This is a genomic window from Priestia sp. JSM ZJ58, from assembly GCF_044383985.1.
GTDB lineage: Bacteria > Bacillota > Bacilli > Bacillales > Bacillaceae_H > Priestia > Priestia zanthoxyli.
The window spans coordinates 1-56,342 of record NZ_JBISEM010000006.1; the positions used below are offsets into that span (position 1 = coordinate 1).

Below are 56,342 nucleotides of genomic sequence, written 5' to 3' on the forward strand. Positions count from 1 at the left end.
AAACCATCTTTCAATCATCTCCCATGAAGGAGAAGATCCTATCCGGTATTAGCTTCGGTTTCCCGAAGTTATCCCAGTCTTACAGGCAGGTTGCCCACGTGTTACTCACCCGTCCGCCGCTAACGTCATAGAAGCAAGCTTCTAATCAGTTCGCTCGACTTGCATGTATTAGGCACGCCGCCAGCGTTCATCCTGAGCCAGGATCAAACTCTCCGAAGAAATGTTTGACTTGCTCATTTAAAAAATAAAAATTAACGTTGACGTTTGTCGCTTTGTTCAGTTTTCAAAGTTCAACCGCCGCTCTTGAGCGACTTTCTTATATTAACAAGTTGTCTTTCATTTGTCAACAACTTTTTAATATTTTATTTCTGATGAATTGCGATTGTTTTCCAATCACTCATCAGCGACATTTAATAATTTAACATCTGTGCTATATAAAAGTCAACACTTTTTGAAAAGTTTTTTTTGTTTTATCAAAAAATCTTATTTACTTCCCTGCTTTCGCCGAATCTTAGCAAGATCTTTGAAAGGATTTGATACTTTTCTTGAATGTTTCGTTCAAGAACTACATGATTCAAACTTTGTTGAAAAGCAACGTTTGATCTCTTTATTTCTTCTCTAAGTAGTGCTTCTAACTCTAAACACTCCACCTGATTAAATAAACAAATTTTCATTGATTCACCTGCTTTTTGCGACATTGATTCTCACACATCAAAATAAAATCAGTTGTTCTTTTCCTTACCTGTTATTAATTGTAGACAAAACGCATACAAATTAGACAAGTACTACTTATTAAATGAGGTGACAAAATGAATATGTTTTATACTATTCGAGCCAAAAGAATCAAACAGACCATGCTTATCGTAGTTGCTGCGTTTTTTACAAGTTTTTTTCTCTATGCTCAGCAGACGTTTCACTTTCCCGTGTTTTCAACGGATAACGGTCCAAGAGCTGTTTATAAGGCGGATGATAAAAATCCGGAAGTTGCTCTGACCTTTAACATCAGCTGGGGAGATGAAAGAGCTATTCCCATTCTGAATGAACTAAAAAGACAGCATATTGAACATGCTACTTTCTTTTTATCTGCTTCATGGGCTGAACGTCACCCAGATATTGTAGAGCGCATTAAGAAAGAAGGTCACGAAATTGGCACAATGGGCTATGACTATACTTCTTATACAAGCCTAAAACCTAATGAGATTAGACAGGATCTTGCAAAATCAAAGAAAGTCTTTGATTCTCTAGGCCTTAAAGATGTTCACCTTCTTCGTCCTCCTAACGGGCAATTTAATAAAGACATCTTAAAATTAACAGCAGATATAGGATATACTACTGTTCACTGGAGCATTGATTCTAAAGACTGGACAAATCCAGGGGTTGAAAAAATTGTCTCGAATGTTACAAAGCCTTTAGACGGGGGAGATATTATATTGCTGCACGCGTCTGACTCCGCTCAACAAACAGCAAAGGCTATTCCATATATCAAGAATTCATTACAAAATAAAAAAGTCTCAAACGTAAGTATTTCAACATTAATTTCAAATTCAAAAACCCAAGTAAAAGATATCCGCTAAGATTTATTCCCACTGTATATGGAAAGCAAAAGCAGACAAATATACTATTTGTCTGCTTTTGCTATTCTTGCGTGCGTAAGAAGTTTCGGCAAAATAAGAAGTTGATACATATTACAAATTAGAAGTGGAAACAACATAAGGTAAAGCCAGCTTTCTTCATTCGTTCGCAGCGCTGGGAACCATTCAATTGTCGTTACAACAATCATAAAAAACAGCGCTGGTACAAAAGCCTCTTTATTCGTCTGCTTTTTCTTTGCATACGCCACTAACAACCCCACCGCTAACAAGAAAACGCTTAACAAAATATACTTACCTATGCCTTCTCCCGCTTGTTGAAAGAACTTATATCGAAAATAAGCAACGTCAAATAATACAAATAAAACAAATACAATTTGAACCGATTTCCAAAGAGATGCAGATTTAAAAATTCCCAACCCAAATCGGTGAATAGTTAAATATGCAAAGAACCCCATTTGGCTAATTAAACTAAAAATAAACCCTACGCCTACGAGCCATGTTAAAACAGCAACAATTTCTCCTATCTTTCCTTGTTGAAATAAGTGACCGTATTCCCCCCAGCGCACCGCAAACCCAACAACAGCTGTACTTATACCCCCAACAGCTAACGTGGTTAGAAATAGACGAACCCAATTTCGACTATTCACTTCCATCTCCCCCATAAGTTACAAAATTGTACCTTTTCATAAATTGTACCAATCACGTTTTGAAAAATCTAGAGCTCTTTTATGAATAAAAAACCTTGATTATCTCATATTAAGCGTAAGCATATTAGGAAAGGAGCTCATTACTATGAAAAAGCGACTCATGCTCCTCATTTATATAGGAATGTGTATGCTTTTAGCTACAGCCTGTGCACCGCAAGATGAAGAGAACAATGGTATGGATTATGATCAAACAAAGAAAATGGTTGTTGATATTTTAAAAACAGATGAAGGAAAAAAAGCAGTCGAGGCAATTATGAAAGACCCTTCTGTTAGACAAGATATTTTAATGGATCAAAACGCGATAAAAGATACAATTTCTCAAACCTTAGTATCAGATAAGGGCGTGGAATTTTGGAAAAAAGCCATGGATGATCCGAAGTTTGCTGAAAGCTTTGCTAAAAGTTTGGAAAAAGAAAATAAGACGGTCATCAAACAACTAATGAAAGATCCTGAATATCAAGGAATGCTTCAAGATGTTTTAAAGGATCCGGCTATGGAAAAAGAAGTACTGACTGTTTTAAAGAGTAAAGAATATCGCACTTATTTACAAAAGATTATGACCGAAACGTTTGATAGCCCTCTTTATCAATCTAAAATTCAAGACATTCTTTTGAAAGCCGCTGAAGAAACACAAGGTGGACAAAAACAAAGCAGCGACGATAGTGGTTCTTCTTCCGCTGGATCTGACTCAGGGGGAGAACAGCAACAGCAGTGATTAAATACGCATCTCACATGAGATGCGTATTTAATTATGTCATTTATTTTTATTAAAAAACCTAAATGACTTCTTTATATTTTTTAATACTTAGTATTTTTATTGGAATTGTAAACTTTAATTCTTAGCTTTATGGTAAAATATTAGAAATTAACACAATCGTTTTATAGCAAAAGGAGGGAATTCGATGGAATTTCGCGTTATTAAAACGTTTCAAACCATTGTTCGTTTAGGAAGCTTTCAATTAGCCGCTGAATATTTAAAGTACTCTCAGCCTACCATTACACTGCACATTCAAAAGTTAGAATCCGAACTAGGATTTAAGCTTTTAGAACGAGGAAAAAGCATTAAACTTACTGAAGCAGGTAAAATCTTTTACGAACGGGCAAATATTTTACTAAAGGAATATGAATATCTAAATAATACCTTAAAGGATTATTCAACAGGCGAAGCTGGCACGATCCGTATAGGTGCTGCAGAGCCTACAGCAAGCAGTCGACTGCCTTCCATTCTCTCATTATTTAAAAAAAGATATCCCAACACAGAAATTAGCTTACTCGTTGCAGACGAAAAGCACCTTCATCAACATATACGCAATCAAGAAATTGATTTCGCGATTGGCACTGTATCAGAATCGTTCAGAGATATAGAGTTTGAGGCATTGCTAACGGAAAAACTTGTGCTGCTACTACCATTCAATCATGCGCTAACAAAAAGAAAAACAATCTTTGCAAAAGATTTAATACACGAAACGCTGATTACAGCTGGGCAATCTTCCGTTCAAAAGAAAATTGAGCAGCTAATCTTTGAACGAACAGGACAGCTGCCTGCTAAAGTCCAGTTAGGCACTATTAGCACACTTCAGCATTTTGTAAAAGAAAACTTAGGAATAGCCGTTGTTCCACAAATAAGCGCAACTCTTCCGCCGGATCAAGTGGTGGTTAAAACGATTCATGACTTACATGAGGGGCCTGCAATCGGCATTTTAAAGCACCAGTCTCACACCGTAAGTACAGCTGGAAAAACATTTTTAGCTCTCTTAAAACAAAACCTCGCATTTGATTTAAAAAAGACGCAGATTGAACTCTCTGTATAATAATAAAAAGCACGCGCTCGAACAGCGCGTGCTTTTTATTATTTTCCTGTTGCTGCTTTTTCATTTTCGCAAATAAATGCAATCTTGCTTGCAATCTCTCCATATATTTGACCTAAACGATGCGATTCGTCGTAAATGGAAGGTGCAAAATCTTCTTCATTCCAATCAGGCTGACTTAACGGAAGCTGTCCTAACAGCTCTGTCTGAAGTTCCTCAGCCAGTTTTGGACCCCCGCCTTTACCAAATACATACTCTTTTTCCCCTGTTAGCTGGCTTTCAAAGTAAGCCATATTTTCTACAACTCCAATGACCTCATGATCGGTTTTCAAAGCCATAGCACCCGCTCTAGCTGCAACAAATGCCGCTGTAGGATGTGGTGTTGTAATAATCACTTCTTTACAAGCAGGAAGCATGGAGTGAACGTCTAATGCGACATCACCTGTTCCTGGGGGTAAGTCTAGTAAAAGATAATCTAATTCTCCCCATTCAACTTCTGTAAAGAAGCTCGTCAACATTTTTCCGAGCATAGGTCCTCGCCAGATAACAGGTGAATTATCTTCTACAAAGAAGCCCATGGAAATAACTTTTACTCCGAAACGATCAACTGGAATAATCTTTTCACCTTCTACTACAGGACGTTGTGTGATTCCCATCATGTCTGGGACGCTGAATCCATAAATGTCAGCATCAATTAAACCAACTTTTTTTCCTAAACGAGCTAGAGAAACGGCTAAGTTAACAGAGACTGTTGATTTACCAACGCCTCCTTTACCGCTGGCAATAGCAATAAATTCAGGTGCATTCGGACTAGTTAGTAAGTTGCCAGTATTCGGCTGCTCAGCTCGGTACTGCTGAAGTTCCTCAGGCGTAAACTCAACAAATCGCAGTCCAACCGACTGTACACCTGCTTTTTTTAATTCTTCTACAATTGTGCCTTGCAGGCTCAACTGTTCACTCGTACCTGTTTTTGCAACAGCAATCTTCAGGCTTATATGCTGTTTTTCAGCTTTGATTGTTATTTCTTTAATCGCATCTGTTTCTGATAGTTTTTTATTTAAAAATGGATCTGTAATTTCCCCTACTACTTCTTTTACTTGCTTTTCCGTTAGCATACTCCCACCACCATGTTAAAATCTATTTATTTATACTATCAAGTATATCATACATATTAGATTTTTCTGAATAGAAGGGTGCTATGCTTTTTATTTAGGCTTTTCTCCAGTAAAATACCGGCTGACTCCTTCATAAATGGATTCAGCTAACTTTTTTTGATAGCGTTTCGATTGAAGCATTTTACGTTCTGTAGGATTTGACAAGAATCCTACTTCAACCAAAGCACCGGGTGGCTTAGAATGCTTAAGAAGGTAAAGAGTTTGAATAGCTTTTGCTTCACGGGTCGTATTGTCCAGATTATTTCTTAGCTCTTGTTGAATGAGTTTGGCCACTTGCTCGTTTTCTTTTAGGGATCCGTAATAGAAAGTTTGAGCCCCTCTCCACGCAGAGGATGAAATAGCATTCAAGTGAATACTTAAGTACAAATCAGCGTTGGATTTATTAATCATCGTTAAGCGATTTTTTAAGTCTTCTACTTTTCTGCGACTGTATCCTCTTGTATCTTTGGCCGCTAGGTCTTCGTCTTTTTCTCTCGTCATAATAACAAGTGCCCCTTGCTCTTGCAGATAGTCTCGAAGCATTAACGAAATTTTAAGAGTTATTTCTTTTTCAAGCACCTCATCCTCTCCTACCGCTCCTCCATCAACACCGCCATGTCCAGGATCTAGTACAATAACTTTCCCGCTAAGAGGAAGTGAAAGCGAACCGGATGATGTTCTATGATCTATTTGATATTGTACAATGACAAAAAGAACAAGAAGCGCTATAATTGTGCTCATTATTTTTACTTTAGACATTTTATCCCTTCCCTTCTTGCCTCACCTATTTATTTCTATATGGGACAAGAACGGGAATTATGAGTACTTTTTAATGCAAACGTAAACGGCGTCTTTTTTCTGCGGTTCGATAACCTTCTTTCCACCAGTCTTGCACATATCCTTGACACAAATAATACAGACCATCTTGATAAAGATCTGTTACAGACATGCTGACGGCTCCGTACAATGTATCAATTAAAAGAGACTCTTCTTGCTTACTGTGCTTCTGAACATCTTCGTAGCCTTTACCACGTTTACTCACCCGGGCACCTAATAAAAATGATTCGATAGCAATGTCAAGACAGTACTCCTCCACATGTTCGTCTCCTAGCATATTCCACTGAAACATTGGATGAAAATAACGGCGCAGCCTCTCTTGAAGCAAATCAAACGATAGTTCCCTTAGGACTTTGCGTTCATATTTCATTTCTTTTTCATAACGTTTTTCTTTTAAATATGTAACCTCGTTCACGATAACGCCTCCCTTTTTTACATATTGTCTGCACAAGCCTTCGTCTCATACGCAAACAACAAATAAAAAAAGCCTTGGTCCAAAGACCAAGGCTTGAAACGTAATATAAAATTAACGTTTTGAGAATTGTGGTGCACGACGAGCGCCTTTAAGACCGTATTTTTTACGTTCTTTCGCACGAGCGTCACGAGTTAATAGACCAGCACGTTTTAATGTTCCACGGTATTCAGGGTCTGCTTCTAATAAAGCACGAGAGATTCCGTGACGAATAGCGCCAGCTTGACCTGCATAACCTCCACCATTAACGTTTACAAATACGTCATAGTTACCTACAGTTTCAGTTAAAGCAAGTGGTTGTTTTACTACTTCACGTAGTGCAGCAAATGGAATGTATTCTTCGATTTCACGACCGTTGATTGTTACGCGACCGTTACCTGGTACTAAACGTACACGAGCAACAGAGCTTTTACGACGACCAGTTCCGTAATATTGTACCTGTGCCAAGATAATAACCTCCTCTTATTAATTATCCGCGAAGTTCGTAAACTTCTGGTTTTTGTGCTTCATGTGGATGTGTTTCACCAGCATACACATGTAATTTTTTGAACATTTGACGGCCTAGGCTACCTTTTGGAAGCATGCCTTTGATTCCTAATTCAAGCATTTTCTCAGAGTAGTTAGTACGCATTTCTAATGCTGTACGTTGTTTCAAACCACCTGGGTGCATGCTGTGACGGTAATAAATTTTATCAGTTAATTTTTTACCTGTTAATTCGATTTTTGACGCATTGATAAGGATCACGTGATCACCAGTATCAACATGTGGTGTAAAAGTTGGTTTATGTTTACCGCGTAAGATTGATGCTACTTCACTTGCTAAACGACCTAAAGTTTTACCTTCAGCATCGACAACATACCATTTACGCTCTACTTCGTTTGCTTTCGCCATGAAAGTTGTACGCATGAGTTTCCCTCCTAATTTTCATCATCAATTATAAAATTATTTCAACCTTCTATTTCAACACGATTAATTTCCGGGGCTAACCGTGGGGTTAAAATACATACCATATGATATATTATATCTTTAAGCTACTAATGTCAAGAAAATGTTACACCAGGTTTAGTTGTCATAGAAAACGCGCCATAAATATAGTCCTTGCGAAGGCGCAGTTTTCCCTGCACGAGGACGTGATTTGCTTTCTAGAATATCTTTTATAGCATCTGGTTCAATACGGCCTTGTCCTACTTCTAAAAGCGTTCCAACAAGAATACGAACCATATTATACAGAAAGCCACTTCCAACGAATCTAAACACAAGCTGACTATTCTCTTCATACATATCAATCTTGTAAATCGTACGAATCTTATCTTCCACTTCTGTCCTCGCTGAACAAAAGCTTGTAAAGTCGTGTGTACCGAGTAAATATGTGATGGCTTTTTTCATTTTTGAGTAGTCTAATGGATAAGGGTAATGGTATGCATAAGAACGAGTGAAAGGATTTCGATCTTCGCCGCGCAAAATATGATAGCGATACTCTTTTGAAGTAACGTCATACCGGGCGTGAAAATGTGCATCAACTTCACATACATTCTTCATTACAATATCATCTGGTAGCATTGAATTCAATGCTTTTTTCCACTTATCACATGGAATATTTAGGTTTGTGTCAAAATGAATGACTTGCCCCTGTGCATGAACATTTGTGTCCGTTCGTCCAGAGGCGTAAATCGGAACTTTTTTGTTATGCATTTTCTCTAAAACGGCTTCAATCTCCAGTTGAACTGTTCGCTTATTGGGCTGAACTTGATAACCTGAAAAGTGTGTGCCGTCGTATGCAACTATACATTTTAAACGTTTCATCTTTTCACCAAACAATCTTTACGTTCTAATCAGCACTAAAACAACTGCTACTGCCAGCAGAAGTAAAAGCATAATTGTATCTATGCTTCCCCATTTTAATTGACGATACTTTGTACGCCCTTCTCCGCCTTTATATCCTCTTGCCTCCATGGCAATAGCTAGCTCTTCAGCACGCTTAAATGAACCTATAAATAAAGGAACAAGCAAAGGAACGACAGCTTTCAACCGATCCGTAACGGGACCGCTGCTAAAGTCCACTCCTCGTGCTGTCTGCGCTTTAATAATTTTATCTGTCTCTTCCATCAATGTAGGAATAAAGCGAAGAGAAATGGACATCATTAAAGCTAATTCATGAACAGGAAGCTTGAGCTTTTTAAATGGATTCAACAAGCTTTCCATTCCATCTGTTACTTCAATGGGCGTAGTCGTTAACGTTAGCATCGTCGTAATTAAAATTAAGAACAAGAAGCGCAAGGAAATTAAAACACCTTGAATAAGGCCGCCTTTATAGACAGAAAACCATCCCCATTCAAACAAAAGAGGACCTTCCTTCGTCATAAAAATGTGCAAAAGAAACGTGATGATAATAATAAATAGAACGGGCTTTAACCCTCTTAAAATAAAGGAAACGGGCACTTTACTCATGGCCACTATCACAAGGGTATACACACCTAAAAAAGCATAGCCGATAGGGTTATTTGCTAAAAACACAATTAATACATACGCAAATACGAGAAGCAGCTTGGCCCGAGGATCCATTCGATGGACAACAGAATGACCCGGGACATACTTACCAATAATGATTGAGTTCATCATATTCGTTCACCTTGCTGCATAAGGTGCTGCACTTTCTCTACCACTTCAGAAAAGGTAATAACCGTATCCGATGCTTCAAGCTGAAATTTCTCTTGCAGCTTCAGCATAAAGCGAAGCGATTCTGGAACATCCAATCCATATTCTTTTAGCTGCGTATGCTGACCGAAAACTTCTCTAGGTGACCCTTTCATCGCAATCGTTCCTTTATTCATTACAATTAGCTCATCAGCGTACATAGCTGCATCTTCCATGCTGTGAGTCACGAGAATCGTCGTCAAGCCTTTTTCTTTATGAAGACGATAAATCATATTCATAATTTCTTGACGGCCTCTAGGGTCCAATCCAGCAGTTGGCTCATCTAAAATTAGCACATTAGGATTCATCGCTAGAATACCTGCTATCGCTACACGACGCATTTGTCCACCACTCAAATCAAAAGGAGATCTGGTGAGAATGTCTTCTGGCAACCCCACTAACTTGATAAGCTCTCGTGCTTTTTGCTTTGCTTCTTCTTCCAAAACGCCATAATTCATTGGTCCAAAAGCTATATCTTTTTCCACCGTTTCTTCAAAAAGCTGATGTTCTGGAAATTGAAACACCACGCCTACTTGCTGACGAATAGCTTTTAAATTCTTTTCTTTTCGATTGGCTTTAATGGTGCGCTCACCGATTTGAATTTCACCAGCAGTTGGCTTCAATAAAGCATTCAGATGCTGTATGATTGTTGATTTCCCAGAACCAGTATGGCCAATAACAGCCAAAAATGTACCTGATTGAATGCTTAAATTTAAGTCATGTAGAGCAATTCGTTCAAATGGTGTATTAACTTGATAACGATGCTCTACTTCTTTGAATATAATGTCCATAGTTCGTCCACCAAGTCCTCATCTGTTAAATGAATTTTTGATAAAGGAATTCCTACGGAAGCAAAACGATGGCTTAGTTTAACGGAAAACGGCAAGTCTAGTCCAATATCCGTTAACTTGGAACCTAATGCAAATACTTCGCGTGGAGTACCTGTTGCATAGATCTTCCCTTTGTTCATCACAACGACTCTGTCAGCCATTGCTACTTCATCTAAATCGTGGGTAATTGAAATAACCGTCAGTTGTTTTTCTTCTTTTAATTTTCTAACAGTTTCAAGTACTTCAGTTCGTCCAATAGGATCTAACATAGATGTTGCTTCATCTAGAATGATGACAGATGGCTGTACGGCAATTATACCCGCAATGGCCACACGCTGTTTTTGTCCACCTGATAGCTGATGAGGCTCTTGATCCAGAAAAGCACTCATATTGACCATTTCGATTGCTTCAGGTATACGTTTTTCCATAATCTCAAATGGAATCCCGTTGTTTTCAAGCCCAAACGCAATATCATCTTGAACGGTTGAGCCAACAAATTGATTATCTGGGTTTTGAAACACCATTCCAATCTGCTTGCGCACATCCCATATTGTTTCTTCAGATAAAAGAGTATCGCCCACTCGAACCGTTCCTTTTTCAGGTAGCAAAAGGCCGTTTAGAATTCGTGCCAGCGTCGATTTACCAGATCCATTATGTCCAGCTATCGCTAACCATTCACCTTTATAAGCAGAGAGAGAAAGGTGATCTAATGTTAGGTCTGCTTCAGGATCGTATCGAAAGCATAAATCTTTTACCTCTAAAGACATTTCTTTCAACGCTATCTTCCTCTCAGCTTTTTCTATTGCAGCATTGCCTACATTGGTTTTTTACGCTATTTACCCGGTTTAAGGTATAAAAAAAGGGCAACGACTAGTTACACACTGTCTCGCCCTTTTCTATCTGTATTAAAAATATTAAACTAATTCAATGATAACCATTGGAGCACCGTCACCACGGCGAGGTCCAACTTTTAAGATACGAGTGTAACCGCCTTGGCGATCTTCGTAGCGAGTAGCGATATCGCTGAATAGTTTTTGTAAAGCGCTTTGACCAGCTTCCTCGTTAGCTACTTCATTACGGATGTAAGATGCAGCTTGACGACGAGCGTGTAGATCTCCACGTTTACCTAAAGTAATCATTTTTTCAACAGTTGAACGTAATTCTTTTGCACGAGCTTCAGTTGTCTCAATGCGTTCACTGATGATTAAATCAGTTGTTAAATCACGAAGAAGCGCCTTGCGTTGTGCGCTTGTACGACCTAATTTACGGTAAGACATGTGAGGTCCCCTCCTTTGTTAAGTAGTTAAACAGGTAGATATAATCAGTCGTCCTTACGTAGACCCAAACCTAATTCTTCAAGTTTAGCTTTAACTTCTTCTAAAGATTTACGGCCTAAGTTACGAACTTTCATCATATCTTCTTCTGTTTTATTAGCAAGCTCTTGTACAGTATTGATGCCTGCTCGTTTTAAGCAGTTGTAAGAACGAACAGATAAATCCAGTTCCTCGATCGTCATCTCTAGAACTTTTTCTTTCTGGTCTTCTTCTTTTTCTACCATGATCTCTGCTTTTTGAGCTTCATCTGTTAAGTTAACGAAGATATTTAAGTGTTCCGTTAGAATCTTTGCACCTAAAGCAACAGCTTTTTCTGGCTCGATGCTACCGTCAGTCCAAACATCCAACGTTAACTTATCGTAATTTGTCATTTGACCAACACGAGTATTTTCTACATAATACGATACGCGAGTAACAGGCGTATAGATTGAGTCAATTGGAAGTACACCAATTGGTTGGTCTTCACGCTTGTTAGCATCGGCAGGATTATAACCTCGACCTGTGCGAGCAGTAAGTCTCATACGGAAATGAGCATCTGACTCAAGTGTTGCAATATGAAGATCCGGATTTAGAACTTCGATATCACTGTCTGCTTGAATGTCAGCAGCCGTTACTGTACCAGGACCTTTAACATCGATCTCAAGTGTTTTCTCTTCATCAGAGTAAATCTTTAACGCTAACTTTTTAACGTTTAAAATGATGTTTGTTACATCTTCAACAACTCCAGGAACTGTTGAAAATTCATGTAATACACCTTCAATTTGAATAGATGTTACAGCTGCACCAGGGAGTGAGGATAATAGGATACGACGTAAGGAGTTACCCAAAGTAGTACCATATCCACGCTCAAGTGGTTCGACGACGAATTTACCGTACTTTCTATCATCGCTGATTTCTACCGTTTCGATTTTTGGCTTTTCAATCTCTATCAATATAAACCCTCCTTCAAAACGTCGAAACCTCGGCTAGACGGCTGATTTCTCAAATGCCTAACCGAAATTCCCTATTAGACAGTTCCCGAATGTGCACAACAAATGGAAAACATTTCGTTGCATGAATAAATTCTACACCATCATCATTATAGACAACGAAATAGAATCTATACATATTAATTATACACGACGACGTTTTGGTGGGCGGCATCCGTTGTGAGGTACAGGAGTAACATCTCTAATAGCTGTTACTTCTAAACCTGCAGCTTGAAGAGCACGGATAGCTGCTTCACGACCAGCACCAGGGCCTTTAACTGTAACTTCAAGAGTTTTCATTCCGTTATCCATAGAAACTTTTGCAGCAGCTTCAGCAGCCATTTGCGCAGCAAATGGAGTGGATTTACGAGAACCTCTGAAGCCAAGTGCGCCTGCACTAGACCAAGCAATCGCATTACCGTGAACATCTGTAATTGTTACAATAGTGTTGTTAAACGTTGAGCGAATATGAGCTACACCAGCTTCAATATTCTTTTTCACGCGACGTTTACGTGTATTAGTTTTACGTGCCATCTGTTAATGACCTCCCTTACTAATTATTTCTTCTTGTTCGCTACAGTACGGCGTGGGCCTTTACGTGTACGAGCATTGTTTTTACTGTTTTGACCACGAACTGGTAAACTACGACGGTGGCGGATACCACGGTATGAACCAATCTCAATTAAACGTTTGATGTTTAAAGAAACTTCACGACGAAGATCGCCTTCTACTTTATAGCTATCTAAAATATCACGAATTTTACCTAATTCTTCTTCTGTTAAGTCACGAACGCGAGTATCTTCAGAAACTCCAGCTTCAGCTAGAACTTTTTCAGCAGTTGGACGACCAATACCGAAAATGTATGTTAATGAAATTACTACACGCTTGTCACGAGGAATATCAACACCAGCAATACGTGCCATATGAATAGTGCACCTCCTTATTGATTAACCTTGTTTTTGTTTATGCTTAGGGTTTTCACAAATTACCATTACTTTACCTTTTCTACGGATAACTTTACATTTTTCGCAGATTGGTTTAACTGATGGTCTGACTTTCATGTTTCATACCTCCTTGATAGTACGGAGTGCATAGGTTTTATTTGAAACGGTACGTAATTCTACCGCGAGTTAAATCGTATGGTGACAATTCTACAGTTACTTTATCACCAGGTAAGATTCGAATGAAATGCATGCGAATTTTTCCTGATACGTGAGCAAGTACTGTATGACCATTTTCTAATTCTACCTTGAACATAGCGTTAGGTAAAGTCTCAGCAACTGTACCTTCAACTTCAATTACATCGTCTTTTGCCATTAAAGTGCTCTCCTTTCTTTGAAACAGTAACAAGCTATCATTAAACGACTTAAAAAGAACCTGTTCTGAACATCCGGAGATCGTAATCATTAAATTCAAGATGATTGACGCTAATATACATCTTTACCATTTTAACAGCAATTCAGACGAAAAACGATCATCGTGAATTTAGATAATTACTGTTTACTGTCCAGTGCATCTAGCGAGGAATGGATAGAGATAACATCCTTTAACATTACAATGCTGTCAGAATTTCATATCCCGTCTCAGTAATTGCAATAGTATGTTCGAAGTGCGCACACATTTTACCATCCACTGTCACAACTGTCCAGTTATCAGGTAATGTCTTTACATATCGCATACCAGCATTCACCATTGGCTCAACTGCCAATACCATGCCTGGACGTAGACGCGGTCCTTTATTCGGTGGACCATAATGAGGTACTTGCGGATCTTCATGTAAGTCTTTGCCGACGCCATGGCCAACATATTCTCTTACAATCGAAAAGTTACGTGATTCTGCGTACTGTTGAATAGCATGTGAAATATTCGACAAACGCTCACCCGGCTTCGCTTCTGCTAATCCTTTGTAGAGAGATTGCTCAGTCACATCAAGCAGCTCTTGATTTTCTAATGAAATCTTTCCTACTCCATATGTCCAAGCTGAGTCACCATGATAGCCACCGAATTTAGCTCCGATGTCTAAACTGATGATATCCCCTTCATTAAGCTTGCGTTCTCCCGGAATACCATGAACTAATTCTTCATTCACAGAAGCACATACACTGCCGCGAAAACCATTATACCCTTTAAAAGACGGAATTGCATCATGTTGACGAATAAAATTTTCAGCAATTGCATCCAATTCTATAGTCGTAATACCTGGAACGATATGTTTTTTCAACTCTTGATGAGTTAAAGCCACGATTCGTCCAGCTTCACGCATGACCTCAATTTCCTCTGGTGTCTTGCAAATGATCATTGCTTAACCCCAGCAAGTAATTGACGAACATCCTCAAACACAATGTTAATATCTTGATTACCATTAATATTGCGTAGATAACCTTTTTCTTGATAAAAATCAAGTAGAGGTTGAGATTGTTTAACATTAACTGAAAGTCTAGTTGAAACCGTCTCAGCATTGTCATCTGCACGTTGATAAAGCTCTCCGCCACATTTGTCACAAACTCCTTCTTTCGCAGGAGGATTGAATACTAAGTGGTAAGTAGCTCCGCAATCTTTACAAATGCGGCGTCCAGTAAGACGCTCCATTAAAATGCTTTGATCTACATCAATATTAATCACATAATCAATTTGCTTGTTTAGTTCTTTTGTAATTGTTTCAAGAGCTTCTGCTTGGGCTACTGTTCTCGGGAAGCCATCAAGTAAAAAGCCGTTTTCACAATCTTGTTTGTTTAAACGCTCGCGCACAATTCCAATTGTTACTTCATCAGGAACAAGGTTACCTTGGTCCATAAATGATTTAGCTTTTAAACCTAGTTGCGTTCCTTCTTTAATTGCAGCTCGGAACATATCTCCTGTTGAGATATGAGGGATATCGTAATGCTCAACGATTTTTTCTGCTTGAGTACCTTTCCCAGCACCAGGAAGGCCCATTAACACTAAATTCATTTCTTGCTTCCCCCTCAGTATCTTATCCGTTTAATGGGAAAGCAGCCTGCCTCCCACTAAACAGCTTTACTTAATAAATCCCTTATAATGGCGTTTCACTAATTGACTCTCAAGTTGTTTCATTGTCTCAAGAGCTACACCGACAACAATTAACAAACTAGTACCGCCGATCTGAGCAGATGAGGGTAGGTTTGCAATTTTGATGAACAGAACCGGCAACACAGCAATTAACGCAAGGAATATCGAACCGATTAATGTCAGACGATATAACACTTTCGTTAAATAAGCTTGTGTGCTTTTACCAGGACGAATGCCTGGGATGTAGCCACCTTGCTTTTTCAAGTTCTCTGCTACTTGTTCAGGGTTAACTTGAACAAATGTATAGAAGTAACAAAAAGCAATGATTAACGCTACATACACTATCATACCAATTGGCTTAGTATAGTCAAATGTATTCTGAATCCACGTCGTTACATCATTTGGACCGAAAAATGATGCAATTGTTGGTGGTGTGATAATAAATGAAACTGCAAAGATAACAGGAATAACCCCAGCAGCATTTACTTTTAACGGTAAATGAGTGGATTGACCTCCAACAGGATTACGACCAGCTGAACCCTTTGCATATTGAATAGGAATTTTTCGTAGCGCTTGTTGGAAGTAAATAACCCCAACAATAATAGCTAAAACTGCAATCGCAATTAAAACTACCGTTACGATACGAATGAATAATTGATCCCCAACGTCTTCAAATTGCTGTGCATAAATTTGATTTAATGTTGTCGGAATACCAGCTGCAATCCCAGCAAAGATAATGATAGAAATACCATTACCTACGCCTTTTGCAGTAATCTGTTCTCCTAACCACATTAAGAAGGCAGTACCTGCCGTTAACACTGTAGCAATTAGAAGATACGTAGAAATTCCTGGATTAGCGATCAATTGTCCGCCCGAAATATTGTTGAATCCTATAGACATACCTAAAGCCTGGATAAATCCAAGCACAATTGTTCCATAACGAGTTACTTGAGCTAATTTACGGCGCCCAACATCTCCCTGCTTTGACCATTCTGTAAACTTAGGTACAACATCCATCTGCAATAATTGGACGATGATGGATGCTGTAATATAAGGCATAATGCCCATAGCAAGAATGGAAAAGTTTTTTAACGCGCCGCCGCCAAATGTATTCAGAACTCCGAATACATTTAACCCATCTTGCAATTTTAGTACATCCGTATTAACACTTGGTACAGGAATAAATGTACCAATTCGGAAGACAATTAACATTAACAAAGTGAAAAAGATTTTTTGTCTTATTTCACGCACGCGCATTAAATTGGAGATTGTTTGAAACATTAGATCACCTCAACTGTACCGCCAGCAGCTTCGATAGCTTCTTTAGCAGTTGAAGAGAATTTAGCAGCTTTAACAGTTAGCTTAGAGTTTAATGTACCGTTTCCTAGTACTTTAACGCCAGCTTTTGCTTTGCTTACTAAACCAGTTTCGATTAATAATTCTGGTGTTACTTCAGTTCCATCTTCAAAACGGTTAAGAGCTTCTAAATTAACGATCGCGTATTCTTTGCGATTGATATTAGTGAACCCACGTTTTGGAAGACGACGGAATAAAGGAGTTTGACCACCTTCGAAGCCAGGTCTTACGCCACCGCCAGAGCGAGCGTTTTGCCCTTTGTGACCTTTACCTGAAGTCTTTCCGTTACCTGAACCAGTACCACGACCTACACGGTTACGTACTTTACGTGAACCTTCAGCTGGTTTCAATTCATGAAGTTTCATTCCGGAGCACCTCCTTAGAGTGACAATTTATACTTATTGCTCTTTTACTGTAACAAGGTGAGCTACTTTGTTAATCATTCCGCGAATTGCAGGATTATCGTCTTGAACGACAGTTTGATTTAACTTACGTAGGCCAAGTGTACGAACAGTTACACGTTGATCTTCTGGACGACCAATTACGCTACGAGTAAGGGTAATTGCTAGTTTGTTTGCCATTCCATATCCCTCCCTTATCCTAACAGTTCTTCTACAGTCTTGCCACGTAGTTTTGCAACATCTTCAGCACGTTTTAGGTTAGCTAAACCGTTAAGAGTTGCACGTACCATGTTGATTGGAGTGTTTGAACCTAAAGATTTAGATAGAATATCACTTACTCCACCCAATTCTAGTACCGCACGAACTGGGCCACCAGCGATAACTCCTGTACCTTCAGAAGCAGGTTTTAAGAAAATTTGACCTGCACCAAATTGTCCAAGGATTTCGTGTGGAATAGTTGTACCAACCATAGGTACAGTAATTAAGTTTTTCTTCGCATCTTCAATTGCTTTACGGATTGCATCTGGTACCTCTTGTGCTTTACCAGTACCGAATCCAACGTGACCGTTTTTGTCACCAACTACAACTAATGCAGCGAAGCGGAAACGACGTCCACCTTTCACAACTTTAGCTACGCGGTTAACGGTAACAACACGTTCTTCAAGCTCTAATTTATTTGGATCAATACGACGCATGATTTTCCCTCCTTTTACAATTAGAATTGTAATCCAGCTTCACGAGCAGCGTCAGCTAATGCTTTAACACGGCCATGATATAAATAACCGCCACGGTCGAATACTACTTCGTTTACACCTTTTTCTACTGCGCGTTTAGCGACTAATTCGCCAACTTTGATAGCAGCTTCAGTGTTACCAGTGCTTTCTAAAGTCAGGTCTTTATCTAACGTTGAAGCACTTGCGATTGTTACTGAATTTAAATCGTCGATAACTTGTGCGTAAATATGTTGATTAGAACGGAACACGTTTAAACGCGGACGAGTTGCAGTTCCAGATAACTTCGCACGAACACGAGCATGTCTTTTTTTACGAACTTTGTTTTTATCAAGCTTCGTGATCATTTCGGGCACTCCTTTCTTTTACCTAACCGGCATTACTTCTTAGCAGTTTTACCTTCTTTACGACGTACATATTCGCCTTCGTAACGAATACCTTTACCTTTGTAAGGCTCTGGTGGACGAACGTCACGAATATTTGCAGCTAATGCACCTACGCGTTCTTTATCAATACCTTTAATAACGATCTTAGTTTGAGAAGGAACTTCGATTTCGATTCCTGTTTCAGGAGTAATCTCAACTGGGTGAGAGTATCCAACGCTCAATACTAATTTGCTACCAGATTTTTGTGCACGGTAACCTACACCGACTAATTCTAAACCACGTTCGAATCCTTTAGTAACACCTTCAACCATGTTACCTAAAAGGCTACGAGTAGTTCCATGAAGAGCGCGGTGCTCTTTATTGTCACTAGGACGATTAACAACTAATACGTTGTCTTCAACTTTAATTTCGATTTCAGGGTGGAATGTACGAGTTAATTCACCCTTTGGTCCTTTTACAGTTACAGTGTTGCTCTCGTTCGTAACTGTAACACCTGCTGGAAGTTCTAAAGGCTTTTTACCAACACGTGACATAGTTACACCTCCATTCACATTTAAAACTTATTACCAAACGTACGCTAATACTTCTCCACCAGTTTGCTTTTGACGAGCTTCTTTGTCAGTTAAAACACCTTGAGAAGTAGAAACGATTGCGATACCTAAACCGTTAAGTACACGTGGTACTTCATTAGTTTTTGCATAAACACGTAGACCAGGTTTACTGATACGTTTTAAGCCTGTAATTACACGTTCGTTATTTGAACCGTATTTTAAGAAGATACGGATAATACCTTGTTTGTTGTCTTCGATGTATTCTACATCACGTACGAAACCCTCACGCTTAAGGATTTCTGCAATTTGCTTCTTAATGTTAGAAGCAGGAACTTCAATTTTCTCATGACGAACCATGTTCGCATTGCGGATACGAGTTAGTAAATCTGCAATAGGATCAGTCATTACCATATTAATTTACCTCCTTCCCAAACTTGGGTTTTACCAACTAGCTTTTTTAACACCAGGAATTTGACCTTTATAAGCAAGCTCACGGAAACAAATACGGCAAAGCTTGAATTTACGTAGTACTGAGTGTGGACGTCCACAACGTTCGCAACGTGTATACTCTTGTACTTGGAATTTTTGCTGGCGTTTTTGCTTCGCAATCATTGATTTTTTAGCCACATTTTCGCCTCCTCTGCTTAACGTTGGCAGTTATTACTTCTGGAATGGCATACCGAACTGAGTTAAAAGCTCACGAGCTTCTTCATCAGTGTTTGCTGTTGTAACAATAACGATATCCATACCACGAACTTTAGTTACTTTATCATAATCGATCTCTGGGAAGATCAATTGTTCTTTAACACCTAACGTGTAGTTTCCACGACCATCAAATGCTTTTTTAGATACACCACGGAAATCGCGCACACGTGGAAGTGATACTGATACTAATTTATCGAAGAATTCGTACATACGCTCGCCGCGTAAAGTAACTTTCGCACCGATTGGCATACCTTCACGAAGACGGAAACCAGCGATAGATTTTTTCGCACGAGTTACAACAGGTTTTTGACCAGTGATTTCAGCTAGTTCTTCAACAGCGTTATCTAAAGCTTTTGAGTTAGAAACAGCATCACCGATACCCATGTTGATTACGATCTTGTCGATTTTTGGCACTTGCATTACAGATTCATAATTAAACTTGCTAACTAGAGCAGGAGTAATCTCTTTTGTAAATTTCTCTTTAAGACGGTTCATGTGAACTAAACCTCCCTTCACATTTCATTAATTATTTATCTAAAGTTTCACCAGATTTTTTTGCTACACGTACCTTTTTGCCATCGATAACTTGGTACCCAACACGAGTTGGCTCACCAGATTTAGGATCCAACGGCATTACGTTTGATACGTGGATAGGTGCCTCTTGGCTAACGATTCCACCTTGTGGATTTACTTGAGAAGGTTTAGAGTGTTTTTTCACAACGTTCACGCCTTCAACAAGTACACGGTCTTTCTTTGGGAAAGCTGCAAGTACTTCACCTTGCTTACCTTTGTCTTTACCAGAGATAACCACTACTTTGTCGCCCTTTTTAACATGCATCCTATTCGCACCTCCTTAAAAGGCATTTTGTATTTGTTCTATATATCAATTAGATAACTTCTGGAGCCAATGATACGATCTTCATGAAGTTGTTATCACGTAATTCACGAGCAACTGGTCCGAAGATACGAGTACCACGTGGTCCTTTGTCGTCACGGATGATTACGCAAGCATTTTCGTCGAAACGGATGTAAGAACCGTCAGTACGGCGAACACCACTTTTTGTACGTACAACAACAGCTTTAACAACGTCACCTTTTTTAACAACGCCTCCTGGTGTTGCTTGTTTCACCGTACAAACGATAACATCACCAATGTTTGCTGTCTTACGACCTGAACCACCAAGTACTTTAATAGTAAGTACCTCACGTGCACCAGAGTTGTCTGCAACTTTTAAACGAGATTCTTGTTGAATCATGTACGAAACCTCCCTTCGGATGAATCATTCTTATCCGATCTATCTTAACTATTAGATGATAACAGCTTTTTCTACAACTTCTACTAGACGGAAACGTTTAGTAGCTGATAACGGACGAGTTTCCATGATCTTCACGATATCGCCTAGTTGAGCTGTATTGTTTTCATCGTGAGCTTTGAATTTCTTTGAGTATTTTACACGCTTGCCATAAAGCGAATGCTTTTTGTAAGTTTCAACAAGAACAGTAACAGTCTTATCCATTTTGTCAGAAACTACGCGGCCAGTGTAAACTTTACGTTGGTTGCGTTCACTCATTCTGAAAGCCTCCTCTCAGACTTAATTATTTATTAGCAGCAATCTCTCTTTCACGAACTACAGTTTTCATACGAGCGATCGATTTGCGCACTTCGCGAATACGAGTAGTATTCTCTAATTGTCCAGTCGCTAATTGGAAACGAAGGTTAAACAACTCTTCTTTTAAAGCCTTAACTTTTTGTTCAATTTCAGCAGTGGTAAGGTCACGAATTTCATTAGCTTTCATTAGAATCACCACCAATTTCTTCACGTTTTACAAACTTACATTTTACAGGTAGCTTGTGTGCAGCTAAACGTAAAGCTTCACGTGCAACCTCTTCAGATACACCTGAAATTTCAAACATTACTTTTCCAGGTTTAACAACTGCTACCCAACCTTCAGGAGCACCTTTACCAGAACCCATTCGGACTTCTAGAGGCTTAGCAGTATAAGGTTTAGAAGGGAAAATTTTAATCCATACTTTACCGCCACGTTTCATGTAACGAGTCATTGCGATACGAGCAGCTTCGATTTGACGGTTTGTAATCCAAGAAGCTTCAGTAGCTTGTAAACCGAATTCACCGAAATGTACTTCCGTACCACCTTTAGCGCGTCCACGCATTTTTCCGCGATGTTCGCGACGATATTTAACGCGTTTTGGTAATAACATAATTATTTTCCTCCTTCCTCAGTTTTCTTTTTAGTAGGAAGAACCTCTCCACGATAGATCCATACTTTCACACCAAGTTTACCATAAGTAGTATCTGCTTCAGCGTGAGCATAGTCAATATCAGCGCGAAGTGTATGAAGTGGAACTGTACCTTCACTGTAATATTCAGAACGAGCAATATCAGCTCCGCCTAAACGACCAGATACCATTGTTTTGATACCTTGTGCGCCAGCACGCATACTACGTTGGATAGCTTGCTTTTGAGCACGACGGAATGATACACGGTTCTCAAGTTGGCGAGCGATGTTTTCAGCTACTAGTTTAGCATCTAAATCTGCTCGTTTAATTTCAAGGATGTTAATGTGTACACGCTTGCCTGTTAATTGGTTAAGAGCTTTACGAAGTGATTCTACTTCAGTACCACCTTTACCAATTACCATACCAGGTTTTGCAGTGTGGATCGTTACGTTTAAGCGGTTAGCAGCGCGTTCGATTTCAACTTTAGAAACAGCTGCATCGTTTAAACGTTTAGCGATATATTCACGTACTTTTAAGTCTTCATGTAATAAGTCAGCGTAGTCTTTGCCAGCGAACCATCTTGATTCCCAATCACGGATGACACCGACGCGAAGACCGACCGGATTTACCTTTTGACCCATGAATTATCCCTCCTTCTTTTCTGATACCACGATTGTGATGTGGCTTGTGCGCTTGTTAATTTGGCTTGCACGTCCCATAGCGCGTGGACGGAAACGTTTTAAAGTTGGACCTTCGTTAACAAAAGCGTCAGTAATAACTAAATTGTTAGCGTCCATTTCATAATTGTGTTCTGCATTGGCAATAGCAGATTTTAATACTTTCTCAACGACTGGAGAAGCAGCCTTTGGCGTGTGAAGTAGCACTGCTAGCGCTTCACCCACTTGCTTACCTCGAATTAAATCTACAACTAAACGAACTTTACGAGGAGCAATACGTACTGTTCTCGCGACAGCTTTAGCTTGCATTTAAAAGCCTCCTCTCATATTAGCGTCTTGTTTTCTTATCATCACTTGCGTGACCTTTGTAAGTACGAGATGGTGCGAATTCACCAAGTTTGTGACCTACCATGTCTTCAGTAACATAAACTGGTACATGTTTACGACCGTCATATACAGCAATTGTATGACCAATGAACTGAGGGAAGATAGTTGAACGACGAGACCAAGTTTTTACTACTTGCTTGCTGTCAGTTTCGTTTAACTTCTCAATTTTGTTGATTAAATGGTCATCTACAAAAGGTCCTTTCTTTAAGCTGCGACCCATAAATGAACCTCCCTTCGTGATTGTCCTACGGTTCGTTTGAACCGTAGCTCAATCCCGTTATTTTTTACGACGACGAACGATAAATTTATCGGATTTGTTTTTCTTCTTACGAGTTTTGTAACCAAGTGTTGGTTTACCCCATGGACTCATTGGAGACTTACGTCCGATTGGAGAACGTCCTTCACCACCACCGTGTGGGTGATCGTTAGGGTTCATTACAGAACCACGTACAGTTGGACGAATACCTAACCAACGAGAACGACCGGCTTTACCGATGTTGATTAACTCGTGTTGTTCGTTACCAACTTGACCTACAGTTGCACGACAAGTTGCAAGGATCATGCGTACTTCACCAGAAGTTAAACGTACTAATACGTATTTACCTTCTTTACCAAGTACTTGAGCAGATGTACCTGCAGAACGAACTAATTGTCCACCTTTACCAGGTTTCAATTCGATGTTGTGTACTACTGTACCAACAGGGATGTTAGCTAAAGGAAGCGCGTTACCTACTTTAATGTCAGCTTCAGGACCTGACATAACTTCTAAACCTACTTTTAGGTTTTTAGGAGCAAGGATGTAACGTTTTTCACCATCAGCATAATGAATTAATGCGATGTTAGCTGAACGGTTTGGATCATATTCGATTGTAGCAACGCGTCCAGGTATTCCATCTTTATCGCGTTTAAAATCGATGATACGGTATTGACGCTTGTGCCCACCACCTTGGTGACGAACAGTCAATTTACCTTGGTTGTTACGACCACCTTTTCTCTTGACAGGTGCAAGTAACGATTTTTCTGGTTTGTCAGTAGTAATTTCAGCGAAATCAGAAACTGACATACCACGACGACCATTTGAGGTTGGTTTATACTTTTTAATCGCCATCTCAATTTCCCTCCTTCTCTAGTAATCTTAAGCTTCGAAGAATTCGATTTCGTTGCTCTCTTGAGTTAGTGTTACTACCGCTTTACGACGACGGTTAGTAAGACCACTGTAGCGACCTACACGCTTGAATTTACCTTTGTAGTTCATGATGTTTACTTTTTCAACTTTTACGTCAAAGATTTTTTCGATAGCATCTTTAACCTCAGTTTTATTAGCTTTTACATCAACATCAAACGTATATTTTTTCTCAGCCATTAAGTCTGTTGAACGTTCTGTAATTACGGGGCGCTTAATAATATCACGAGGATCTTTCATTATGCAAGCACCTCCTCTACTTTTTCAACTGCGTCTTTAGTGATTACAAGCTTATCATGGTTCATAACGTCTAATACGCTTAAACCATTAGCTGCAACAACTGTTACACCAGGAATATTACGTGCTGAAAGTGCAACATTTTCGTTAAGATCAGCAGTTACTACTAATGCTTTGCGTTCTACTGTTAGGTTTTTAAGAACTGCTACCATTTCTTTTGTTTTTGGAGCGTCAAAAGAAAGAGCTTCAAGAACAACGATGCTGTTATCTTGAGCTTTAGTTGATAATGCAGACTTAATTGCTAAACGACGAACTTTTTTAGGTAATTTGTAGCTATAGCTTCTTGGAACTGGACCAAATACTACGCCACCACCACGCCATTGTGGAGAACGGATAGATCCTTGACGAGCACGACCAGTACCTTTTTGACGCCATGGCTTACGGCCACCGCCTCTTACTTCAGAACGATTTTTAACTTTAGAAGTACCTTGACGTTGAGATGCGCGTTGCATTACGATCGCGTCGAAAAGTACTTTGTTGTTTGGTTCGATACCGAAAACGGCATCTTGAAGTTCGATCTCTCCAACGTTTTCACCGTTTTGGTTAAACAATGCTACTTTTGGCATTGGTTATTCCTCCTTTCTCGAAGAATTATTATTTAGATTTAACTGCAGATTTAACAGTAACTAGAGATTTTCTAGCTCCTGGCACGTTACCTTTTACTAATAAAAGATTGCGTTCTGCGTCAACTTTAACGATTGATAAGTTTTGCACAGTGATGCGCTCTCCACCCATGCGTCCTGGTAATAATTTACCTTTAAATACGCGGTTTGGAGCTACAGGACCCATTGAACCTGGGCGACGGTGGTAGCGAGAACCATGAGACATAGGTCCGCGAGATTGTCCGTGGCGTTTAATAGCACCTTGGAAACCTTTACCTTTTGAGATTCCTGTTACATCAATTACATCGCCTTCTGCGAAAATATCAACCTTGACTTCTTGACCAACCTCATATGCTGAAGCGTCCACACCGCGTAACTCACGGATGAAGCGCTTAGGAGCAGTATTAGCTTTAGTAGCATGTCCTTTTGCAGGTTTGTTAGATAGTTTTTCACGGATATCTTCGAAACCTAATTGGATTGCTTCGTAACCGTCTGTCTCAGCGTTTTTAACTTGAAGAACTACGTTAGCAGAAGCTTCAATTACTGTTACTGGGATCAAGTCACCATTTTCAGCAAATACTTGAGTCATACCGATCTTTCTTCCTAAGATTCCTTTGGCCATTAGTCACACCTCCTAAGTATCTTTTCATTCTTTATTTTAAATTAAAGTTTAATTTCGATATCTACACCAGATGGTAAGTCTAAACGCATTAATGAATCAACAGTTTGTGGTGTTGGATTCACGATATCAATTAAGCGTTTATGCGTGCGCATTTCGAACTGCTCACGAGAATCTTTATATTTGTGTACTGCACGTAGAATTGTATAAATTGATTTTTCAGTCGGTAATGGAATCGGACCAGATACAGCCGCACCAGAACGTTTTGCAGTTTCTACGATTTTCTCAGCAGATTGATCAAGAATTCTGTGATCATATGCTTTTAAACGAATGCGAATTTTTTCTTTTGCCATTATTTTCCCTCCTTTTTCGCCTATTTTACAATAGACATTCTCCGCGGAAATTTCCCCACACTCGCCATGGCAAAGCGGCCGGGTGTGTCGGCAACCTTCCGCATCATCGCAGTCAAAGACCAACATTTTTATTATACTAAAAATGGGTTCATATTGCAACAATAAAGTTAAAAAACTTTTTTATGTGTCGCACACTTTTTTCATTATATATAAAAGGAGATCATTTTGCAAGTGTAATAGTAAAAACTATCTTTACCTTTTATCACCAAATAAAAAAGGAGTAGGTTACCCTACTCCCTTTACTGAAACGAGAAATTACTCGCTGATTTTAGCTACAACGCCAGCGCCTACTGTACGTCCACCTTCACGGATTGAGAATTTAGTACCTTCTTCAATCGCGATTGGAGCGATAAGTTCAACAGTCATTTCGATGTTGTCGCCAGGCATTACCATTTCTACGCCTTCAGGTAAGTTACAAATACCAGTTACATCAGTTGTACGGAAGTAGAACTGTGGACGGTAGTTTGTGAAGAATGGAGTGTGACGTCCACCTTCGTCTTTAGAAAGAACGTATACTTCAGCAGTAAATTTAGTGTGTGGAGTGATTGAGCCTGGTTTAGCTAATACTTGTCCACGTTGGATTTCTTCACGTGCTACACCACGAAGTAAAGCACCGATGTTGTCGCCAGCTTCAGCATAGTCAAGAAGCTTACGGAACATTTCTACACCTGTTACAGTAGTAGATTTTGGCTCTTCAGTTAAACCGATGATGTCGATAACGTCACCAACTTTAACTTGTCCACGCTCTACACGACCTGTAGCAACTGTACCACGACCAGTGATTGAGAATACGTCCTCAACTGGCATCATGAATGGTTTTTCAGTGTCACGTTCTGGAGTTGGGATGTACTCATCAACAGCGTCCATAAGCTCGATGATTTTAGCTTCCCAATCAGCTTCGCCTTCAAGAGCTTTAAGAGCAGAACCTTTGATTACTGGTACATCGTCACCAGGGAAGTCGTATTCAGAAAGAAGGTCACGTACTTCCATTTCTACTAATTCAAGTAGCTCTTCGTCGTCTACCATGTCACATTTGTTTAAGAATACAACTAGGTAAGGTACACCTACTTGACGAGAAAGAAGGATGTGCTCACGAGTTTGTGGCATTGGACCATCAGCAGCAGATACTACTAAGATACCGCCATCCATTTGAGCAGCACCAGTGATCATGTTTTTAACATAGTCAGCATGTCCTGGGCAGTCAACGTGTGCATAGTGACGAGTGTCAGTTTCATACTCAACGTGTGCAGTTGAGATTGTGATTCCACGCTCGCGCTCTTCTGGAGCAGCGTCGATCATGTCATAAGCCATTGCTGCACCTTTACCACTTTTCTTAGCAAGAACAGTAGTGATAGCAGCTGTTAAAGTTGTTTTACCATGGTCAACGTGACCAATTGTACCGATATTGGCATGTGTTTTTGAACGGTCGAATTTTTCCTTAGCCATTCGAAAATCCTCCTTAAAATTCATGTAGTTTATGTTTTATGAGGCCGTGAAAGGGAATGAGCTCCACTTTCACAGCGTACATAAGTAGTTATACTTCAATAAAGAGTGAAAATCAATTATTCACCTTTATTTTTTTTAATAATTTCTTCTGAAATTGATTTAGGAACTTCTTCGTAGTGATCGAAGTGCATAGAATATGTTCCGCGACCTTGAGTGTTTGAACGTAATGCAGTTGCATAACCAAACATTTCAGAAAGTGGAACGAATGCACGTACAACTTGAGCGTTACCGCGTGCTTCCATACCTTCTACACGTCCACGACGAGACGTAACGTCACCCATGATATCTCCTAAGTATTCGTCAGGGATAACAACTTCAACCTTCATCATTGGTTCAAGGATAGCTGGGTTACATTTTGATACTGCGTTTTTAAGAGCCATAGAAGCGGCAATTTTAAACGCCATCTCACTTGAGTCAACGTCATGGTAAGATCCATCAACTAAAGCAGCTTTGATATCGATTAATGGATAACCAGCAAGAACACCGTTTTGTAATGCATCTTCAAGACCAGCTTGAACTGCAGGGATGTATTCACGTGGAACTACACCACCAACGATTTTGTTCTCAAATTCAAAGCCTTTTCCTTCTTCGTTAGGTTCGAACTCAATCCAAACGTGACCGAATTGTCCACGACCACCAGATTGACGAGCGAATTTACCTTCAACTTTCGCACCAGCGCGGAAAGTTTCACGGTAAGCTACTTGAGGAGCACCAACGTTTGCTTCTACTTTGAATTCGCGACGCATACGGTCAACGATGATATCAAGGTGAAGCTCACCCATACCAGAGATGATGATTTGACCAGTCTCTGTATTAGTTTCCGCACGGAAAGTTGGATCTTCTTCTTGTAACTTTTGAAGAGCTGTCGTCATTTTATCTTGGTCAGCTTTTGATTTTGGCTCAACAGATAAAGAGATAACTGGCTCTGGGAATTCCATAGACTCAAGAATTACAAGACTCTTTTCGTCACATAGAGTATCACCAGTAGAAGTATCTTTTAATCCTACAGCTGCCGCGATATCTCCAGCGTATACTTCAGAAATCTCTTCACGAGAGTTAGCATGCATTTGTAGGATACGACCTACACGCTCACGCTTACCTTTTGTAGAGTTTTTGATGTATGAACCAGAGCTTAGTACACCAGAGTACACACGGAAGAACGTTAATTTACCAACATAAGGGTCCGTCATAACTTTGAACGCTAATGCTGAGAAAGGAGCGTTGTCGCTAGACTCACGCGTAACTTCTTCTTCTGTGTCAGGTACGATACCTTGGATTGCTGGTACATCAACTGGAGATGGTAGGTAATCAATTACCGCATCTAGCATTAATTGTACACCTTTGTTTTTGAATGCTGAACCACAGATAACTGGGTAGAATTCAACGTCACAAGTACCTTTACGGATACCAGCTTTTAGTTCTTCAACTGTAAGCTCGCCTTCGTCTAAGTACTTCATCATTAATTCTTCGTCAAGTTCTGCAACAGCTTCTACTAGGCTTGCACGGTATTCTTCAGCTTGCTCTTTGTATTCCTCAGGAATTTCACGAGATTCTGAACGAGTACCTAAGTCATCTTCGTAGAAGTATGCTTTCATTTCCACAAGGTCAATGATTGCTTCGAAGTCATCTTCAGCACCGATTGGCAACTGAATTGGGTGAGCATTTGCACCTAAACGATCGTGGATCGTTTTTACAGAGTACAAGAAGTCAGCACCAATTTTGTCCATTTTGTTAACGAATACGACACGGGGAACACCGTACGTAGTCGCTTGACGCCATACTGTTTCTGTTTGAGGCTCAACACCAGATTGAGCATCAAGAACTGCCACAGCGCCATCAAGTACACGTAATGAACGCTCAACTTCAACAGTGAAGTCTACGTGTCCAGGAGTATCGATGATGTTAACGCGGTGACCTTTCCAAGAAGCAGTTGTCGCAGCAGACGTGATAGTGATACCACGTTCTTGCTCTTGCTCCATCCAGTCCATTTGTGAAGCTCCTTCATGAGTTTCACCAATTTTATGGATACGGCCAGTATAATAAAGAACACGCTCAGTTGTTGTTGTTTTACCAGCATCAATGTGAGCCATGATCCCAATATTACGAGTGTTTTCTAAGGAGAACTCTCTTGCCATCTTAGGTATTTCTCCTTCCATATTATAATTTGTTTTTTTAAAAGTTTCGTTAAAAGATTACCAACGGTAATGAGCAAATGCTTTATTAGCTTCTGCCATTTTGTGAGTATCTTCACGTTTCTTAACTGCAGCACCAGTGTTGTTAGCTGCGTCAAGGATTTCGTTAGCTAAACGCTCTTCCATCGTTTTTTCTCCACGAAGACGAGCATAGTTTACTAACCAACGAAGACCTAAAGTAGTACGACGCTCTGGACGTACTTCTACAGGAACTTGGTAGTTAGAACCCCCTACACGGCGTGCTCTAACTTCTAGTACAGGCATGATGTTTTTAAGAGCTTGGTCGAATACTTCCATAGCTTCTTTACCACTGCGCTCTTGTACTAAATCGAATGCTCTATAAAGAATAGCTTGTGACTTACCGCGCTTTCCATCAAGCATCATTTTGTTGATTAAGCGAGATACAAGCTTAGAATTGTAAATCGGATCTGGTAATACGTCTCTTTTTGCAACAGGTCCCTTACGTGGCATTCTACTTCCTCCTTTCACTTTTAAAAGTTTATCTATTAATTGTTAAGCTATTATTTTTTAGCTGCTTTTGGTCGCTTAGTACCATATTTAGAACGACCTTGCATACGGCCATCCACACCAGCAGTATCAAGTGCACCACGTACGATATGGTAACGTACCCCTGGTAAATCTTTTACACGTCCACCGCGGATAAGTACCACGCTGTGTTCTTGTAAGTTGTGACCAATACCTGGGATATAAGCTGTTACCTCGATACCGTTTGTTAAACGTACACGAGCATATTTACGAAGAGCCGAGTTCGGTTTCTTCGGTGTCATAGTACCCACACGTGTACATACACCACGTTTTTGTGGAGAAGATTGGTTAGTTTGAGCTTTCTTGAAGCTGTTGTAACCTCTGTTTAAAGCAGGTGAGTCAGATTTTTTACCTTTACTCACACGACCATTACGGATTAATTGGTTAATAGTAGGCATTTAATTTTTCCTCCTTTCGCCTTTTGTAAGACCACACATCCAGGTGGTTCATTTTTTAGCAAAAAACAAAGTCTTTGAAACTAAAAGTTCAAAAACGTGTTAACTAATAATTGCAACAGTTGCAGCGTTAACTTCTATCCTACAAGCTTGACCAAGCTTTCGCATAGAAGGGACATACGTATACGGAACGTTTTCTTGCTGTGCCGTTTTTGCCACAATGGATGTGACATAAAAATCAGCGTCTTCAGCAATGATGACTTCCTTTACTGTACCTTTTTTTAATGCTTTCACCGTCTGCTTTGTTCCTACAATAATATGATCAGCCTGTAATACTTTTTCATAAGACATTATCATATCCTCCAAAGTAACAGGTAGTTTATAGGAGCACCTTTGATATAGTATCATTCCCTAGAATGGATGTCAACTAACGTTTCGTAGTTTTTTAAAAAAACATCCATTCTAGAGTAATGATTTTATAATTAGTCGATTGTTACCGTTTCTTCAGCTTGGTTTTTGATCGGTTCAGCATTACGATATCTCGTCATACCTGTACCAGCCGGAACTAGCTTACCAATGATAACATTCTCTTTAAGTCCAAGCAACTCATCACGTTTTCCTTTGATTGCAGCATCCGTAAGAACACGCGTTGTTTCTTGGAATGACGCAGCAGATAAGAAGGAATCAGTTTCAAGAGATGCTTTTGTAATACCAAGTAATACAGGACGGCCTGTCGCTGGACGATTGCCTTCAAGTAATACTTTTTCATTTGCATCAGTGAATTGGTGAATATCAAGTAATGAACCTGGTAATACATCTGTATCTCCTGAATCCATTACACGCACTTTACGAAGCATTTGGCGAACCATTACCTCTACGTGTTTATCTCCAATTTCTACCCCTTGCATACGGTATACTTTTTGCACCTCACGAAGCAAGTACTCTTGTACAGCCGTGATGTCTTTTACTTTTAGTAATTCTTTAGGATCAATTGAACCTTCCGTTAATTCTTGACCACGTGCAATGCGCTGTCCTTCAATAACTTTCAGGCGTGCACTGTACGGAGCTGTGTAAGAACGAGTTTCAATCTCTCCTTGAACAGTAATTTCGTGCTGACGATCGCGTCCTTCAGAAATGCCGGCAATTGTACCTTCAATTTCAGAGATAACGGCTTGACCTTTAGGGTTACGCGCTTCGAAAATCTCTTGGATACGCGGTAAACCTTGAGTGATATCGTCTCCAGCAACCCCACCTGTATGGAATGTACGCATCGTTAACTGTGTACCTGGCTCACCGATAGATTGAGCAGCGATGATACCAACTGCCTCACCCACTTCAACTTCTGAACCAGTTGCAAGGTTACGACCGTAACATTTTTTACATACACCGTGGCGAGTGTTACATGTGAATGCAGAACGAATCCATACTTCTTCAACACCAGCATCCACAATTGTTTCAGCTAGGTCTTCTGTAATTAGTTCGTTTTCTTTCACTAACACTTCGTTTGTTCCTGGGTGAAGTAGTGTTTTTCTTGCATAACGTCCAATTAGACGCTCATCAAGTTTCTCAATTTCTTCTGTTCCTTCTTTGATTGCAACAGCCAGAATACCGCGGTCTGTACCACAGTCGTCATCACGTACGATAACGTCTTGTGCTACGTCAACCAGACGACGAGTAAGGTAACCTGAGTCAGCTGTTTTAAGAGCCGTATCGGCAAGACCTTTACGTGCACCATGGGTAGAGATAAAGTACTCTAATACTGTTAAACCTTCACGGAAACTAGATTTGATTGGTAACTCAATGATACGACCGGACGGGTTGGCCATTAGTCCACGCATACCTGCAAGCTGAGTGAAGTTAGATGCGTTACCACGGGCACCAGAGTCACTCATCATGAAGATTGGGTTGCGTTTGTCTAATGACGCCATTAATTTACCTTGGATAACGTCTTTCGCGCTACTCCATACAGAGATAACACGCTCATAACGCTCATCTTCAGTAATTAAACCGCGACGGAATTGTTTTAGTACGTTATCTACTTTAGCTTGCGCTTCTGTTAAGATAACTTCTTTTTCTCCTAAAACCACGATATCAGCTACACCAACTGTAATACCAGCTTTAGTAGAATATTTGAAACCTAGGTCTTTCATACGGTCAAGCATTTTAGAAGTCTCAGTAATTTTGAAACGTTTAAATACTTCAGCGATAATATTACCTAAGATTTTTTTCTTAAACGGTGCGATAGCCGGTTGATTCTTGATGAATTCCTTCACATCTGCACCTTTTTCAACAAAGTACTTCTCAGGAGTTTTCACTTCTAAGTTTTCTCTTGTTGGTTCGTTAATGTATGGGAACGACTTTGGTAAAATTTCGTTGAAAACTAATTTACCAACCGTTGTAACAAGCAACTGTTGATTTTGTGCTTCTGTAAACGTTTCGTTGTTTAAAGAACCTGCATACACACCTACACGTGTATGAAGATGCACATAACCGTTTTGGTACGCTAATAGTGCTTCATTTGTATCCTTGAACACCATGCCTTCTCCAACTGCCTCTTCACGCTCAAGCGTTAAGTAGTAGTTACCTAATACCATATCCTGTGAAGGTGTAACAACTGGTTTACCATCTTTAGGGTTCAAGATATTTTGAGCAGCAAGCATTAAGATACGTGCTTCTGCTTGTGCTTCCGCAGATAATGGAACGTGAACCGCCATTTGGTCACCGTCAAAGTCAGCGTTATATGCTGTACATACAAGCGGATGAAGACGAATAGCGCGACCTTCTACAAGCGTAGGTTCAAATGCTTGAATACCTAGTCTGTGTAGCGTTGGTGCACGGTTTAAAAGAACTGGATGCTCTTTAATAACCGATTCTAATACGTCCCATACTTCAGGTTGCACACGTTCAATTTTACGTTTTGCACTCTTGATGTTATGAGCTAAACCGCGTTCAACAAGCTCTTTCATTACGAAAGGTTTGAAAAGCTCTAACGCCATTTCTTTTGGAAGACCACATTGATACATCTTTAAGTTCGGACCTACAACGATTACCGAACGGCCAGAGTAGTCAACACGTTTACCTAATAAGTTTTGACGGAAGCGACCTTGCTTACCTTTTAACATGTGAGAAAGAGATTTTAATGGACGGTTACCTGGTCCTGTTACCGGACGGCCACGACGACCATTATCGATTAATGCATCTACAGCTTCTTGAAGCATACGCTTTTCGTTTTGAACGATAATGCTAGGAGCTCCAAGGTCTAATAAACGCTTTAAGCGGTTGTTACGGTTAATTACACGGCGATATAAATCATTTAGATCAGACGTAGCAAAGCGTCCACCATCTAATTGAACCATTGGACGAAGTTCTGGCGGAATAACCGGTAGAACGTCTAAAATCATCCAAGAAGGTTCGTTACCAGAATGACGGAAAGCCTCTAGTACCTCTAAACGTTTAATAGCACGTGTACGACGTTGACCTTGAGCAGTTTTCAATTCTTCTTTCAAAGCATCTACTTCTTTATCAAGATCGATGTCATGCAATAATTTTTTAACAGCTTCAGCACCCATTGCTGCATGGAAAGTTTGTCCGTACTTCTCACGATACGCACGGTATTCTTTCTCTGATAAAAGCTGTTTCTTTTCAAGTGGTGTATCACCAGCATCTGTTACTACATAAGAAGCAAAATAAATGATTTCCTCTAGCGCACGAGGGGACATGTCTAAGACAAGTCCCATGCGGCTAGGAATACCTTTGAAGTACCAAATATGTGAAACAGGTGCAGCTAGTTCGATGTGACCCATGCGTTCACGACGAACTTTTGCGCGCGTAACTTCTACGCCACAACGATCACATACAACACCTTTATAACGAACGCGCTTATATTTTCCGCAGTGACATTCCCAGTCCTTTTGTGGACCAAAAATACGCTCACAGAATAAGCCGTCTTTTTCAGGTTTTAACGTACGATAGTTGATCGTTTCAGGTTTTTTTACCTCACCGTACGACCAAGAACGAATTTTATCTGGCGAAGCTAGACCGATTTTCATATACTCAAAGTTATTTACATCTAGCAAGGAGCCTACCTCCCTTTTAATCTACAGGTTTTTTCCCTTAACGTTTATATGAAAGTAATTCCTTACTCTTTTGTGACAGGATCTTTTTGTCCTTCAGAAAGGCTTTCTTCGTTATCTGCAATAATTGATTCTGTTGGTTGCTCATGGTCCTCTTCTGAGTCCATGATATCAATTTCTTGCTCGTCAGCAGAAAGCATCTTCACATCCATACCTAAACTTTGTAGTTCTTTGATTAATACTTTGAACGATTCAGGTATGCCAGGTTCTGGAATGTTTTCACCTTTAACAATTGCTTCGTATGTTTTCACACGACCTACTACGTCGTCTGATTTCACTGTTAAGATCTCTTGTAATGTATAAGCAGCACCGTATGCTTCAAGTGCCCATACTTCCATCTCACCAAAACGCTGTCCACCGAACTGCGCTTTACCACCAAGTGGTTGTTGTGTAACAAGTGAGTATGGTCCAGTAGAACGAGCGTGAAGTTTATCGTCTACCATGTGAGCAAGTTTGATCATGTACATGATTCCTACTGATACACGGTTATCGAATGGTTCACCTGTTCGACCATCATATAGAACTGTTTTAGCATCACGAGACATGCCAGCTTCTTCGATTGTTGCCCAAACATCTTCCTCACGCGCACCATCAAATACTGGAGACGCAACGTGAATGCCAAGCTTACGAGCAGCCATACCTAAATGAAGCTCTAGCACCTGACCGATGTTCATACGAGATGGTACCCCTAATGGGTTTAACATGATGTCAATTGGCGTACCGTCTGGTAGGTAAGGCATATCTTCTTCCGGTAAAATACGTGAAATTACACCTTTGTTACCGTGACGACCGGCCATTTTGTCACCTTCAGAAATTTTACGCTTCTGAACAATGTATACACGGACTAATTGGTTTACACCTGGTGGTAATTCGTCGCCATCTTCACGGTTGAAGACTTTAACATCAAGGATAATTCCACCGCCGCCGTGCGGTACACGAAGAGAAGTATCACGAACTTCACGCGCTTTTTCACCGAAAATAGCGTGTAGAAGACGTTCTTCAGCTGTTAGTTCTGTTACACCTTTTGGCGTTACTTTACCAACTAAAAGATCTCCATCTTTTACTTCTGCACCAATGCGGATGATTCCACGCTCATCTAAGTTGCGAAGCGCATCTTCACCTACGTTTGGAATGTCACGCGTAATTTCTTCAGGTCCAAGTTTCGTATCACGAGACTCAGATTCATATTCTTCAATATGAACAGACGTATATACATCGTCTTTCACAAGGCGTTCACTCATGATGATGGCATCCTCATAGTTGTAACCATCCCATGTCATGAAACCAACCATTACGTTTCGTCCTAAAGCAAGCTCACCTTTTTCCATTGAAGGACCGTCGGCTAAGATCTCACCTTTTACTACTTCGTCGCCAACTGAAACAATTGGACGCTGGTTGTAACAAGTACCTTGGTTAGAACGAACGAATTTTAATAATTTGTATTGATCTAAGTTACCTTTAACTTTTTGTCCGTCTACTTCTTCATAGCGGCGAACAAAAATTTGTTTTGCTTCTACGCGCTCTACAACGCCAGGGTATTTACAAATCACGGCTGCACCAGAGTCTTTACCAGATACATATTCCATACCTGTACCTACGATTGGTGCTTCAGGATTTAATAAAGGTACTGCTTGACGTTGCATGTTCGCACCCATTAATGCACGGTTAGAGTCATCGTTCTCTAAGAATGGGATACATGCTGTAGCGGCAGATACAACTTGTTTTGGTGATACATCCATATAGTCTAAACGATCGCGACGGATAACCGTGTTTTCTCCACGGAAACGTGCAACGACATTTTCATCTAAGAATGAACCATCATCACCTAGACGAGCGTTCGCTTGGGCTACAACATAGTTATCTTCTTCATCAGCTGTTAAGTAGTCAATTCGCTCTGTCACTTTACCTGTTTCAGGATCGATACGACGGTAAGGTGTTTCGATGAAACCGAATTTGTTTACTTTTGCATATGAAGAAAGTGAGTTGATTAACCCGATATTCGGACCCTCTGGAGTTTCAATCGGACACATACGGCCATAGTGGGAGTAGTGAACGTCACGCACTTCGAAACCAGCGCGTTCACGCGTTAAACCACCAGGTCCTAGAGCTGAAAGACGACGTTTGTGCGTCAATTCGCCTAATGGATTCGTTTGATCCATGAACTGTGATAATTGAGAACTTCCAAAGAACTCTTTAATCGCCGCAATAACTGGACGAATATTAATTAATTGTTGAGGTGTGATTGTATTCGTGTCTTGAATTGACATTCTTTCACGAACAACACGTTCCATACGAGATAAACCGATACGGAATTGGTTTTGTAACAATTCACCTACAGAACGCAGACGACGGTTACCTAAGTGGTCGATATCATCTGTGTCTCCTACTTGATGAAGCAAGTTAAAGAAGTAACTGATTGATGCTAGGATATCAGCAGGTGTGATATTTTTAACTGCTTCTGTTACATAAGCGTTGCCTGATACAGTGATGACTTTTTCACCTTCTGGATCATTTGGCGCATAAATCTTAATAGATTGTAATGTAACATCGTCTTCTACTACTCCACCAACCGGACTATAAGTTTTAAAGTTTACTCCACCTTCAAGCATCGGAATCAAGCGATCTAGCAGACGGCGATCAATCATTGCGCCTTTTTCTGCAATAATTTCACCTGTTTCAGGATCAACTAATGTTTCAGCTAGCTTTTGATTAAATAAGCGATGTTTGATATGAAGCTTTTTATTAATTTTATAGCGACCTACGTTCGCTAAGTCATATCGTTTTGGATCAAAGAAGCGAGATACTAATAGAGACTTCGCATTCTCAACTGTCGGTGGTTCACCCGGACGTAAACGCTCATAGATTTCTAATAGCGCTTTTTCCGTTGTTTCCGTATTATCTTTTTCAAGCGTATTACGGATGTATTCATTATCACCGATTAAATCGATAATCTCTTGGTCAGAACCGAAACCTAGCGCGCGTAACAGCACTGTTACTGGCAGTTTACGAGTACGATCAATACGCACGTATACTACATCTTTTGCATCAGTTTCATATTCTAGCCATGCACCACGGTTAGGGATAACAGTTGCTGTATATCCTTTTTTACCGTTTTTATCAAGCTTTCCACTATAGTAAACACTTGGTGAACGAACCAACTGTGATACGATAACACGCTCAGCACCATTAATTACAAAGGTACCTGTTTCGGTCATCAATGGGAAATCTCCCATGAACACATCTTGGTCTTTTACTTCACCTGTTTCTTTATTAATTAACCGCACCTTAACACGAAGAGGTGCTGCATAAGTTACATCACGTTCTTTAGACTCTCCTACTGAATACTTTGGCTCACCTAAGCTGTAATCAATAAATTCTAGTGATAAGTTACCTGTAAAATCATCAATTGGAGAAATATCTTGGAACATTTCTCGTAAACCTTCATCTAAAAACCATTGGTATGAAGCCGTTTGAATCTCGATTAAGTTCGGTAACTCTAAAACTTCACTAATACGAGCATAACTTCTGCGTTGGCGGTGGCGTCCATACTGAACTAGTTGACCTGTCAACTGATTCACCCCTCAAATCAAGCGTTATTATTCAAAATATATAATAAACCATATGTTTATTATTGAACAAAAGAAAAATGGTCTCTTTAAATAGAAAACCACAATTTCATAAAAACGTACTATTGATTTTATTAGTTTTTCCCATATAATTCAAAATTATACCTTTTATTTTATGTATAACCCGAGCTTATATGGAATATTTATATATTGGCATTTTATAATGCTAACATACTAAAAAATATTAGTCAACATTTTTTAGCACATATGATATAATACCCTTTTTTCTTTTCTACTACTTCTACTTCATTAAATAGAGATTCTAATTTCGCAAGAGCAGATGGCGCTCCTTGCTTTTTCTGAATCACAATCCAAAGTTCTCCTTGGTCAGCAAGGTGATCTAATGACTTTTCTAGAATTTCATGAACAACTTTTTTACCCGCACGGATCGGCGGATTACTAAGAATAGCTGCAAAATTCGTTTCCTTCACATTTTCATAGCAAGAGCTTTGATAGATTGAAACATTTGATACTGAATTAACTTCAGCATTTTTTTGAGCTAGTGCTAATGCACGTTCATTAACATCGACCATATGAACGTTTCTTTGGCTATCCTCTTTTGCAAGAGCCAACCCAATCGGGCCATATCCGCACCCAACATCCAGAAGCTGGCCGGGACTCTCAGGCATTTGAAACGTTTCAATTAACAGGCGCGATCCAAAATCGATCTCTTTTTTTGAAAAAACACCGCTGTCACTCGTAAATGAAAAAGAGGTTCCTCTCAATTCAAATGAAAAGCGCTCTTCATTACTTGCAGACGATGGTGTATTAGAAAAATAATGTTCTGTCAAAATAGAACCTCCTAATCAATATGTTCTTCTTTACTATAAATGAAAAGGATGACAGAAGCAAAAAAGCTCGCTTGTACAAGCGAGCTTTTTTATATCAGTTGTTAAGCAATAATTACTTAACTTCTACAGAAGCGCCAACTTCTTCAAGTTTAGCTTTTGCTTCTTCAGCTTCTTCTTTAGAAATACCTTCTTTAAGAGCTTTTGGAGCGTTATCAACGATTTCTTTAGCTTCTTTTAAGCCAAGACCAGTGATTTCACGTACTACTTTGATAACTTTGATTTTTTGTCCGCCAGCACTTTCAAGTACTAGGTCAAATTCAGTTTTCTCAGCAGCAGCTTCACCAGCAGCACCGCCAGCTACAGCTACAGGAGCAGCAGCAGTTACGCCAAATTCTTCTTCGATTGCTTTTACTAAATCGTTAAGTTCTAAAACAGTCATATTTTTAACTGCTTCAATGATTTGTTCTTGAGTCATTGTTAATTTCCTCCTTGTGATTGTGTTATATATAACAGACTAGATTATGCACCTTGTTCTTCTTTTTGATCTGCCACAGCTTTTGTAGCAAGAGCAAGGTTGCGAATTGGAGCTTGAAGCACGCTAAGCAACATAGAAAGTAAGCCTTCGCGAGATGGTAGTTCTGCAAGTGCTTTAATTTCTTCAACAGATGCAACATTACCTTCAATTACACCAGCTTTGATTTCTAACGCTTCGTGTTCTTTAGCGAAGTTGTTTAAAATTTTAGCTGGAGCAACAACATCTTCTCCACCAAATGCGATTGCATTTGGACCTACTAACGCATCATTAAGATCTGTTAGTTCAAGTTTTTCTACAGCACGGCGAGTTAAAGTGTTTTTGTAAACTTTGAACTCAATGCCTGCTTCACGTAATTGCTTACGAAGTTCAGTAACTTCAGCAACATTCAAACCACGGTAGTCAACGACAACTATTGAGTTACTCGCTTGAAGTTTTTCAGCAATTTCGTCTACGACTTGTTTCTTTTGTTCAATTACGTTGCTCATCTTTACACCTCCTGTAGATTTCCTTCCGTACACTCAGACAAGGTGCAATAAAAAACCTCCATGACAATAAAGACATGAAGGTGTAGTAAGCGAACCATAACGTTTCACTAATTTATCTCACACACCTCGGTAGGAAATTAAGCTTTGCAGCACCTACTGTCTACGGTACAAATGTTATTCTTTTTAACAACATTATCTATTATAATCAGGGACTTTCAAAAAGTCAACACCGATTTATTTCCAAATTTATTAAGCAGAGAATGAAGCAGTATCAACTTTGATACCAGGGCCCATTGTTGAAGTAACAGCTACGTTCTTCATGTATGTGCCTTTTGCTGCTGCCGGCTTAGCTTTTACCATAGTTTCGAAGATTGTAGTGAAGTTTTCAACTAACTTGCTCTCTTCGAAAGATACTTTACCGATTGGTACGTGGATGTTACCAGCTTTATCAACACGGTATTCTACTTTACCAGCTTTGATTTCGTTAACTGCTTTTTGAACATCAAATGTTACTGTACCAGTTTTAGGGTTTGGCATTAAACCTTTAGGTCCTAATACACGACCAAGTTTACCAACTTCACCCATCATGTCTGGAGTAGCTACGATTACATCGAACTCGAACCAACCTTGTTGGATTTTGTTGATGTAGTCAGCATCGCCAACGTAGTCAGCGCCTGCAGCTTCAGCTTCTTTAGCTTTTTCGCCTTTAGCGAATACTAATACACGTTGAGTTTTACCTGTACCGTTTGGTAGTACTACTGCACCACGAATTTGTTGGTCAGCTTTCTTAGGGTCAACTCCTAAACGGAATGCTACTTCTACAGTTGCATCAAATTTAGTTGTGTTTGTTTTCTTTACTAATTCAATCGCTTCTTGTACTGAATAAGTTTGTGTACGATCTACAAGCTTAGCAGCTTCAACGTACTTTTTACCTTTTTTAGCCATTTTTGTTTCCTCCTTATGTGGTTTTAACGGAATAACCTCCCACTAATAAAGGTTGCGAGCATAGGAAAACTTCCATTTCTCGCAACCTTCTAACACCCAATCAAATGGAATTAGTCTTCAACTACGATTCCCATACTGCGCGCTGTACCTTCTACCATGCGCATTGCAGATTCAACGCTAGCAGCGTTTAAGTCAGGCATTTTAGTTTCAGCAATCTCACGCACTTTGTCACGCTTGACTGTTGCAACTTTATTACGGTTTGGTTCACCAGAACCAGACTCAATACCAGCCGCTTTCTTAAGTAGTACAGCAGCAGGTGGAGTTTTCGTAATAAATGTAAATGAACGGTCTTCAAATACCGTGATTTCAACAGGAATGATAAGACCAGCTTGATCAGCTGTGCGAGCGTTAAACTCCTTACAGAAACCCATGATGTTAACACCGGCTTGACCTAATGCAGGACCAACTGGTGGCGCTGGATTTGCTTTACCTGCAGGAATTTGTAACTTAACAAGTTTAATTACTTTTTTAGCCACGAGACACACCTCCTTAAGTCCGTGATGTGGTAATAGGGCGATGCCCTCCCACTCAATGTTCTTTATATATAAAATAAAGAAATAGTTGTTTTAGTCTCTAGTTTTGAGACATACTGACTTATGAAATATTAACATTAAACTTCATGAATTGCAAGGTCTTACAGATTATATTTTTTCAATTTGTGTAAAGTCTAGCTCTACTGGCGTTTGTCTTCCGAACATATCGACATGAACCTTAACTTTACGTTTATCTGTATCGATTTCTTCAATGGTACCTTCGAAGTTTGCAAACGGACCTTCTTGAACCAATACTGTTTCTTTTAGTTCAAAGTCAAAGTCAGCATGCTGCTCGTCCATGCCCATTTGTTTTAAGATCATTTCTACTTCTTCTGGTAGAAGAGCAGTTGGCTTTGATCCAGAACCTGCTGAACCTACAAAGCCCGTAACTCCAGGTGTATTACGAACTACATACCATGAATCATCTGTCATGATGATTTCAACTAACACGTACCCTGGGAATACTTTTTTCTTTGTAATCTTTTCTTTGTTGTTCTTAATTTCTCTTTCTTCTTCTTCAGGAACAACAACGCGGAAAATTTTATCTTGCATACCCATTGTTTCTACGCGCTTTTCTAAATTTGTTTTTACTTTATTTTCATATCCAGAATAAGTATGGACTACATACCAATTTTTCTCCATTTCTGAGGACTATACGTCCTTCCCTCCCAGCTCACTATAAAATAAGATGTCCTAATCTATTGCACAGACAACGCACTAGGAAAATAGTTGACTCCTAGCACAATCATTCTTAAAGCAAATTAAAAAACCCGTCTCCGGGCTTTTCTGAAAAAAACATAATTTAGCTTTATTATACCATGATTTAAGTCAATTTATTCAAGGGATTAAACGAATAAGTGACGAAATTCCGTAATCAACTACTACAAAAAAGAGTGTCATAAATACAACTGTAGAAATAACAGTAATTGTATAACGAGTTAGCTCATTTTTTTTAGGCCAACTTACCTTCTTCATCTCACGCCCAACATCACGCAAGAAATTTCCTACACGGTTCATGTTTGTAACCTCCAATAAATTAAAAGGGGTATTAGTCTGTGCAGATTATTGATCTACTTTGTTTCACGATGAATCGTATGTGCGTTACACGTTTTGCAAAACTTCTTCATTTCTAAACGCTCTTCGTTTTGCTGTGTGTTTTTCATAGTCGTATAGTTACGACTAGCGCATTGCACACACGCAAGTACAACTTTTTTACGCATAATGTCAACCACCTATAGAGTGATAATGTCTATAAAAAAGTATCACAGACTTTCTTAGCATGTCAATATGAGGATAGAAGGCTACATTGTGATTTCACGAATCTCGAGGTAGCGCTCTAATTTCCTCTTCACACGCTGAAGTGCATTATCGATGGATTTGACGTGGCGGTTTAACTCTTCTGAAATCTCTTGATAAGATTGACCATCTAAATAAAGAACGAGAACTTTTCGCTCAAGATCACTTAACAGTTCAGCCATCTTTAATTCAATATCATCAAACTTCTCTCGATTAATGAGCAGCTCTTCTGGATTTGCTACTTTTGTCCCCGAAATAACATCCATTAAGGTTCGGTCGGACTCTTCATCATATATTGGCTTGTCCAATGATACATAAGAGTTTAATGGAATATGTTTTTGCCTTGTTGCGGTTTTAATAGCGGTAATAATTTGCCTGGTAATGCAAAGTTCAGCAAAAGCTTTAAACGAAGTTAGCTTATCTTCTCTAAAATCTCTAATTGCCTTGTATAACCCTATCATACCTTCTTGTACAATATCTTCACGGTCTGCCCCAATTAAAAAATACGACCGCGCCTTTGCTCGCACAAAGTTTTTGTATTTATGAATCAAATACTCTAATGCGTCAATATCGCCTTTATGCACAAGATCGACAACTGTTTCATCCTCTTGTTGTTCGAAATGAGCATGCAGTTTTCTCCCATAAGTATCGCCCATATCGATCCCCCCGACCGCACAGTAGATAGAAATATTATACAGTAGCTAATTCCGTACCGTCAATAACCTCACCGCTGTCCCCGGCGCCATTTTTCGAAAATTTCGGCTACTTGATTGGAAAGTTGAATGCGTGCCGCTGGCTTTTGATTTTGAATAGACTTCACATCAAGATTAATATGTTTCTCAATTTGCTCAATTTCGTTGTACAATTCTCGAGCAGAAATTCTAAGCGCACCTTGTCCAAAGATTGCCCACTGCTCCGTAAAATCAGATGTAGCAACATGAATCTGTGTCTTTACATTGTTTAGCTCTTGAGCCAGCTTTTCAATGTACTCATCCGCTGTTTCATTTTCTCGTGTAAATACAACGTCAACCTTATGATTTTTTGCCTTCTTTTCAATTCCTTCGACCATATGAGCATCGAAGACAATAATGACACGATACCCCATATATGCTTGATACTCTGCCATCTTTTCAATTAACAGGTCTCGAGCACCCGCTAAATCATTATCTCTAAGCTTTCTTAGGTCGGGCCACGCACCTATCATGTTATAACCATCCACCAGTAGAATATCCATTTTTATTCACCTAGAGGATGGCGTTTTCGGTAAACCTCATACATGAGAAGACTAGCTGCTACAGATGCATTTAACGATGTAACATGCCCAACCATTGGAAGCTGTACAAGAAAGTCGCATTTTTCACGAATCAAACGACTCATGCCTTTTCCTTCACTTCCAATCACTAACGTAAGCGGCATACCTCCATCTAAGTTGCGGTAATCGTCACTTTCTTTCGCATCCGTTCCAACAATCCATACGCCTCGATCTTTTAATTCATCAATCGTCCTTGATAGGTTTGTTACCCTTGCTACAGGAATATGTTCAATCGCTCCTGTAGACGCCTTTGCTACAGTGGCCGTTAATCCAACTGAACGGCGCTTTGGAATAATGATACCGTGTGCGCCAACGGCATCGGCTGTTCGCATAATAGAACCTAAATTATGGGGATCTTCGAGCTCATCTAATAGAAGGAAAAACGGACTTTCATTACGTTTTTCCGCTAAGTTAAATAAATCATCTAACTCTGCATACTGATAAGCAGCAACTTGTGCAGCTACTCCTTGATGAATACCGTCTACCATTTGCTCAATTTTCTTTTTCGGTACAAACTGCACCAATACACCATTACGTTTTGCTAACTGCGTGATTTGCCCCATAGAACCGCCTTGCGATCCTTCGGCAATCCATAGTTTGTTAATGTCACGCCCAGACTTTAGGGCTTCTAGGACCGGATTACGTCCAATGATAAATTCATGTTCCATGATTCATTCCTCCCTCTCCTTCATCGACGAAAGAGATAGCTTTAGTAATAAGTTCCATCATTCTTTCTTCTTCACCTAAAAGATACAAATAGCCTACGACCGCTTCAAATGCTGTACTGTAGCGATACGTTTGCACATCTGTGTTTTTAGGGACTGTACCAGACTTTGCATTGCGTCCTCGGCGCAGTACACCTTCTTCTTCTTCAGTAAAAAAGTTTTCATTTTTAAAATAATATACGATTTGTGCTTGTGCTTTTGCTGATACATATTTTTTAGCTTTATTATGAAGCTGGTTAGGGCGCACTGTCCCTAACACCAGCAGGTGGCGGCGAACATGTAAATCAAACACCGCATCACCCATATAAGCAAGAGCTAAGCTATTTAGCTGTTTTACATCTAATTTACTGCTGCTCATAACACTATTATCCTCTTTTCCATCTTGTTCCTTGCACCGTATCTTCTAAAATAATATTTTTAGCCTTTAATTCATCTCGAATTTGATCTGCTAATTGGAAATTACGATCTTTACGAGCTTGAATACGATCTTGGATCAATTGATCAATTTCTTCGTCTAGAAGTTCAGCTTCTCCAAACGCAATGCCTATTGCAGCACCTAGTTCTTTAAACTCTTTAATAAAGGCTTCAATTACATCTGTAGACGTTGTTTGTTCTAATAAATACAAGTTAGCTTGCTTTGCTAGCTCGAACAGAACAGAAATGGCATTTGCCGTATTAAAATCATCATCCATCTCTTCAACAAAGGTTTCGCGGAGCTCTTTTAGCTTTTCGAACCATTCTGAAGCATCTTCTTGAAGATTTGTTGCTGCCTCTAGACGGTGAGTTAAGTTGCCGTAAGCTGTTTGCAGACGCTCAAACCCTTTGCGCGTATTCTCTAAAATTTCTTCGTTATAGTTAATTGGGTGACGATAGTGAACAGATAAAATAAAGAATCGAAGTAGAGAAGGATCATGCTTTTTAATAATGTCATGAACTAACACGAAATTCCCTAGTGATTTAGACATCTTTTCATTATCAATATTGATATATCCGTTATGAAGCCAGTATTTCGCAAACGATTTCCCAGTGAGCGCTTCTGATTGAGCAATTTCATTTTCGTGATGAGGGAAAGCTAAATCCTGGCCGCCTGCGTGGATATCAATTGTATCACCTAAATACTTGCGCGCCATCGCCGAGCATTCAATATGCCAGCCTGGTCTTCCTTGACCCCAAGGGCTATGCCATGCAATCTCTCCATCTTTGGTTGCTTTCCAAAGAGTAAAGTCTAATGGATCTTCTTTCTTTTCTCCAACTTCGATGCGAGCACCGGATTGCAATTCATCAATGGACTGATGTGATAATTTTCCGTATCCTTCAAATTTACGCGTACGATAGTATACGTCGCCCTCTGACTCATACGCATAGCCTTTTTTCACCAGTTCATCAATGAACTCAATAATGATATCCATATTTTCAGTTACGCGTGGATGCACATCGGCATGCTTGCATCCAAGAGCTGACGTATCTTCAAAGTAGGCATCGATAAAGCGGTTTGCGATCGTTGGAACATCTTCTCCTAACTCTTTTGCTGCCTTAATTAATTTATCATCCACATCTGTGAAGTTTGAGACATACTCCACGTCGTAGCCTCTAAATTCTAAATAGCGGCGCACCGTATCAAATACGATCGCAGGACGTGCATTTCCAATATGAATATAGTTATACACGGTCGGTCCGCACACGTACATTTTGACTTTGTTTTCTTCTAGCGGTACAAACGTCTCTTTTTGACGTGTTAACGTGTTATATAGCTTAATTGCCATGGTGAATCTTCCCTTCTTTTAATTCCTTTAATTGATTTTGCAGGTGTAAAATTTCTTTCTCTAGCTGTTTGAAACGCTCTGCATCTGGATCTGGCAAATCTTGATGATTCAAATCTTTTGGAATCCGGACGCCATTTTGAATGACGACTCGGCCAGGGATACCAACAACCGTTGAGTTTTCTGGGACGTCATTTAACACAACTGAGCCTGCTCCAATTTTGGAGTGCGCATGAATCGTAATCGATCCTAGCACTTTAGCACCTGTTGCAATTAAGACATTGTCTTCAATCGTCGGGTGACGCTTTCCTTTTTCTTTCCCTGTTCCTCCGAGTGTTACTCCTTGATATACTGTTACATTATCTCCAATTTCGCACGTTTCCCCAATAACAATTCCCATTCCGTGGTCAATAAAAAAGCGGCGGCCAATTTTCGCACCCGGATGAATTTCAATCCCTGTGAAGAATCGGCTAATTTGTGAGATTACACGTGCCAGAAAAAACCACTTTCTTTTAAAAAGCCCGTGAGCGAATCTATGTGCCCAAATAGCATGCAACCCTGAATAGGTTAATATCACTTCAATATAACTTCTTGCTGCAGGATCTTGTTCAAATATGGCCTCAATGTCTTCCTTTAACAACTTTAGCATCATCTCACCCCAATTCCGCTATTCCTCTATCTACTCATTGATTGTATAAAAAAACGCCCCTATGTCAAATGACACAGAGACGTATATACGCGGTTCCACTCTGTTTGGATCAACAAACAATCCCAACTCTTCTCTCATAACGTGAAAGTACCCGCTTTTGCCTACTTACTTAGTAGCATTCAACAAAAGACTCAAAGGCGCACTTCAACAAGTTTTGTCATAGGTTACTTTCAGCCGGTGATAACCCTCTCTGATATGCAATGAACTTGCCTACTCTTCCTTCTCAACGATATCCATATTTGATTATTTTATCATATGGGCAAAATAGAAATTTGTTAACTATAAATGCTTTCTAGACGAGCTAAAACTGTTTCTTTTCCTAAAAGAGAAATAGCTTTTGGAAGCTCGGGACCGTGTGTTTCGCCTGTTGTTGCTACACGAATTGGCATAAATAGTTTTTTACCTTTTTGACCTGTTGCTTTTTGTACAGCCTTTGTTGCTGCCTTAATTTCATCAGCGCTGAATTCTTCTAAAGAAGAAATCTCTTCAGCAAATGCTTTTAACACTTCCGGTACTTGTTCTTCAGCAAGTACTGCTTTTGCTTCTTCACTGTAATCAATTTCTTTCTTAAAGAACATTTCAGTAAGTTCAACAATCTCAGCGCCAAAGCTCATTTGTTCTTGGTATAGAGCGACTAAGTCACGTACCCATTGTTCTGTTTCTGCATCGCGCGTTTCTTCAACTTTTCCAGCTTTCACTAAGTGAGGAACTGATAAAGCTACTACCTCATCTAAATCCAATTGTTTCATGTATTGGTTGTTCATCCAACGTAATTTGCTTGTATCAAATAGTGCTGGAGATTTTGATAAACGAGCTGGGTCAAAAATTTCAATAAACTGTTCTTTAGAGAAAATTTCTTCTTCCCCCACAGGTGACCAGCCAAGCATTGTAATAAAATTAAATAGTGCTTCTGGCAAGTAGCCTAATTCTTTATATTGCTCGATAAACTGAATGATTGACTCATCACGTTTACTTAGCTTGCGACGATTTTCATTTACGATTAACGTCATATGACCAAATACAGGAGGCGTCCAACCTAAAGCTTCATACACAAGAATTTGCTTCGGTGTATTGGAAATATGGTCATCTCCGCGTAGAACATGTGTCATCTTCATTAGATAATCATCAATGGCTACAGCGTAGTTATATGTTGGTGTACCGTCTTTTTTCACAATAACGAAATCACCAATGCCTTCAGACTCAAACGATACTTCATCTTTGACAATATCATTCCACTTAATTTCTGTGTTACTAGGAACACGGAAGCGAATGCTCGGCTCACGGCCTTCTGCTTCTAGTTCAGCACGCTGTTCAGCTGTTAAGTTACGGCACTTACCTGAATAGCGCGGCATTTGACTGTTCGCCTGCTGTTCTTCACGCTCTTTTTCAAGCTCTTCTGACGTACAGTAACAGTGATAAGCTAATCCTTTTTCAAGAAGTTCTTCCGTATATTTTTGATAGATTTCCGTACGTTCAGACTGGCGGTAAGGACCGTACTCCCCGCCTACGTCGATACTTTCATCCCATTCAATACCTAACCATTTTAAATAGCGCAGCTGACTTTCTTCGCCGCCTTCGATATTACGCTTTTGATCTGTATCTTCAATACGGATAATAAATTTACCGTTTTGATTTCGTGCAAATAAATAATTAAATAGTGCTGTTCTTGCATTCCCTATATGAAGATGTCCAGTTGGACTCGGGGCATAACGAACTCTTACTTCGCTTGACATAACTAAGATGACCTCCAATTTAATATTACTTATAGTATGTATTTATATGTTTTAGACATGTTCTAATTTTATCACCAAATAGGTATCTGTCAAAGTCAACTGTTTTTATTTTTGATAAACTAAAACGGCTGCTTGGGCAGCGATTCCTTCTTCACGTCCCGTAAAACCTAACTTTTCTGTTGTTGTTGCCTTGACGTTAATTTGAGAAATGCTTGCTTCTAACAGCTGCGCAATACGCTCTCTCATTGGTTCAATGTAAGGAGCCATTTTAGGTTTTTGCGCGATAATCGTGCAATCTACATTGCTTAATTCATAACCTTCATCTTTTAGTAGTTTCCATACGTGTTGAAGAAGCTTTGCTGAATCAGCATCTTTAAATTCAGGGTCTGTATCCGGAAAATGCTTTCCGATATCTCCTTTAGCCGCCGCTCCTAATAAGGCATCTGCGATTGTATGTAATAGCACATCTGCATCTGAGTGGCCTAATAATCCTTTTTCATACGGAATTTCTAAACCGCCGATGATTAAAGGTCTTCCTTCTGCAAATTCATGTACGTCGAAACCTTGTCCTACTCGAATGTTCATTTTTCCACTCCTTCAGTCCTGTTTAGCTTTGTTAATATAGCTTCTGCATATAACAAATCTTCTGGTGTTGTTAGTTTTATATTATCGTAATTTCCCTCTACAATCGATACTTTTTGTCCTGCTTTTTCTACTAAGCTTGCATCATCGGTGCCTAAGTATTCATTTGTTTTTGCTTTTTCGTGTGCATCCATTACTACATCAAAAAGAAAAGCCTGCGGCGTTTGAATAGCCCACAAGCTAGAGCGCTCAACTGTTTCAATGACAGTCCCCTGTTCCACACGCTTAATTGTGTCTTTTACTGGAACAGCCAGTACAGCAGCCTTATCACTAGCAGCTTTTTCTACTAACTCATGGATTGTGTTTTGTTGAACAAATGGTCGAGCGCCATCATGAATTAATACCATCTGAGCCTGCTTTAGACTTTTAAGGCCGTTATAAACGCTATGTTGACGTTCATCGCCTCCAACTGTCAATGATTGAACCTTTTGAATTGGATATTCAGTTAATAACTCTTCAAAAATCGCTACTTCTTTTTCGTTTACAACTAGTACAATTCCACTGCACCAAGGATCTTGTTCGAATTTTTGCAGCGTATGAATGATAAGCGGAACGTTTTGAATAGTTAAAAATTGTTTGTTCCGCCCCGCTTTCATTCGCTTCCCCTGCCCTGCAGCTAAAACGATAATTTCATACTTCATAGGTATACTCCCTTTACCTGTTACGTCACAGTGCTTTTTCTAATAACTTGGGTTTCGCAAAAATCATACGGCCTGCTGAGGTTTGGAGTACGCTCGTCACCAGTACATCAATTTGCTTTCCAATGTAATTTCTTCCTTCTTCTACCACGATCATTGTACCGTCATCAAGATAGGCAATACCTTGATTATGCTCTTTACCGTCTTTTATAACCAACACATTCATTTCTTCTCCCGGAAGCACAATTGGCTTAACGGCATTTGCTAAGTCATTAATATTTAAGACGCCGACATTTTGAAGTTCACATACTTTATTTAAATTAAAGTCGTTTGTAACGACCAACCCAGAAGTCAGCTTTGCCAATTTGACCAGCTTACTGTCCACTTCTTGAATGTCTTCGAAATCGCCTTCATAAATTTCTACCTTCATTGCCAGTTCCTTTTGAATACGGTTTAGAATATCTAGACCTCGTCTACCTCTGTTTCGTTTTAGAACATCCGACGAATCAGCAATATGCTGAAGTTCCTCAAGCACAAAGCGCGGAATAACAATCGTTCCGTCTAAAAATCCTGTTTGACAAATATCTGCGATACGACCGTCAATAATAACGCTTGTATCTAAAATTTTAAGAGACTTTAGTGATTCTTCATTATCTCCTTCTTCTTCTTGCCCTTTTTTCTTCCCAATTCGAGATGGCATGGAAAACACGTTCACAAGCTCATCACGTTTTTTAAACCCGACTTGAAACCCTAAGTAACCTAAAAGAATACTTAGAAAGATTGGTAAAATGGTACTTACTACTTGAAGTTGAATTCTGCCTAAAAAAGCTCCGACCAAGTAGGCTACAATAAGCCCTAAAATCAATCCTAAGCTACCAAAAAGTACATCCGTTACAGGCGCCTTCAGCAACGCCTCTTCCACTCGGCGAATTAATTCAACTATATAATCAACAATCCAAAACGTGACAAGGAAAAACAAAATAGCTCCCAGTATTGCATCGACGTAAGGTTTTTCTAGAAATGCTACATCTTGCAGATTTAATAATTGAATAAGTTCAGGTATAAAAAAGACGCCCAATGTACCACCTGTAATAATAAAAAATAACTGTACAAAACGTTTTAACACGCCTTCACCTCCCTTTATCATTATAAACAGTTTACAATGATTGAAACCTGTTATTTAACCAAAAAACAGAATTTGTAAACAAACTGTCACTTTTTTTGTATTTTCACAATATCTTAATGAATCAAACATTTAATGTCAATTAATATCCTATAGCTGACGGTTTGTAAGATGCTGCTCTTTTAGTCTTTTTAGGCCTTCTCTAATTTTCCGTGCTCGAATTTCACCGATGCCTTCTACCTCATCCAATTCTTCTACCGACGCATCTGCTATCGTTTTTAAATCCCCTAATTCATCAATGAGATTTTCAATAATAATCGATGGAAGTCTTGGAATTTTATGAAGCATTCGATACCCTCTAGGAATAACGCTGTCTTCAAAGCTTGTATACATAGGATATCCCATTAAGCGAAGGAGCGTTTGGTCATCGAGAAGAACATTATTTGACGGCTGCTGCATGCGTTCAATCACTCGGTAAGGGTCAAAGCTGAGGTCATACATATAATCTTTGATTAATAAAGTTGCTTCTTCCTCTAAGTGAGAAAGCAGTTCATTCATTTGGAGACGAATTAGCCTTCCTTCTGTTCCTAACTCGCTAATATAGCTCAAAATTTCATTTTTAATACGCAAAACCATTTCTGTACGATGAAGCGACTGCAGCACATCTGTATGAGTTACTTGCTCTTCAAACTCTAATGCACTGAGACTTGTAATCGATTCATCTAATACCGCCTTGTACTTTTCAAGGGTTCCAAGCGCTTGATTCGCTTTTGCTAAAATAACGCTAATGTCTTTCAATACATACTGCAGAGACCCTTTGTAAAGCGTAATCACATTCCGTCTTTGTGAAATGGCTATCACCAATACACCTGACTGCTTAGCTACGCGCTCCGCTGTACGGTGACGCATTCCTGTCTGTGAAGAAGGGGTAGAGGGATCTGGCATGAGCTGAGCATTAGCAAACAATATCTTGCTTCCGCTGTCGTTTAAAATAAGCGCTCCATCCATTTTGGCTAACTCGTATAAATGCGCAGGTGTAAATGCACAATTAATCGAAAATCCTCCATCTACCATCTTTTTGACTTGTTCATTGTAGCCCATAACAATTAAGCCGCCCGTCTTTGCCCGCAAGACGTTATCGATACCGTCACGAATAGGGGTTCCTGGTGCTACAAACTGCAGAATTTCTGATATTTGTTTTTGACTAACTGTTGTTTTTTCTCCTTCCACTGCTTATCCTCCTAATGTATATTGCAGAGCCTCCGCTACTGTTGATACCCCAATCACATCAATACCATCTGGGACTTTCCATCCTCCTAAATTTTTCTCCGGAATAATAATTCGTTGGAACCCTAATTTTACCGCTTCTTGAACGCGCTGTTCAATTCTAGACACTCGGCGTACTTCGCCTGTTAATCCTACCTCTCCTACAATAACATCTGTAGCGCTAGAAGCAGCATCTCTGAAGCTTGAAGCAATGCTAACGGCTACAGCTAAATCGATTGCTGGTTCATCTAATTTCACTCCACCTGCTACTTTTAAATAAGCATCTTGATTCTGCAGCAGCATTCCTACACGCTTTTCTAAGACAGCCATGATAAGCGAAACGCGATTATGATCTACTCCTGTCGCCATTCTTCTAGGGTTTCCAAAGCTCGTTGGACTGATTAGCGCCTGCAGCTCTACTAATACGGGTCTTGTCCCTTCCATTGAAGCGACAACAACCGAACCTGCTGCTCCCTGAGACCGTTCTTCTAGAAAGATTTCAGATGGATTCAATACTTCTTCTAGCCCACTTTCTTTCATTTCAAAAATGCCCATTTCATTTGTAGATCCAAATCGGTTCTTAACCGCTCTTAATATACGATACGTATGATGGCGCTCTCCTTCAAAATAAAGAACCGTATCTACCATATGTTCAAGAAGTCTTGGACCCGCAATGGCCCCTTCTTTCGTTACATGACCCACAATAAAGATGGCAATGCCATTCGTTTTAGCAACACGCATTAGTTCAGCCGTACACTCTCGCACCTGTGAGACGCTTCCTGGCGCTGATGTCACATCAGCATGGTAAATGGTTTGAATTGAATCAATCACCACAAAATCAGGCTGCATGCTTGAGATGGCCTCTAGTATTAATTCTAAGTTTGTTTCTGCGTGAACATAAAGCTCTTCAGCTTTTACACCTAGCCTGTCCGCTCTTAACTTCGTTTGTTTGGTTGATTCCTCTCCCGAAATATATAGTACTTTATTTTGTTTCATTGCTAACTGCGCGGAGGTTTGCAAAAGTAAAGTAGACTTTCCGATACCCGGATCTCCCCCTATTAAAACGAGTGACCCTCTGACAATACCGCCTCCTAATACACGGTTTAACTCTGCAGAAGGTGTAAAAATCCGTGGTTCTGTTGTAGATTCAATCGCTGTAATTGACTGAGGTTTTTGAACTTTAGAAGCAGTAGCTCCGGAAAAAGCTCCTCGGCGTGATGATTTCGTTTCTTCCATTTCTTCCACCATCGAATTCCAGCTTCCGCATCCAGGACATTTCCCCATCCATTTTGCGGATTCATATCCGCAATGCTGACATGCAAATTTTGTTTTTCGTTTCGCCATTATGTTATCAATCTCTCCGTTCATTCAATCGATTTCTATCTCTATTGTACACTATTTCCTAAGCTAAAATAAAAAGGGAGGCATACGTGTTTTTTCGTATGCCTCGTCTTGGTTTGAGTAAATTTAGCTGATGCTGCTTGGAGCGGAGGATTTAACAACAAATTCTCCTTTGTCTACATCTAGCGTCACTTTCTGACCTTTTTGAACAACCCCTTTTAGCAGCTCTTCAGATAAACGGTCTTCAATATGTTTTTGAATTGCTCTACGAAGTGGACGAGCGCCGTATTCTGGGTCAAAACCTTCCTCTGCAATCTTATCAATTGCTTCTTTTGTTAATTCAAGATCAATTTCTTGCTCTTTTAAGCGTTTTGTTAACTGGTCCGCCATTAATTTAACGATTTCAGCTAAGTGAGGTTTCTCCAATGAATGGAAGACGATAATTTCATCGATACGGTTTAGGAACTCCGGACGGAATGCGCGCTTCATTTCCGCCATTACTTTTCCTTTCATATCTTTGTAGTCTTGGCCTTCTGCTTCTACTGTGAACCCTAAGTGCTTGCTCCGTTTTAATGTGTCCGCACCTACGTTTGATGTCATAATTAAAATCGTATTACGGAAATCAACTGTACGGCCTTTTGAATCTGTTAAGCGTCCATCTTCTAACACTTGTAATAAAATGTTAAATACATCCGGATGTGCTTTTTCAATTTCGTCTAAAAGAACAACTGAGTAAGGTTTTCTTCTTACTTTTTCCGTTAACTGGCCGCCTTCTTCGTATCCAACATATCCTGGAGGTGAACCTACTAAGCGTGAAGTAGAATGTTTCTCCATGTACTCAGACATATCGATACGAATCATTGCGTCTTCGTCGCCAAAGATTGACTCCGCTAATGCGCGTGCAAGCTCTGTTTTACCAACCCCTGTTGGTCCTAAGAAAATGAATGAACCAATTGGGCGTTTTGGATCTTTCAAGCCTGCTCTAGCACGGCGCACAGCTTTTGCAACTGCTTTTACCGCTTCTTCTTGCCCAATTACACGAGAGTGAAGAATCTCTTCCATGTTTAGCAGTCTTTCTGTCTCTTCCTGTGCCAGTTTAGAGACCGGTACACCCGTCCAGCTAGATACCACCATCGCAATATCTTCTACGGTTACAGCTGAGTTTTCTTTACCTTGCTGCTCTTTCCAAATTTTCTTTGTGTCTTCTAATTCTTCGCGTAGGCGTTGTTCTGTGTCGCGTAAAGATGCTGCTTTTTCAAATTCTTGACTTTGAACAGACGCATCTTTTTCATTGCGTACTGATTCTAATTTTTGCTCTAATTCCTTTAAATTTGGCGGCGTTGTAAATGAACGTAAACGCACTTTTGAACCAGCTTCATCAATTAAATCGATTGCTTTATCCGGTAAGAAACGATCTGAAATGTAGCGATCTGATAGTTTCACCGCTTGCTCGATTGCCTCATCAGAAATAGATACTCGGTGATGCGCTTCATAACGGTCACGAAGCCCTTTTAAGATTTGAATAGACTCTTCCAACGTTGGTTCATCCACTTGAATTGGCTGGAAGCGACGCTCTAACGCTGCATCTTTTTCAATATATTTTCTGTATTCATCTAAAGTCGTAGCACCGATACACTGAAGTTCTCCACGAGCAAGAGACGGTTTTAAAATATTAGAAGCATCGATAGCACCTTCTGCACCACCAGCGCCAATTAATGTGTGTAACTCATCGATAAAGAGAATGATATTACCTGCTTGACGAATTTCATCCATTACTTTCTTCAGGCGATCTTCAAATTCTCCGCGATATTTTGTACCAGCCACGACCGTTCCCATATCCAAAGTCATAACGCGTTTGTCACGTAAAATTTCTGGAACTTCATTGTTGACGATTTGCTGAGCCAAACCTTCAGCGATTGCCGTTTTACCGACACCTGGCTCCCCAATTAATACAGGATTGTTTTTTGTACGTCGGCTTAACACTTCAATAACACGCTGAATTTCTTTCCCACGTCCGATAACAGGGTCTAAGCTTCCTTCGCGCGCTACAACTGTTAAATCGCGTGCTAAGCTGTCTAG

Annotated in this window: 71 protein-coding genes, 1 rRNA gene and 2 other annotated features (1 of these 74 running past the window's edge); of the genes, 3 read left to right on the forward strand and 69 right to left on the reverse strand. The window is 39.7% G+C overall.

The genetic code is table 11. From position 1 onward, the window contains the following. Nucleotides 1-219 (reverse strand): 16S ribosomal RNA (locus ACH6EI_RS25580); the annotation flags it as partial. 590 nt (nt 220-809) lie between these two features. Here ACH6EI_RS25580 and pdaB point away from each other — a divergent pair. Beyond that, on the forward strand, nt 810-1,574 hold the full coding sequence (pdaB, locus tag ACH6EI_RS25585; protein WP_028412720.1) for a polysaccharide deacetylase family sporulation protein PdaB: 765 nt from the start codon (nt 810-812) through the stop codon (nt 1,572-1,574). Between the two features lie 44 nt (nt 1,575-1,618). Here the strand turns inward: pdaB and ACH6EI_RS25590 are convergent, their stop codons facing one another. Further along, nucleotides 1,619-2,239 (reverse strand): KinB-signaling pathway activation protein, encoded by a 621-nt coding sequence (locus ACH6EI_RS25590; protein WP_028412721.1) that lies wholly within the window; start codon nt 2,237-2,239, stop codon nt 1,619-1,621. Between the two features lie 145 nt (nt 2,240-2,384). On the opposite strand from ACH6EI_RS25590, the gene gerD reads away from it, so the two are divergent. Both gerD and ACH6EI_RS25600 read left to right on the forward strand, forming a co-directional pair. Beyond that, complete coding sequence (gene gerD / locus ACH6EI_RS25595) at nt 2,385-3,014, forward strand: spore germination lipoprotein GerD (protein ID WP_028412722.1); 630 nt, start codon at nt 2,385-2,387, stop codon at nt 3,012-3,014. A 187-nt stretch (nt 3,015-3,201) separates the two neighbouring features. Beyond that, complete coding sequence (locus tag ACH6EI_RS25600) at nt 3,202-4,110, forward strand: LysR family transcriptional regulator (protein WP_014462003.1); 909 nt, start codon at nt 3,202-3,204, stop codon at nt 4,108-4,110. A gap of 38 nt (nt 4,111-4,148) precedes the next feature. Here the strand turns inward: ACH6EI_RS25600 and ACH6EI_RS25605 are convergent, their stop codons facing one another. The 67 genes from ACH6EI_RS25605 to clpC form a co-directional block, all read right to left on the reverse strand. Beyond that, complete coding sequence (locus ACH6EI_RS25605; protein WP_014462004.1) at nt 4,149-5,222, reverse strand: Mrp/NBP35 family ATP-binding protein; 1,074 nt, start codon at nt 5,220-5,222, stop codon at nt 4,149-4,151. A 90-nt stretch (nt 5,223-5,312) separates the two neighbouring features. Next, nucleotides 5,313-6,020, reverse strand: a complete 708-nt coding sequence (gene cwlD / locus ACH6EI_RS25610) for an N-acetylmuramoyl-L-alanine amidase CwlD (RefSeq protein WP_397378382.1) — start codon at nt 6,018-6,020, stop codon at nt 5,313-5,315. A gap of 70 nt (nt 6,021-6,090) precedes the next feature. Continuing rightward, nucleotides 6,091-6,513 (reverse strand): DUF2521 family protein, encoded by a 423-nt coding sequence (locus tag ACH6EI_RS25615; RefSeq protein WP_028412723.1) that lies wholly within the window; start codon nt 6,511-6,513, stop codon nt 6,091-6,093. 111 nt (nt 6,514-6,624) lie between these two features. Continuing rightward, entirely contained in the window at nt 6,625-7,017 is a 393-nt protein-coding gene (rpsI, locus tag ACH6EI_RS25620; protein ID WP_013054959.1) for a 30S ribosomal protein S9, read from the reverse strand. Nucleotides 7,018-7,039: 22 nt separating this feature from the next. Continuing rightward, complete coding sequence (gene rplM, locus ACH6EI_RS25625) at nt 7,040-7,477, reverse strand: 50S ribosomal protein L13 (RefSeq protein WP_013054958.1); 438 nt, start codon at nt 7,475-7,477, stop codon at nt 7,040-7,042. A 156-nt stretch (nt 7,478-7,633) separates the two neighbouring features. Further along, the gene (truA, locus tag ACH6EI_RS25630) at nt 7,634-8,374 is read right to left on the reverse strand and encodes a tRNA pseudouridine(38-40) synthase TruA (protein WP_013054957.1); all 741 of its coding nucleotides are present in this window, start codon (nt 8,372-8,374) and stop codon (nt 7,634-7,636) included. 18 nt (nt 8,375-8,392) lie between these two features. Then, nucleotides 8,393-9,190, reverse strand: coding sequence for an energy-coupling factor transporter transmembrane component T family protein (locus ACH6EI_RS25635; protein WP_028412724.1), 798 nt, complete (start codon nt 9,188-9,190; stop codon nt 8,393-8,395). After that, a complete protein-coding gene (locus ACH6EI_RS25640; RefSeq protein WP_028412725.1) occupies nt 9,187-10,056 on the reverse strand; it encodes an energy-coupling factor ABC transporter ATP-binding protein in 870 nt (289 codons plus the stop codon). The genes ACH6EI_RS25635 and ACH6EI_RS25640 overlap by 4 nt, the downstream gene beginning before the upstream one ends. Further along, on the reverse strand, nt 10,032-10,871 hold the full coding sequence (locus tag ACH6EI_RS25645) for an energy-coupling factor ABC transporter ATP-binding protein (protein WP_013054954.1): 840 nt from the start codon (nt 10,869-10,871) through the stop codon (nt 10,032-10,034). Before ACH6EI_RS25645 ends, ACH6EI_RS25640 begins: the two co-directional genes overlap by 25 nt. 138 nt (nt 10,872-11,009) lie before the next feature. Continuing rightward, entirely contained in the window at nt 11,010-11,372 is a 363-nt protein-coding gene (gene rplQ, locus ACH6EI_RS25650) for a 50S ribosomal protein L17 (RefSeq protein WP_013054953.1), read from the reverse strand. A gap of 44 nt (nt 11,373-11,416) precedes the next feature. Then, entirely contained in the window at nt 11,417-12,361 is a 945-nt protein-coding gene (locus ACH6EI_RS25655; RefSeq protein WP_013054952.1) for a DNA-directed RNA polymerase subunit alpha, read from the reverse strand. Nucleotides 12,362-12,541: 180 nt separating this feature from the next. Then, on the reverse strand, nt 12,542-12,931 hold the full coding sequence (rpsK, locus tag ACH6EI_RS25660) for a 30S ribosomal protein S11 (RefSeq protein ID WP_028412666.1): 390 nt from the start codon (nt 12,929-12,931) through the stop codon (nt 12,542-12,544). A gap of 23 nt (nt 12,932-12,954) precedes the next feature. Beyond that, nucleotides 12,955-13,320 (reverse strand): 30S ribosomal protein S13, encoded by a 366-nt coding sequence (gene rpsM, locus ACH6EI_RS25665; protein ID WP_013054950.1) that lies wholly within the window; start codon nt 13,318-13,320, stop codon nt 12,955-12,957. A 24-nt stretch (nt 13,321-13,344) separates the two neighbouring features. Next, on the reverse strand, nt 13,345-13,458 hold the full coding sequence (rpmJ, locus tag ACH6EI_RS25670) for a 50S ribosomal protein L36 (protein ID WP_003156543.1): 114 nt from the start codon (nt 13,456-13,458) through the stop codon (nt 13,345-13,347). 37 nt (nt 13,459-13,495) lie between these two features. Further along, nucleotides 13,496-13,714, reverse strand: a complete 219-nt coding sequence (gene infA / locus ACH6EI_RS25675) for a translation initiation factor IF-1 (protein WP_010285101.1) — start codon at nt 13,712-13,714, stop codon at nt 13,496-13,498. 235 nt (nt 13,715-13,949) lie between these two features. Further along, nucleotides 13,950-14,696 (reverse strand): type I methionyl aminopeptidase, encoded by a 747-nt coding sequence (gene map / locus ACH6EI_RS25680; protein ID WP_028412665.1) that lies wholly within the window; start codon nt 14,694-14,696, stop codon nt 13,950-13,952. After that, nucleotides 14,693-15,346, reverse strand: coding sequence for an adenylate kinase (locus ACH6EI_RS25685; RefSeq protein WP_013054948.1), 654 nt, complete (start codon nt 15,344-15,346; stop codon nt 14,693-14,695). Before ACH6EI_RS25685 ends, map begins: the two co-directional genes overlap by 4 nt. Nucleotides 15,347-15,412: 66 nt before the next feature. Beyond that, nucleotides 15,413-16,705 (reverse strand): preprotein translocase subunit SecY, encoded by a 1,293-nt coding sequence (secY, locus tag ACH6EI_RS25690; protein WP_013054947.1) that lies wholly within the window; start codon nt 16,703-16,705, stop codon nt 15,413-15,415. Beyond that, the gene (gene rplO, locus ACH6EI_RS25695) at nt 16,705-17,145 is read right to left on the reverse strand and encodes a 50S ribosomal protein L15 (protein ID WP_013054946.1); all 441 of its coding nucleotides are present in this window, start codon (nt 17,143-17,145) and stop codon (nt 16,705-16,707) included. Before rplO ends, secY begins: the two co-directional genes overlap by 1 nt. Nucleotides 17,146-17,178: 33 nt before the next feature. Next, nucleotides 17,179-17,361 (reverse strand): 50S ribosomal protein L30, encoded by a 183-nt coding sequence (rpmD, locus tag ACH6EI_RS25700; RefSeq protein WP_013054945.1) that lies wholly within the window; start codon nt 17,359-17,361, stop codon nt 17,179-17,181. Nucleotides 17,362-17,375: 14 nt separating this feature from the next. Continuing rightward, nucleotides 17,376-17,876: a 30S ribosomal protein S5 gene (gene rpsE, locus ACH6EI_RS25705; RefSeq protein WP_013054944.1), complete on the reverse strand. Its 501-nt coding sequence runs from the start codon at nt 17,874-17,876 to the stop codon at nt 17,376-17,378. A gap of 20 nt (nt 17,877-17,896) precedes the next feature. Continuing rightward, nucleotides 17,897-18,259: a 50S ribosomal protein L18 gene (gene rplR, locus ACH6EI_RS25710; RefSeq protein ID WP_013054943.1), complete on the reverse strand. Its 363-nt coding sequence runs from the start codon at nt 18,257-18,259 to the stop codon at nt 17,897-17,899. A gap of 32 nt (nt 18,260-18,291) precedes the next feature. After that, complete coding sequence (gene rplF / locus ACH6EI_RS25715; protein ID WP_013054942.1) at nt 18,292-18,831, reverse strand: 50S ribosomal protein L6; 540 nt, start codon at nt 18,829-18,831, stop codon at nt 18,292-18,294. A gap of 30 nt (nt 18,832-18,861) precedes the next feature. Next, entirely contained in the window at nt 18,862-19,260 is a 399-nt protein-coding gene (rpsH, locus tag ACH6EI_RS25720; RefSeq protein ID WP_013054941.1) for a 30S ribosomal protein S8, read from the reverse strand. Between the two features lie 30 nt (nt 19,261-19,290). Beyond that, nucleotides 19,291-19,476, reverse strand: a complete 186-nt coding sequence (locus ACH6EI_RS25725; RefSeq protein WP_013054940.1) for a type Z 30S ribosomal protein S14 — start codon at nt 19,474-19,476, stop codon at nt 19,291-19,293. A gap of 33 nt (nt 19,477-19,509) precedes the next feature. Next, complete coding sequence (gene rplE, locus ACH6EI_RS25730) at nt 19,510-20,049, reverse strand: 50S ribosomal protein L5 (protein ID WP_013054939.1); 540 nt, start codon at nt 20,047-20,049, stop codon at nt 19,510-19,512. A gap of 31 nt (nt 20,050-20,080) precedes the next feature. Further along, nucleotides 20,081-20,392, reverse strand: coding sequence for a 50S ribosomal protein L24 (gene rplX / locus ACH6EI_RS25735; RefSeq protein ID WP_013054938.1), 312 nt, complete (start codon nt 20,390-20,392; stop codon nt 20,081-20,083). Between the two features lie 49 nt (nt 20,393-20,441). Beyond that, nucleotides 20,442-20,810, reverse strand: a complete 369-nt coding sequence (gene rplN, locus ACH6EI_RS25740; RefSeq protein WP_013054937.1) for a 50S ribosomal protein L14 — start codon at nt 20,808-20,810, stop codon at nt 20,442-20,444. Nucleotides 20,811-20,861: 51 nt separating this feature from the next. Next, entirely contained in the window at nt 20,862-21,125 is a 264-nt protein-coding gene (gene rpsQ, locus ACH6EI_RS25745) for a 30S ribosomal protein S17 (protein ID WP_013054936.1), read from the reverse strand. Between the two features lie 25 nt (nt 21,126-21,150). Continuing rightward, nucleotides 21,151-21,351, reverse strand: coding sequence for a 50S ribosomal protein L29 (gene rpmC, locus ACH6EI_RS25750; protein WP_013054935.1), 201 nt, complete (start codon nt 21,349-21,351; stop codon nt 21,151-21,153). Next, nucleotides 21,341-21,775 carry a 50S ribosomal protein L16 gene (gene rplP, locus ACH6EI_RS25755; protein ID WP_013054934.1) on the reverse strand — a complete coding sequence of 145 codons (435 nt, stop codon included), beginning with the start codon at nt 21,773-21,775 and terminating at the stop codon, nt 21,341-21,343. The genes rpmC and rplP overlap by 11 nt, the downstream gene beginning before the upstream one ends. A 2-nt stretch (nt 21,776-21,777) precedes the next feature. Then, the gene (gene rpsC, locus ACH6EI_RS25760) at nt 21,778-22,434 is read right to left on the reverse strand and encodes a 30S ribosomal protein S3 (protein WP_013054933.1); all 657 of its coding nucleotides are present in this window, start codon (nt 22,432-22,434) and stop codon (nt 21,778-21,780) included. A gap of 3 nt (nt 22,435-22,437) precedes the next feature. Then, on the reverse strand, nt 22,438-22,779 hold the full coding sequence (gene rplV, locus ACH6EI_RS25765; protein WP_013054932.1) for a 50S ribosomal protein L22: 342 nt from the start codon (nt 22,777-22,779) through the stop codon (nt 22,438-22,440). A gap of 19 nt (nt 22,780-22,798) precedes the next feature. Then, nucleotides 22,799-23,077 (reverse strand): 30S ribosomal protein S19, encoded by a 279-nt coding sequence (gene rpsS, locus ACH6EI_RS25770; RefSeq protein WP_013054931.1) that lies wholly within the window; start codon nt 23,075-23,077, stop codon nt 22,799-22,801. 57 nt (nt 23,078-23,134) lie between these two features. Beyond that, nucleotides 23,135-23,965: a 50S ribosomal protein L2 gene (rplB, locus tag ACH6EI_RS25775; RefSeq protein WP_013081374.1), complete on the reverse strand. Its 831-nt coding sequence runs from the start codon at nt 23,963-23,965 to the stop codon at nt 23,135-23,137. Between the two features lie 27 nt (nt 23,966-23,992). After that, nucleotides 23,993-24,280 (reverse strand): 50S ribosomal protein L23, encoded by a 288-nt coding sequence (gene rplW, locus ACH6EI_RS25780; protein ID WP_028412664.1) that lies wholly within the window; start codon nt 24,278-24,280, stop codon nt 23,993-23,995. After that, a complete protein-coding gene (rplD, locus tag ACH6EI_RS25785) occupies nt 24,280-24,903 on the reverse strand; it encodes a 50S ribosomal protein L4 (RefSeq protein ID WP_013081372.1) in 624 nt (207 codons plus the stop codon). The genes rplW and rplD overlap by 1 nt, the downstream gene beginning before the upstream one ends. 28 nt (nt 24,904-24,931) lie before the next feature. Continuing rightward, a complete protein-coding gene (rplC, locus tag ACH6EI_RS25790) occupies nt 24,932-25,561 on the reverse strand; it encodes a 50S ribosomal protein L3 (protein ID WP_013054927.1) in 630 nt (209 codons plus the stop codon). Between the two features lie 41 nt (nt 25,562-25,602). Next, nucleotides 25,603-25,911 (reverse strand): 30S ribosomal protein S10, encoded by a 309-nt coding sequence (rpsJ, locus tag ACH6EI_RS25795; RefSeq protein WP_013054926.1) that lies wholly within the window; start codon nt 25,909-25,911, stop codon nt 25,603-25,605. A gap of 315 nt (nt 25,912-26,226) precedes the next feature. Further along, nucleotides 26,227-27,417, reverse strand: coding sequence for an elongation factor Tu (gene tuf, locus ACH6EI_RS25800; protein WP_013081371.1), 1,191 nt, complete (start codon nt 27,415-27,417; stop codon nt 26,227-26,229). 116 nt (nt 27,418-27,533) lie between these two features. Beyond that, complete coding sequence (fusA, locus tag ACH6EI_RS25805) at nt 27,534-29,612, reverse strand: elongation factor G (RefSeq protein ID WP_028412663.1); 2,079 nt, start codon at nt 29,610-29,612, stop codon at nt 27,534-27,536. A gap of 57 nt (nt 29,613-29,669) precedes the next feature. Further along, a complete protein-coding gene (rpsG, locus tag ACH6EI_RS25810) occupies nt 29,670-30,140 on the reverse strand; it encodes a 30S ribosomal protein S7 (RefSeq protein WP_013054923.1) in 471 nt (156 codons plus the stop codon). Between the two features lie 50 nt (nt 30,141-30,190). After that, complete coding sequence (gene rpsL, locus ACH6EI_RS25815) at nt 30,191-30,613, reverse strand: 30S ribosomal protein S12 (protein WP_013054922.1); 423 nt, start codon at nt 30,611-30,613, stop codon at nt 30,191-30,193. Between the two features lie 99 nt (nt 30,614-30,712). Beyond that, nucleotides 30,713-30,961 carry a 50S ribosomal protein L7ae-like protein gene (locus tag ACH6EI_RS25820; RefSeq protein ID WP_013054921.1) on the reverse strand — a complete coding sequence of 83 codons (249 nt, stop codon included), beginning with the start codon at nt 30,959-30,961 and terminating at the stop codon, nt 30,713-30,715. A 131-nt stretch (nt 30,962-31,092) separates the two neighbouring features. Further along, nucleotides 31,093-34,686 (reverse strand): DNA-directed RNA polymerase subunit beta', encoded by a 3,594-nt coding sequence (rpoC, locus tag ACH6EI_RS25825; protein ID WP_013081369.1) that lies wholly within the window; start codon nt 34,684-34,686, stop codon nt 31,093-31,095. A 62-nt stretch (nt 34,687-34,748) separates the two neighbouring features. Continuing rightward, the gene (gene rpoB, locus ACH6EI_RS25830; RefSeq protein ID WP_099330567.1) at nt 34,749-38,312 is read right to left on the reverse strand and encodes a DNA-directed RNA polymerase subunit beta; all 3,564 of its coding nucleotides are present in this window, start codon (nt 38,310-38,312) and stop codon (nt 34,749-34,751) included. Between the two features lie 245 nt (nt 38,313-38,557). Beyond that, on the reverse strand, nt 38,558-39,160 hold the full coding sequence (locus tag ACH6EI_RS25835) for a class I SAM-dependent methyltransferase (protein ID WP_108674358.1): 603 nt from the start codon (nt 39,158-39,160) through the stop codon (nt 38,558-38,560). Nucleotides 39,161-39,272: 112 nt separating this feature from the next. Further along, nucleotides 39,273-39,635 (reverse strand): 50S ribosomal protein L7/L12, encoded by a 363-nt coding sequence (gene rplL / locus ACH6EI_RS25840; protein WP_013054917.1) that lies wholly within the window; start codon nt 39,633-39,635, stop codon nt 39,273-39,275. A gap of 44 nt (nt 39,636-39,679) precedes the next feature. Beyond that, nucleotides 39,680-40,180, reverse strand: a complete 501-nt coding sequence (gene rplJ, locus ACH6EI_RS25845) for a 50S ribosomal protein L10 (protein ID WP_013054916.1) — start codon at nt 40,178-40,180, stop codon at nt 39,680-39,682. Nucleotides 40,181-40,220: 40 nt separating this feature from the next. Next, nucleotides 40,221-40,364, reverse strand: a sequence feature (ribosomal protein L10 leader region). 65 nt (nt 40,365-40,429) lie between these two features. Next, complete coding sequence (gene rplA / locus ACH6EI_RS25850) at nt 40,430-41,125, reverse strand: 50S ribosomal protein L1 (protein ID WP_013054915.1); 696 nt, start codon at nt 41,123-41,125, stop codon at nt 40,430-40,432. Nucleotides 41,126-41,235: 110 nt separating this feature from the next. Further along, the gene (gene rplK, locus ACH6EI_RS25855; protein WP_013054914.1) at nt 41,236-41,661 is read right to left on the reverse strand and encodes a 50S ribosomal protein L11; all 426 of its coding nucleotides are present in this window, start codon (nt 41,659-41,661) and stop codon (nt 41,236-41,238) included. A 165-nt stretch (nt 41,662-41,826) separates the two neighbouring features. Continuing rightward, nucleotides 41,827-42,360, reverse strand: coding sequence for a transcription termination/antitermination protein NusG (gene nusG, locus ACH6EI_RS25860; RefSeq protein WP_014462032.1), 534 nt, complete (start codon nt 42,358-42,360; stop codon nt 41,827-41,829). Between the two features lie 195 nt (nt 42,361-42,555). Continuing rightward, nucleotides 42,556-42,735, reverse strand: a complete 180-nt coding sequence (secE, locus tag ACH6EI_RS25865) for a preprotein translocase subunit SecE (protein WP_013054912.1) — start codon at nt 42,733-42,735, stop codon at nt 42,556-42,558. 53 nt (nt 42,736-42,788) lie between these two features. Beyond that, nucleotides 42,789-42,938, reverse strand: a complete 150-nt coding sequence (gene rpmG, locus ACH6EI_RS25870; RefSeq protein ID WP_013081365.1) for a 50S ribosomal protein L33 — start codon at nt 42,936-42,938, stop codon at nt 42,789-42,791. 81 nt (nt 42,939-43,019) lie between these two features. Beyond that, a complete protein-coding gene (gene sigH, locus ACH6EI_RS25875) occupies nt 43,020-43,670 on the reverse strand; it encodes an RNA polymerase sporulation sigma factor SigH (RefSeq protein WP_028412660.1) in 651 nt (216 codons plus the stop codon). A gap of 68 nt (nt 43,671-43,738) precedes the next feature. Further along, a complete protein-coding gene (locus ACH6EI_RS25880) occupies nt 43,739-44,248 on the reverse strand; it encodes an NYN domain-containing protein (RefSeq protein ID WP_013081364.1) in 510 nt (169 codons plus the stop codon). A gap of 2 nt (nt 44,249-44,250) precedes the next feature. After that, nucleotides 44,251-44,994, reverse strand: a complete 744-nt coding sequence (gene rlmB / locus ACH6EI_RS25885; RefSeq protein WP_014462034.1) for a 23S rRNA (guanosine(2251)-2'-O)-methyltransferase RlmB — start codon at nt 44,992-44,994, stop codon at nt 44,251-44,253. Continuing rightward, nucleotides 44,984-45,409: a Mini-ribonuclease 3 gene (locus tag ACH6EI_RS25890; protein ID WP_013054907.1), complete on the reverse strand. Its 426-nt coding sequence runs from the start codon at nt 45,407-45,409 to the stop codon at nt 44,984-44,986. Before ACH6EI_RS25890 ends, rlmB begins: the two co-directional genes overlap by 11 nt. Before the next feature lie 7 nt (nt 45,410-45,416). Then, nucleotides 45,417-46,814, reverse strand: coding sequence for a cysteine--tRNA ligase (cysS, locus tag ACH6EI_RS25895; protein ID WP_099330566.1), 1,398 nt, complete (start codon nt 46,812-46,814; stop codon nt 45,417-45,419). After that, nucleotides 46,804-47,460: a serine O-acetyltransferase gene (gene cysE / locus ACH6EI_RS25900; RefSeq protein ID WP_025753192.1), complete on the reverse strand. Its 657-nt coding sequence runs from the start codon at nt 47,458-47,460 to the stop codon at nt 46,804-46,806. Before cysE ends, cysS begins: the two co-directional genes overlap by 11 nt. Nucleotides 47,461-47,532: 72 nt before the next feature. Further along, nucleotides 47,533-47,756 (reverse strand) — a binding site (T-box leader). Between the two features lie 39 nt (nt 47,757-47,795). Then, a complete protein-coding gene (gene gltX / locus ACH6EI_RS25905) occupies nt 47,796-49,253 on the reverse strand; it encodes a glutamate--tRNA ligase (RefSeq protein ID WP_028412658.1) in 1,458 nt (485 codons plus the stop codon). A 105-nt stretch (nt 49,254-49,358) separates the two neighbouring features. Continuing rightward, on the reverse strand, nt 49,359-49,838 hold the full coding sequence (ispF, locus tag ACH6EI_RS25910; protein ID WP_013054903.1) for a 2-C-methyl-D-erythritol 2,4-cyclodiphosphate synthase: 480 nt from the start codon (nt 49,836-49,838) through the stop codon (nt 49,359-49,361). Next, nucleotides 49,835-50,536, reverse strand: coding sequence for a 2-C-methyl-D-erythritol 4-phosphate cytidylyltransferase (ispD, locus tag ACH6EI_RS25915; RefSeq protein ID WP_028412657.1), 702 nt, complete (start codon nt 50,534-50,536; stop codon nt 49,835-49,837). The genes ispF and ispD overlap by 4 nt, the downstream gene beginning before the upstream one ends. A gap of 25 nt (nt 50,537-50,561) precedes the next feature. Then, nucleotides 50,562-51,659, reverse strand: a complete 1,098-nt coding sequence (locus tag ACH6EI_RS25920) for a PIN/TRAM domain-containing protein (protein ID WP_099330565.1) — start codon at nt 51,657-51,659, stop codon at nt 50,562-50,564. Between the two features lie 147 nt (nt 51,660-51,806). Continuing rightward, a complete protein-coding gene (disA, locus tag ACH6EI_RS25925) occupies nt 51,807-52,886 on the reverse strand; it encodes a DNA integrity scanning diadenylate cyclase DisA (RefSeq protein WP_013054900.1) in 1,080 nt (359 codons plus the stop codon). A 3-nt stretch (nt 52,887-52,889) separates the two neighbouring features. Next, nucleotides 52,890-54,266, reverse strand: a complete 1,377-nt coding sequence (radA, locus tag ACH6EI_RS25930; RefSeq protein WP_013054899.1) for a DNA repair protein RadA — start codon at nt 54,264-54,266, stop codon at nt 52,890-52,892. Nucleotides 54,267-54,389: 123 nt separating this feature from the next. Beyond that, nucleotides 54,390-56,342 carry the 3' portion of an ATP-dependent protease ATP-binding subunit ClpC gene (clpC, locus tag ACH6EI_RS25935; protein ID WP_014462041.1) on the reverse strand. Its footprint extends 489 nt past the window's final position, so only the last 1,953 of its 2,442 coding nucleotides appear in the window; the start codon falls outside the window, past its right edge — the gene reads right to left on this strand; its stop codon occupies nt 54,390-54,392.

Coding starts and splice junctions, on each gene's coding strand:
- pdaB (WP_028412720.1), top strand. CDS start 810: ATGAATATGTTTTATACTATTCGAGCCAAAAGAATCAAACAGACCATG.
- gerD (WP_028412722.1), top strand. CDS start 2,385: ATGAAAAAGCGACTCATGCTCCTCATTTATATAGGAATGTGTATGCTT.
- ACH6EI_RS25600 (WP_014462003.1), top strand. CDS start 3,202: ATGGAATTTCGCGTTATTAAAACGTTTCAAACCATTGTTCGTTTAGGA.
- ACH6EI_RS25605 (WP_014462004.1), bottom strand. CDS start 5,222: ATGCTAACGGAAAAGCAAGTAAAAGAAGTAGTAGGGGAAATTACAGAT.
- cwlD (WP_397378382.1), bottom strand. CDS start 6,020: ATGTCTAAAGTAAAAATAATGAGCACAATTATAGCGCTTCTTGTTCTT.
- rplM (WP_013054958.1), bottom strand. CDS start 7,477: ATGCGTACAACTTTCATGGCGAAAGCAAACGAAGTAGAGCGTAAATGG.
- truA (WP_013054957.1), bottom strand. CDS start 8,374: ATGAAACGTTTAAAATGTATAGTTGCATACGACGGCACACACTTTTCA.
- ACH6EI_RS25635 (WP_028412724.1), bottom strand. CDS start 9,190: ATGATGAACTCAATCATTATTGGTAAGTATGTCCCGGGTCATTCTGTT.
- ACH6EI_RS25640 (WP_028412725.1), bottom strand. CDS start 10,056: ATGGACATTATATTCAAAGAAGTAGAGCATCGTTATCAAGTTAATACA.
- rplQ (WP_013054953.1), bottom strand. CDS start 11,372: ATGTCTTACCGTAAATTAGGTCGTACAAGCGCACAACGCAAGGCGCTT.
- rpsK (WP_028412666.1), bottom strand. CDS start 12,931: ATGGCACGTAAAACTAATACACGTAAACGTCGCGTGAAAAAGAATATT.
- rpsM (WP_013054950.1), bottom strand. CDS start 13,320: ATGGCACGTATTGCTGGTGTTGATATTCCTCGTGACAAGCGTGTAGTA.
- rpmJ (WP_003156543.1), bottom strand. CDS start 13,458: ATGAAAGTCAGACCATCAGTTAAACCAATCTGCGAAAAATGTAAAGTT.
- infA (WP_010285101.1), bottom strand. CDS start 13,714: ATGGCAAAAGACGATGTAATTGAAGTTGAAGGTACAGTTGCTGAGACT.
- map (WP_028412665.1), bottom strand. CDS start 14,696: ATGATCATTTGCAAGACACCAGAGGAAATTGAGGTCATGCGTGAAGCT.
- ACH6EI_RS25685 (WP_013054948.1), bottom strand. CDS start 15,346: ATGAATTTAGTGTTAATGGGCCTTCCTGGTGCTGGGAAAGGTACTCAA.
- secY (WP_013054947.1), bottom strand. CDS start 16,705: ATGTTTCAAACAATCTCCAATTTAATGCGCGTGCGTGAAATAAGACAA.
- rplO (WP_013054946.1), bottom strand. CDS start 17,145: ATGAAACTTCATGAATTGAAACCAGCTGAAGGTTCACGTAAAGTACGT.
- rpmD (WP_013054945.1), bottom strand. CDS start 17,361: ATGGCAAACAAACTAGCAATTACCCTTACTCGTAGCGTAATTGGTCGT.
- rpsE (WP_013054944.1), bottom strand. CDS start 17,876: ATGCGTCGTATTGATCCAAATAAATTAGAGCTTGAAGAACGTGTTGTT.
- rplR (WP_013054943.1), bottom strand. CDS start 18,259: ATGATCACGAAGCTTGATAAAAACAAAGTTCGTAAAAAAAGACATGCT.
- rplF (WP_013054942.1), bottom strand. CDS start 18,831: ATGTCACGTGTTGGTAAAAAGCCTTTAGAACTTCCAGCAGGTGTTACA.
- rpsH (WP_013054941.1), bottom strand. CDS start 19,260: ATGGTAATGACTGATCCTATTGCAGATTTACTAACTCGTATCCGCAAT.
- rplE (WP_013054939.1), bottom strand. CDS start 20,049: ATGAACCGTCTTAAAGAGAAATTTACAAAAGAGATTACTCCTGCTCTA.
- rplX (WP_013054938.1), bottom strand. CDS start 20,392: ATGCATGTTAAAAAGGGCGACAAAGTAGTGGTTATCTCTGGTAAAGAC.
- rplN (WP_013054937.1), bottom strand. CDS start 20,810: ATGATTCAACAAGAATCTCGTTTAAAAGTTGCAGACAACTCTGGTGCA.
- rpsQ (WP_013054936.1), bottom strand. CDS start 21,125: ATGAGTGAACGCAACCAACGTAAAGTTTACACTGGCCGCGTAGTTTCT.
- rpmC (WP_013054935.1), bottom strand. CDS start 21,351: ATGAAAGCTAATGAAATTCGTGACCTTACCACTGCTGAAATTGAACAA.
- rplP (WP_013054934.1), bottom strand. CDS start 21,775: ATGTTATTACCAAAACGCGTTAAATATCGTCGCGAACATCGCGGAAAA.
- rpsC (WP_013054933.1), bottom strand. CDS start 22,434: ATGGGTCAAAAGGTAAATCCGGTCGGTCTTCGCGTCGGTGTCATCCGT.
- rplV (WP_013054932.1), bottom strand. CDS start 22,779: ATGCAAGCTAAAGCTGTCGCGAGAACAGTACGTATTGCTCCTCGTAAA.
- rpsS (WP_013054931.1), bottom strand. CDS start 23,077: ATGGGTCGCAGCTTAAAGAAAGGACCTTTTGTAGATGACCATTTAATC.
- rplB (WP_013081374.1), bottom strand. CDS start 23,965: ATGGCGATTAAAAAGTATAAACCAACCTCAAATGGTCGTCGTGGTATG.
- rplW (WP_028412664.1), bottom strand. CDS start 24,280: ATGAAAGATCCTCGTGATATTATTAAGCGCCCCGTAATTACAGAACGT.
- rplD (WP_013081372.1), bottom strand. CDS start 24,903: ATGCCAAAAGTAGCATTGTTTAACCAAAACGGTGAAAACGTTGGAGAG.
- rplC (WP_013054927.1), bottom strand. CDS start 25,561: ATGGCCAAAGGAATCTTAGGAAGAAAGATCGGTATGACTCAAGTATTT.
- rpsJ (WP_013054926.1), bottom strand. CDS start 25,911: ATGGCAAAAGAAAAAATTCGCATTCGTTTAAAAGCATATGATCACAGA.
- tuf (WP_013081371.1), bottom strand. CDS start 27,417: ATGGCTAAGGAAAAATTCGACCGTTCAAAAACACATGCCAATATCGGT.
- fusA (WP_028412663.1), bottom strand. CDS start 29,612: ATGGCAAGAGAGTTCTCCTTAGAAAACACTCGTAATATTGGGATCATG.
- rpsG (WP_013054923.1), bottom strand. CDS start 30,140: ATGCCACGTAAGGGACCTGTTGCAAAAAGAGACGTATTACCAGATCCG.
- rpsL (WP_013054922.1), bottom strand. CDS start 30,613: ATGCCTACTATTAACCAATTAATCCGTAATGGTCGTGTGAGTAAAGGT.
- ACH6EI_RS25820 (WP_013054921.1), bottom strand. CDS start 30,961: ATGTCTTATGAAAAAGTATTACAGGCTGATCATATTATTGTAGGAACA.
- rplL (WP_013054917.1), bottom strand. CDS start 39,635: ATGACTCAAGAACAAATCATTGAAGCAGTTAAAAATATGACTGTTTTA.
- rplJ (WP_013054916.1), bottom strand. CDS start 40,180: ATGAGCAACGTAATTGAACAAAAGAAACAAGTCGTAGACGAAATTGCT.
- rplA (WP_013054915.1), bottom strand. CDS start 41,125: ATGGCTAAAAAAGGTAAAAAGTACGTTGAAGCTGCTAAGCTTGTAGAT.
- nusG (WP_014462032.1), bottom strand. CDS start 42,360: ATGGAGAAAAATTGGTATGTAGTCCATACTTATTCTGGATATGAAAAT.
- secE (WP_013054912.1), bottom strand. CDS start 42,735: ATGAACCGTGTAGGAAATTTCTTGCGTGATGTTGGGCGTGAGATGAAG.
- rpmG (WP_013081365.1), bottom strand. CDS start 42,938: ATGCGTAAAAAAGTTGTACTTGCGTGTGTGCAATGCGCTAGTCGTAAC.
- sigH (WP_028412660.1), bottom strand. CDS start 43,670: ATGGGCGATACTTATGGGAGAAAACTGCATGCTCATTTCGAACAACAA.
- ACH6EI_RS25880 (WP_013081364.1), bottom strand. CDS start 44,248: ATGGATATTCTACTGGTGGATGGTTATAACATGATAGGTGCGTGGCCC.
- rlmB (WP_014462034.1), bottom strand. CDS start 44,994: ATGGAACATGAATTTATCATTGGACGTAATCCGGTCCTAGAAGCCCTA.
- ACH6EI_RS25890 (WP_013054907.1), bottom strand. CDS start 45,409: ATGAGCAGCAGTAAATTAGATGTAAAACAGCTAAATAGCTTAGCTCTT.
- cysS (WP_099330566.1), bottom strand. CDS start 46,814: ATGGCAATTAAGCTATATAACACGTTAACACGTCAAAAAGAGACGTTT.
- cysE (WP_025753192.1), bottom strand. CDS start 47,460: ATGCTAAAGTTGTTAAAGGAAGACATTGAGGCCATATTTGAACAAGAT.
- gltX (WP_028412658.1), bottom strand. CDS start 49,253: ATGTCAAGCGAAGTAAGAGTTCGTTATGCCCCGAGTCCAACTGGACAT.
- ispF (WP_013054903.1), bottom strand. CDS start 49,838: ATGAACATTCGAGTAGGACAAGGTTTCGACGTACATGAATTTGCAGAA.
- ispD (WP_028412657.1), bottom strand. CDS start 50,536: ATGAAGTATGAAATTATCGTTTTAGCTGCAGGGCAGGGGAAGCGAATG.
- radA (WP_013054899.1), bottom strand. CDS start 54,266: ATGGCGAAACGAAAAACAAAATTTGCATGTCAGCATTGCGGATATGAA.